Raw genomic sequence first — 57,671 nt, 5'->3', positions numbered from 1 at the left:
ACGACCAGCTGGTCCGACAGCTCCAGGACCGCGCGCAGGGTGTCGTGCGGCATGCCGGTCCCGGAGTCGGTGAGGACGATCGGGTACTGGCCGCTGAGGAGGTCGACGACCTGCCGGTAGTCCTGCTCGCCGAACGTTCGCGGGTGTGCCGGGTCCGGGTCGTGCGCCACGACCTCCAGGCCGCTGGGGGTCTGCGACGTGAACGCCCGGATGTCCATGTAGGTGCGCAGCCGGGGGAGCGCGGCCACCAGGTCGCGCACGGTGGCGCCGGACTGCCGCCGCACCCGGCGGCCCAGGGCGCCCGAGTCGGGGCTCGCGTCCACGGCGACGACCCGGTCGGCCCGTTCCCGCGCCAGTACCGAGCCGAGTGCCAGGGCGGTCGTCGTCTTCCCGGCCCCGCCGTTCAGCCCGATCACCGCGATGCGGTGGCTGCGCAGCAGCGGGGCCCGCAGGGCGTCGGGGGCACCGCCCGGCACTCCGCGCCGCCCGATCCGGAAGAGCGGACGAGAAGCACGCCGGGTCGGCCGCGCCTGCGCCACGGGCTCCGCCGGGCCGGCCGGTACCGGCGGCAGGGGGTCCGTGGTCTCCACCTCGACGTCGGCCTCGGCCTCCGCCTCGACATCGGTCTCTGCCTCGACGTCAGCCTCCGCCTCTGGCGGGTGCTTCCGAGTCGGCTCCGCGTCCGGCGCCGGTACGGGCTTCTCCGAGGCGGCACTCACGGGTGCGGGACCGGCGGACACGGGCTCCGCCGGGGCCGGGACGGCGGGCGGGAGCCCCGTCGGCGCGGGCTCCGTGGCTTCGGCTTCTCCGTCGGGCTCCGGGGGTGCCCCGACCGGTGTCTCCTCCGGTGCCTCCGGCGGGACGTCGCTCCGTCGCGTGCGCCAGTGCCCGGGGCTGTAATCGGGCGCGTCCGTCCAGTGCTCGGGCGCGTTCATGTCGTTCCTGGCCACGACGCTGACCACCTCGGCCCCCTCTCGTCGGTCGCCCGGAAGAACGGCCCGCAGGGCGCGGCTGGTTCAGAAGACACGGCCCCGGGCGGTCGCCCCGGGGCCGGGGGCCTGTCCGACGCGTTCCCGCCCGCCGAGCGGCGCCCGGCACGCGCACCCGCGAGGCGTCGCTCGGCCCGCCCTTCGGGCGGGCGGCGGGAAGGTGTCAGACGGGCCCCAGACCGTGCCGTTCCAGTACGGGACGCAGCGCCCGTACCGCGTAGAAGTTGCGGGACTTGACGGTGCCCGGCGGGATCCCGAGCACCGCGGCCGCGTCCCCGGTGGAGCGGTCGTTGAGGTGCAGCTCCACCAGCACCTGCCGGTGGTGTTCGGGCAGTTCGGCGAGCGCGTCGTCGACGACGTGCGCGGTGACGACCTCCTCGTAGGGGTCCTCCAGGGCCGCCCGGTCCTCCGGCGTCTCGTCGCCCAGCTCCTTCGCCCGGGCGGACTGCGCCCGGAAGTGGTCGATGGCGATCCGGCGGGCGACGGTGAAGAGCCAGGGGCGGCCGTGGGCCGGGCCCCGGGTCAGCGCCTGCGGGTGCTGCCAGGCGCGCAGGAACGTCTCCTGGAGCATGTCCTCCGCCTTGCCCCGGTCCCCGCTGGTCAGGCGGAGCAGGGCGCGCAACAGGGCGGAGGCGTGCAGCCGGTGCAGCTCCGCCAGGGTGTCGCGGTCCATGGTGGGGCGGGGCCGCGCCTCGGCGCGGACGCCCGTTCCCGTTCTGCCGCGGACCGTGCCGTCGGCTTCGTGTTCGTGCGTTTCCACCCCGGTTGTTCCTCCCCCGCCGCGCGTCGGCGACTCTGGGGCGGCGGACGGCGGCATCGATCGGCCGACGGCTCGGGGCACGTCGGACTGGTTGGGAACGACCTTGGCAACCTCGGCTCACGCTCAGTTATTGCTTGGCTAACGCCTCACTAACGCGCGAGTGCGACGGAACCGTCCGGGGTGCGTCCAGGGCCTCAGCCCGTGGCCGTGGCCTGTGGTTCCGTCGTTGTTCGGTGGCGGTCGCCCTCGTGTTCACCGGGCGGGAAGTGCCGCGTCTCACCGCGGAGTCGGCGGTGGATCAGTTGCTCGGACACCGCGTGTCACCGCGGGCCGTGCCGGGCCGGCGCGCGGCAGTTCGGCTCGGCGCCTGCGGAACGGGCCTCGACCACCGGGTCTCCGTCGGACGCCGACGTCACGGGGACTGCCTTCGGTCCGGATCCGGGCCGCTTCCCTCCGCTGCTTCCGGAGCGCGGTAGCCGGCCGGCCGCCACTGCCGTCGGCGGCCTCGCGGCATGACGGCGGAGGCCGCCGCCACCCCGGCCAGCATCGCCAGGGAACCGGCCGCCACCCACCAGGCCGCCCCGGCGGCGGACGGTCCCGGCGCGGACGGCATCGACACCCCGGGCGCCGCCGTCCGCCCGTCCGGGGCCGCCGCGTCGCGCCGCTCCTCGGGGAGCACGGCGGTGACGGCGGCGATCGGGTCGACGGGGCCGTACCCGCGCTCCCGGTCCGGTACCGGTTCGCCCGGTCCCGACGTCGTGGAGCGGAGCCGGTGGACCAGGGCCTGGGCGCTCAGCTCCGGCCGGCGGCCCAGAACGAGGGCCGCCGTCCCGGCCACCAGCGCGGTCGCGTAACTCGGCCCGGAGGCCGTGAAACTGCCCCGGCCGCGCGGGCCGGGGCCCGTCACCGCCTCTCCCGGTGCCGTCAGGTCCACCCGGCCCCCGGCGGCCTGCTCGGACGCCGTCCCGTCGGGGCCGGTCGCCGCCACCGACACCACCTGGGGCAGGGCCGCCGGGTATGCCACGTCCCTCGCCCCGTCCGGTGTGGCCGGGGCGATCACGACCGAGCCCTCGGCGACCGCGTACCGCACGGCGCTCCTGAGCGCCGGGCTGTCCGAGTCCGTCACCGCCACCACGGCGATCACCCGGGCGCCGCCGCCGACCGCCGTCCGGATGCCCTGGGCGAGGAGCCCGGGGGTGGTGTTCCCCCGGCGGTCGGTGACCGGGACGTCGAGGATCCGCGCGCGGGGCGCGATCCCCGCGAAGCCCGCTCCCGGGGTGCGGGCCGCCGCGATCAGACCGGCTGTGAAGGTGCCGTGACCGGCGCAGTCCGCGGCCGGGCCGGCGTCGAACCGGCGCGGTGTCCGCTTCAGCCGGTCGCCCAGCAGTCCGGCGGTGTCGTCGACCCCCGAACCCACCACGGCCACCGTCACCCCGGCTCCCTCGGACAGCGGCCAGACCGCGTCCGGGCGCAGCAGGGCCTGGGGCCAGGGGAGTCCGGTGACCTTGCGGTCCGACGCCTTGCGGCAGGTGTCGTCGGAGAGCCGTTGTGTGATGGCGGGCAGGGAGGCGGGATCCGTACCCGCCGCCCCGGCCTCGGTCCCGGTCCCGGCGGCGGGCGAACCGCTCCCGCCGCCCGGCCCGGGCACGGCCGCCGCGTTCCCGGGCAGCAGGGTCACGGTCCCGCACAGCAGGGCCGCCGCGAGGACCGCCGCCCCGCCCCGCGCACCCCGGCTCACGCGACACCGTCCGGCACCCGGTACCCGGGCACGTCCTTGGGCAGCAGCAGGCTCAGCTCGGCCACGTCGTCGACGTCGAGCCTGCTGAGCCGGCCCGCCTGCCGGGTGATCATCGTCTCCAGGACCTGGCGGGCGAAGCGGCCGTTGCCGAAGCTCCGGTCGCGCGGCGTCGCCGCGAACAGCCCGCCGAGCGCCGACAGGGTCTCGGGCGGGCACACGTAACCGGCCTTGTCGGACAAGGACGCGACGATCCGGACCAGTTCGTCGTCGGTGTAGTGCTCGAAGACGACGGAGCGTGAGAAGCGGGAGGCCAGGCCCGGGTTGGAGTCCAGGAAGCCCTGCATCTCGTCGGCGTACCCGGCGACGATGACGACGACCTCGTCGCGGTGATCCTCCATCAGCTTCATGAGGGTGTCCACCGCCTCCTGCCCGAAGTCGTTGCCCGTGCCGCCGCGCGGCGTCAGCGTGTACGCCTCGTCGATGAACAGCACGCCGCCGCGCGCCCGGTCGAAGGCGTCCTTCGTCAACTGCGCGGTGTGGCCGACGAACCGGCCCACCAGGTCGGCCCGCGCCGTCTCCACCAGCTGGCCGCCCGGCAGCACGCCGAGTTCGGCGAGCAGCTGCCCGTAGAGCCGGGCCACCGTCGTCTTGCCGGTGCCGGGCGGGCCGGAGAACACCACGTGGTGGCTGATCGTGGCCGTCGGGAGTCCGGCCTCCTTGCGCCGGTTGACCTGCTTGATCAGATTGACCAGGTCCTCGACCTGTTCCTTGGCCGCGGGCAGGCCGATCATCGCCCGCAACTCGTCGAGGAGTTCCGTCCTGCGCTCCGCCGGCTCGCCGGAGGCCGCCGCGGCCGCGGCGGCCGTCGCCCCCACGTCCTCCGGCTTCAGCAGCGCCAGATCGGTGTTGCCGATCTCGGGCAGCGCGGCCAGCCGGGACGCCTGTCGGTCCACCATCTCCTCGAACACCTTGCGCGCGGCCCGGCCGTTGCCGAAGTCGGCGCCCTTCGGCATGTTCTCGAAGTGCAGCGTGAGCGCCTCGCGGGTGCCGTCGGCGAGCTGGTAGCCGTGCGAGGCGGCGGACATCGTCACGATCGTGGTCAGCTCGTCCCCCGTGTAGTTCTCGAACTCCACCGTGCGGCTGAACCGGGACGCCAGACCCGGGTTGGAGTCGAGGAAGCCCCGCATCTCCTCGGAGTACCCGGCCACGATGACGACGACCTCGTCGCGGTGGTCCTCCATCAGCTTCACCAGCGTGTCGATGGCCTCCCGGCCGAAGTCCGGCCCGCTGCCGCCGGTTCCCTGCGACAGGGTGTACGCCTCGTCGATGAACAGCACGCCGCCCAGCGCCTGCTGGAACACCTCCGTCGTCTTGATCGCCGTCCCGCCGATGATCGACGCCACCAGGTCCGCCCGCGCCACCTCCACCAGGTGCCCCGACGGCAGCACGTCCAGCTCGGCGAGGATCGAGCCGTAGAGCCTGGCCACCGTGGTCTTGCCGGTGCCGGGGGGTCCCGCGAAGATCAGATGGCGGCTCATCGGGAGCGCGGGCATCCCGGCCAGCTCCCGGCGCCTGGCCAGCTTGTTGAGGTTGACCAGGGTGGCGACCTGCTCCTTCACCCCGTCGAGACCGACCAGCGCGTTCAGCGCCTCCAGCGGTCCGTCCCGCTTGCGCGACGCGGCGGGCGCCGCCGCCTGTGCGCCCCCGTCGGAGGACCCGCCCGGCTCACTCCTGCGGTGTTCCTCCCCGCGCGGTCCGTCCGCCGTCGTCCCCGGCCCACCGGACGCCGCGGTCGTCTCCCCGTACGAGTCCGGCAGGTCGTTCCTCTCGCTCGTCAGGTTCTCCACCGCGAGCCGGGCCGACGGCTTGAGCTGGCGCAGTCCGGAGCCCCCGTTCCCCGAGACCGCGCAGTCGTGCACCCGCACCGCCTCCGTGGAGTCGACGCGGATGCCGTCGCCGGTGTTGTCCACCGCCTCGCACCGGTTCAGCGTGGCCCGCCCGCCCTCCGCGACCCGGAAGCCGTACCGCCGGCACGACCGCGCCCGGGTGCGTGCCGCGGTCAGCTCACCGCCGTCCTCGACGAGCACGCCCTCCTGCGGAGAGTCGGCGATCTCGCAGTCCCGCAGCGTGGCCACCCCGCCCGCGCCGACCGACACACCGGCCACGCCGGTCTCCCGGACCGTGGTGGTGCCGACGTAGGTGTCTCCGCCGTCGGCGATCCGCACCCCGGCCTGCCCGGTGGCGGAGATCTCCGAGTTCTCCACCCGGCCCCGGCCGCCCCGGGTCACCTCCACCCCCGCCCCGGCCACCCCCGACACGTTCAGCCGCCGCAGCATCGGGTTCGCGCCCTCCAGCACGCGCACCCCCGCCGCCGCGCCGCCGCGCACCTCCAGCCGGTCGAAGTCCGGCGCGCTGTCCCCGGTCAGCTGGACCGCGGCCTCCCTCGCGTCGCGTACCGAGCACCGCTTGAACGAGGGACCCGAGGACTCCTCCACCCAGATGCCGGTGCCGGCGGCCGCGTGGACCTCGCACTCCTCGAAGGCGCCGCGTGAACGCCCCGTCACATGGATGCCGTTGCCCTCCGTCCGGGAGACCCGGCAGCGGCTCAGCACCGGGTCGGTGCCCTCGACGAGCGCGATGCCGTGCACCTTCGTGGCGGACACCGAGCACTCCTCGAGGACCACCCGCTCCTGGGAGCTGATGTACACGCCCAGCGGGCAGTCCCGCACCGAGGTCCGCACCACCCGGGTGGCGCTGTTCTGCTCCAGGGCGATGGCCGGCTTGTCGGTGGCCGAGATCTCGCAGTCCTCGATCAGCCCCCGGCCCTCGCCGTTGGCGCACACCCCGTTGCCCCGGGCGTCGCGCAGCACGCAGTTGCGGAACGTCGGGTTGGCCCGCTCGCCGATGACCACCGCCGAGGTGCCCAGGTGCTCCACGACACAGCCGTCGATCACGCTGGTGCCGGTGGACGTCTCCACGATCCCCGCGCCGCCGGGATTGGTCACCCGGCAGCCCCGCATCGCCAGCGAACCCTGCTGCCGGGTGAGCACGGCCGTCCAGGCGTTCCCCACCACCTCGCAGTCCTGCAACGCCGCCTGCCCGCGCGGCACGTCCACCGCGGGCAGCTCGTCGTCCTGCCCCTGGAGCACCAGCCCCGTCAGCTGTACCGCCTCGGCCACCACCTGCACCACCGTCCCCCGGGGCGGCACGATCCGCACGGTCCCGTGCGGGTCCTCGGCGGTGATCGTCACCATCTTGGTGATGACCAGGTTCTCCTCGTACCGGCCGGGCCGCACCGAGATCACCACCCCGCTGCGCGCGGCCTCCAGGGCCGCCCCGATCGTGCGGTAGGGGCCGCCGGCGGGGGGGTGGTCGCTCTGCGCCTCGGCGCTCACGGTCAGCACATGGCGCGACATGCGTGGTGGTTCCCTTCGTGGTGGGCCTTGCGGACGGGCATCAGGAGCGTGGGCCTCAGCAGCGGTCCGGCGGCCGGGGACGGCCGGGCCGCCTCAGTCGGCGGTGCACTCGACGCGGGCGGCGTCGCCCGCGTGGTGGGCGTAGGTCCGCTGCGAACCCGACCCGTCGACGCCCCGGTCGTGGAGCTTCACCGTCAGCACGCCGCCGGTGATGCGGACGCCGCCCGCGCTCACCCACCGGCCCCGCAGGGACGGCTGGTCGAGGGAGAACCTCCGCAGGATCGGGTCGTTGCCCGTGGTGCCCGCGTGCACCGTGTAGTACGACGGCTTGCCGCCGACGGCCTTGATGTCGGTGTGGTTGGGGATGTGCACCGAGACCTGGCAGGTGCCGCGGGTGACGGCGCCGGTGCGGAAGGTCCAGCGCAGCGCGCTCCCGTTGTCCGAGCCCGTCTTGCCGGACATCGGCAGCGAGAAGAAGTCGCCGTTGCAGCCGCTGCTCCCGTAGCCGCCGGTGCCGTACTTCTGCCAGCCCTCCTTGCCGTCCGTGAACCAGCCGCTGTACGTGAAACTCGCGCCCGCGCTCGCGCAGCTCGGGCCCGCCACCGCCGAGTACCGCGGCTTCGTCGGAGCGGCCGGAGCCTGGGTGGCCGGCTTCGTCGGGGCCGCGGTGGTCTCCCGCGGCCTGGCGGGGGCCGTGGTGGGCGCGGAGCCGCCGCGAGCGGCGCCCCGACCGGTGCTGGGCGCCCGGGAGGAGGTGGGCACCGGGCCGGCGGGGACGCCCATGCCCACCCCGGCGCCGATGCGGGCCAGGGGGGCCTTCCCGGCGGCCGGGGGCCGCTTCCTCGCACCCGCCGTGGCCCGGGGCTGCGAGGAACCCTCCTCCGGTGCGTCAGCCCTCGGCACGAAGCCGCCGGGACCGCCGTCGGCCTGGTTGTACCCGGCGGGGCGCGGCGGTACGGGACCCGGCCCGGACCCGCCGCCGAGCTGCGAGAGCACGAGCGGCACGCCCATCAGCACCACGCCCGAGGTGGCCGCCGCCGCGATCACGGGCTTCGAGAGCCGCCGGGCGGGCCGGGACTCGGCCCGGGCCGCCGGTGCGGGTGCCGCTGCCGCGGCGAGTCCGTCCGCGTCGGACGCCGCCTGCGTGCCCTGCCTGCCCTGCGTCCCGCTCCCGGGGGCGGCCTCCGGCGTCTCCTCGCCGTCGGGGCCGGCCCCGGCCCCCGTCTCTCCGCCCGCGGCGGGCACGGCCGGGGCGGCGCTGGACGGCACGGCCGAAGACGTGGCCGGGGGATCCGGTTCGGCGGTGGCCCGAGTGTCCGGCCCCGGCGCCGGGGCACCCTCGGCCGGCCGGCCCTCGGACTCCCCCCGGGACTTCGCCTCGGGACTGCCTTCAGGCTCCTCGCCCGCCTGCTGCCAGGCGACCGCCGGCAGGCTGATGGCCGCCGCGGCCTGCCCGGCCCGCACCTCGTTGTTCTCCACCGTCATTCCCCTCGGTCCTCTCGGTCGTCGCGAACCTCCGCGCACGTACGAACGGACCTGCGGAGCCCTGTGGTTCACTGCCCCGGCGTCAGCCGAGCGGTCGGATCTGCGTCCCCTCCGGAGGCGGGGTCAGGACGAAGGCGGCGGCCCGCTCGACGACGTCCTGCCCGAGGGGGCCCGGGGCGGTGTAGCCGGGGTCGCCGAGGTGCGCGAGCAGTTCGGGATCGGGGGCGAGGGCGTAGTGCTCCAGGTAGTACGTGACCGTGTCCGTCCACACCCATCGCCCGTCCGTACGGAAGGTCAGCGGGACCTCCGCGACCCGGGAGGGATCCAGCACGTCGTCCATCAGCACGGGCGTCGCGAGCACGGGCGTCCCGGCGGCCAGCCGTTTCAGCAGCAGGGCGTGCAGCTCCGGGTCCTCCACCACCGGGTGGTCCGCGGCGAAGCCCGGACCCGTCACCGGGTCCGCGTGGTCGAAGACGGAGGCGAGCCGGAACTCCGGCCGGGGCTCGGGGTCGGTCATGACGGGGTCCTGTCCTGGGGTTCGGGGCGGGCCGGGGCAGCCCGGCGTTCCGTACGCGCCCGGGGGAACGTACGGAACGCCGGTACCGGTTCACTCGTACAGGAACTGCTGCGACCAGTCCGAGGACACCAGCTTGGTGCCCTTGCCCTTGCCCTTGCCCTTGCCCTTGCCCTTGCCCTTGTCCCTGCTTCCCGTGCCGTCCTCGGCCTCCGCCCCATCCCGTGGCGACGGCTTCTCCCCGAACAGGCCCGGGTACTTCTTCGCCAGGTCCTCGGCCGTACCGTCGCCCAGCAGACCGATCAGACCGCCGTCCACCTCGATCTCGACGGTGGTGTTCCGGCTGCCGGTGAGGACCCAGGTGACGTCGGCCTTGTAGTAGTGCTGGAGCCCCTTCTTCTTGTCCCGCTCGTCGACCGTCTCGCTCCGGTTGGTGCTGAGGTTGTTCCCGGACTCCCCGCCGATGTTCAGGAGCTGGAGGTTCATGTTCACGGCGAGTTCGGAGGCGCCGGGGCCTTCCGGTTCCCCGAGGTTCATGGCGCGGAGGCGGGCTTCGGGGGCGGCCGAGGCGGACCAGGCGGTCGTGCCCTTCTCCTGCTCGCGTTCCGACTCCCGCTCCCGGGCGCCCGTCTCCACGTTCGTGTCGAGGGTCTCCGAGGCGATGTGCGTGGTGCCGCGGACGAGGAGCCGTACGGTGACCTTCTCGCCGCCCGTCACCGGGATCGCGTACCCCTCGCCGAGTAGCTGCCGGATGTTGGCGCGCAGGTTCCGCTCGGTGGTCAGCAGGTCGGTCCGCAGGCCCCCCAGGGTCGCAGGGGCGAGGTCCTTGCGGGTCAGCGCTTCGGTGTCCCCGGCCTCGACGCGGTGCGGCCGGGCGGCGGCGGTGGGCAGCCACTTCACGGCCGCGTCGAGCTTCGGCAGGGACAGGGCCTGGATCTCGGGAGCCAGGTCCGTGCCGAGCCGTTCGACGGCCGGCGGCACGGCCAAGGGGCCCTGCGGGCGGACCGTGGCCCTCGGCTCGGGCTCGGTCTGTGCGGAGGGCGTCGGGGCGGTCTCCCCGGTCAGGTGGTCGGGGACCAGCAGCTTGACAGTCTTGCCGGGGATCGTTTCCTTCTGCTGCGGCGTGTGGCCGGACGGGAAGAACTGCTCCCACTGCTCGGCGAACCAGCGTTCGGCCCGGCCGTCCGTGGCCCAGTCGACGAGCTTCGCGGGGGCCTTGAGCGCGGTTTCCGCCATCTGGGTCAGTTGGTGGGGTTCGGAGGCGTCGAAGATCTCCACCTGGTAGCTGACCGGGTGCGTGAACTGCCGGGCCGTACCGGTGAACTCCATGGTGTGCTGGTCGCGTTCCGAGGCGGTCTCGGTCCGGGTCGAGCCGGTGGTCCTCTCCAGGCCGCCGCCGGCCTTGCCTCCGCCGACCGGCTTGCCCGCCGCGTCGAGCCCCTTCACGGCGAGGGACCCCTGCAGGCTCACCTTGTTCGACGTCCCGGTGGCGTTCGCGTCCGACGCCGTGGCGGTGTCGCTGATGGCGAGCGTGGTGTTGTCGCGGGAGCCGCTGTAGGCCGGGGCGCCGAGGGTGGCCTTGACCCGGATGCCGATCAGCCGGGTGCCGCCGGTCCTCTGCCGCAGCTTGACCAGTTGGCGTACCGAGGTGGTGCTGAGCGCGGTGAAGTTGGCGCGCAGCGATTCCGCGGAGAAGACCGAACTCAGGCCCCGGGACAGGTCGGTGGGGATGCTGCCGTCGACGTCCGCCGGCATGTCCGGCAGGTCACCGAGCAGCCTCCTGACGGTGGGCAGGACGTCCTCCGCGTCGAGCTTCTCCACGTGCGCGACGGCCTTCGCCAGGTCGGCGTCGAGGTACACGCGGCTCCCCGTGGTGGTGCCGGGTTCGGTGCTGGACCCGGCGGCGGGGGAGCTCCCGGCGGGGACGTCGAGGCCCAGGGCGCGGGCCTCGGGTTCGGGCACGGCCAGTTCCAGGCCGCCGTTCACCTGAACGTACCGCGTCGTCGTGGTGTGGTTCGACGGGCCGGTCGTGAGGCGGTCCGCGGGCTTCCAGGTGTGGTGGGTGATCTCGTAGTGGGCGTCGGCGCGGTAGCGGTGGGTGGTGCCCTTGTGCGTCAGGGTCGAGGACAGAGTGTTCGCCGAGGCGTTCGTCCGTACCGTGGTGTTCGTGCGGGTGTAGTCCAGGGTCGCCGTTCCGGCGACCGAGACGCCCTTGTCGGGGAGGCCGGCGAAACCGCCGACGCCGACGCCGGCGCCGATGTTGTGCGAACGGGTCGTGGCCGTACTGGACTTGGTGCCGGTCTCCGCCACGTACCCCAGGTTGGTCCTGCCACCGGTCCCCTCGTGCCGGAGCGGGGTCGTACGCAGCCGGATCACGAGGGCCTGCGAGCGGCCGGACGGGGTCTGCGGCAGCGGGAACACCGCGCCGTCCTCCCCGATGAGCTGCTCGAACTGGGACTGGAGGAAGGTCGGGGTGAAGACCTTCTCGATCTCCTGGGTGAGACCCTGGCGCAGGGCGCCGACGGTGTCCTCGGAGTGCTGCGCGAACTCGTCGTCCAGGCCCTGGGGCGGGTTCCCGCCGCTGTCCCCGGCGACCATCCGGGCCGCGATGAGGGTGAGGCCGGAAGTGCCGAGGAATTCGGGGTGGACGGTTCCGGTGCCCTGACGGAGGTCGAGGAAGACCTGATGGTCGGTGCCGGTCTCCCATGCGATGCCGTCCTCGGCGAGGTCTTGCACGGTGCCGACGGTGGGGGAGAAGGACGCGTGGGGGGTGGCCAGGTGGTCGTCGCCGACACGGACCCTCGCGGACACGTCGGGGCCCTCGACGGTCAGGGCGGTGCCGGAGACCAGCTCGCCCCCGCTCTCGTGGACCGTGGCGGTCAGGTGGTGGACGATCTCGTAGGAGAAGACGGTGTGTCCGCCGCTGGTCTCCTGCTCGCGGGAGGTCTTGACGGTGGCGGCCACCGACTCCTTGGTGTTCGAGAACGTGACGCCGCCGCTGATCTTGACGGAGGGCATCTCGATCCGGTGGTTCTTCCGGGGCTCGAACCGCGGCGTGAAGCCGAGGGAGAGCGAGCCGCCGCTTTGGTCGCCGACGCCGACGGCCTGGTTGGTGTTGTGGGTCACCGCGCGGGTCGTCGACAGGTCGTCCTCGGTGGACTTGCCCCACAGGTCGAGGAGTTCGCTGCGCAGGTGCAGTCGGATCTCCCTGCCGCCGACGTGCAGGACGAGGGGGACGCCCGAGCCGAGGAGGTCGGCGAAGTGGGCCCGCATGGCGGGCGTGCCGAAGGACGCCTCCAGCTCCCGGTGGAACTGCGCGTACTGCTCCTCGTCCAGCCCGTTCTTCAGGCCGTTCTGCTCCAGGTGGCTGTCGAGCCAGTTCCGTGCGGCCTTCAACACCTTCTCGCTGCCGGGGAGTTCGGCGGCCACACCGGAGCCGAGGCCGGTGCGCGAGGCGAGGGCGGCCGGCTCCTGCGGGTCCTTGGCGAAGTCCCGTCGGCGGACGGGGCCGGTGACGGTGCCGTCCGCCGCCACCTCGACCACATAGCCGCTCGGCCGCCGGTCCTGGACGGTCCGGGGGTCTCCGCCGTCCTGGAGGACGGTCAGCCCACGGTTGTCCGGGTGGCCGTCGGCGAGGGCGCTGGTGAGGTCGGCGGAGTGTCTGTACCCCGGCTGGATCCGTACAGCGACCGGCTGGTCGAGGGAGCGGAGACCGCGCAGGTCGGTGACGACCGTCTGGACGCTCCGGGGGTTCTGCACCGTCGGCGCCGCCGGCGCCGGCGGCGGCGCCGTGCGGTCGGGGCCGGGGGCGTGCTCGATGGGGTGGTGCACGGTGCCGAGCACGCTCAGCGTCCCGTCCGGGCGGGATCGGACGTGCAGCCGCGGGATGTCGGCGGGGCCGGGCGGGATGAGGACCGACGGGCCGTCCGGGGCGGACTGCACGTCGAAGGCGAGCTGAGGGTGGTCGGCGTGGAGCTGGGCGAGCCGGGTCGCGTGGTTTTCCGTCTCCAGGGTGCCGAACGCCTCGGCGAAGGTGGAGGGGCGCAGCCGCTGCACGCCGGTGATCCGCCCGAGGGCGTCCACCTGGTAGCGGAAGGCCGGGCCGGAGGCGCCCGGAGGGGCCAGCGTGTAGAGCTGGTCGTGGGCGACCGGTCTCACCCGCGGGTTGCCGCCCAGACCCGCCCACGCGGCGCCGGCCGGGAGCAGGCCACCGGGGGCCGCGATCTCGATCGGGTGCCGCTGGGACGCCTTCAGCAGCCCCGCCGGGCCGGTCACCGGCTTCTTGGGGAACGTCGGCGCCGTGGTGTGGTCGAGGAGGGAGGACGGCTCCTTGCGGGCCAGCCGCAGCGCGGCGAGCACGGCTGTCCCCGCGGCCTGGAAACGCGAGGGGTACCGGGTCACCTCGGAGGTGTCCCGGGCCGGCTGCTCCCTCGCCCGGGTCCGCTCCGCGTCCGGGCCGAGCAACAGGTTCTCGAAGTCGGCGGACCGGGAGGCGGGCACGCCCACGGCCAGTTCCACCGTCGAGGTGAACGTCAGCGGCGGGCGCTTGGACGTCGAGAGGAACTCCACGTGGAACCGCGCCGTGGCGTGGTACTCGGCCTGGATCTCCTCCTTGTGCTTGATCCTCACTTTGCCCTTGTCGGAGCCGCCGACGTCGAAGTTGTGCGAGCGGGACGCGCTGAAGCCCAGCTCCCCGCTCGGGGCGAAGGAGAACTTCGGGGTGCTCATCGGCACGGTCGCGCCGAACGAGATGCCCGTCTTGTCGGCGTGCTTGCCGCTCGACTTCACGCCGAACGTGCCGGAGAAGTCCTCCCGCACCTGCAGCGCGCTCCCGGTGGTGCCCTTGGGCCGCAGGCCGGTCAGCGTGGCGCCGACGACGAAGTGGCCGCCGAGCGACTTCAGCGGCCCCCCGCCGCTGAACGCCCGTGAGGCCAGGCTCCCGGTGCTCCACCACTGGTTGCCGTCCTTGAGTGACTTCTCGTTGAAGAAGCCGTCGGTGACGTCGGCGACGAACCGGGAGACGGAGTCCGGGGCGAACCCCGCCTTCCGCAGCGTCGCGGCGAGGTCGACCAGGAGTGGCCCCGGCGCGACCGCGTTGACCGTGCAAAGCACCGTCTTGAGCGCCTCGGGCCGGACGACGTGCCAGTCGTCCTGCGGCGTGTCGGAGGTGACGTCCGCCGGGAAGGCGAACCGCAGCTTTACGGGGAGGGATGCCTCCACCGTGCGGGCATCGCCGTTCTTCTCGATGACGTGCACCTGGAGGGCCACGCCACCGGTGAACTCGTTCATCTCCTTGAGCACGGTCCGTCCGGCGGCCTGGGTCTCCGCCGTGGCGGTGCGGGTCGAGCCGTACGTGCCGCCGGCCTGGACCTTGACGGTCGGGGCCACTCCGGTCGGGGCCCCCAGGCCCGCCAGCTTCGTCACGACGTCCAGGCCGCCGGAGAGCCCGAGGTTGCCGCCGGAGGACTGGACGTGGCCGACGACGGGCTGGTTGCGCGAGGCGTACGGGGGCAGCTGCTCCTTGGGCTGGACCGCGGAGTGGGTGAGGCCGTTCGGCCCGGCGGTCACGACCACGGTCTTGTCACCGACGGGGAAGGCCGTGCCCTTGCGCAGGAACCCGTCCCAGTCGGCGGGCGTGTTCCCGCCGAGAAGCGGGGTCAGCTTCCGCGCGATCCGGTCGACCGTTTCCCTTCCGCCCAGCCTCTCCGTCTCGGGTGCCAGGACGTTCTCCAGGTCCTTCCGCTGCAGGGCCGCCCCGGTCACGGTCATGATCCGCCCGTCGCCGAGCGCCTGCCGGGCGGTGTACCAGGGGGCCTTCGTGGATGAGGAGTTCTCCGAGGAGGTGGTGGCAGTGTTTTCGGGAGTGCGGCGGGAGGTGCCGTCGGTGCGGGAGCCGTCGGGGGCAGGGCGCGGGGTGGCGAGGAGTTCGCGGACGACGCGTTCGGCGATGGCGCGGCGCCGGGCTTCGTCGCGGCGTTCGGGGTCGGCGAGGCGTTGGGCGAGGCGTTGGGCGCGGCGTTCGGCACGGCGTTGGGCCCGGCGTTGGACTTCGGCGTCGGCGCGGCGTTGGGCCGCGGCGCTGCTCTCCGGCTGGCCGCCGTCGGCGTTCGTGGCCTGGCCGAACGGCACGGCGCGGGAGGAGTCCCCGTCCCCGGTGCCGTCGTCGACGAGGTAGCCCTCCGGCGCAGGAGTCGTCACCGGCACGTTGTCGGGGGAGAGCGCGTCGTCGGGCAGGACGCCGTCCGGCGGCATGTGGGCGTTGAGGAGGGTGGCCCCGACTGTGCCGTCCCCGTCCGCCGGCAGGGACAGCTTGACCCAGTGGTCGGGGACCAGCCGGGGCTTGCCGTCGGCACCCCAGGCGACCTTCTGGGCCACGACCGTGTGCCCGGTGCCCGAGGAGTCCGTACCGGTCACCGAGGGGACGAACCACAGCGTGGACCGGGGGGCGTACGCGGTGAGCGGCAGGTCGGGCCGCAGCTTCCGCAGCTCCCGCAGCGTGTCGGCGGCGTACGAGCGCTCCACGTCCCCGCCCAGCCCGCAGGCGGCGAACCGCAGCGGCTTCGCGGTGTCCCACACCCCGTCGGCCAGCCGGGACAGCGCGCCGGCCAGCTCGCCGGGCGTGACCCGCTGCCCGCGCCAGACGGGCGCCCCGTCGTTCCCCGCGATGTGACTGGCAAGCGTGAAGAACCGGTCGTCCCGGGGGAAGCGTCCGACGACACCGCGGATCCGGTCCGCCTCGGCGTCGCCGGCGTCGGGGCTCACGAGGTGGTGGGTGCCGTTGTCCTGGTGGGAGAGGGCGAGGGAGTCGGCGAGTTCGGTGATCCGCTGCTCGGAGGGAGTCCCGGGGCCGGTGGTGAGGGTGGTCCCGTCCCCGCCGCCCAGGAAGAAGAAGGCTCCGAGGTCCTCGACCTCGGCGTCGTCGCTGTTGTTCCCGGTCTTCCGCGACTGGTTCGCGGCGGACAGGCCCACCAGCGCGTTTTCCTCGTCGCCGAGGAACCGGGCGTCGGAGCGGAGCCGCTCCCCGCCGACGCGGTCGTAGGCGGCCAGGACGCTGTCGTGGTCCTGGAAGAGGGCGGCGAGGGCTTCGTACTTCTCCGAGTAGTTCCGTTTTTCGGTGAAGACGAACCGCAGGGAGTCCCTGCCGTCCACCGAGGGCGCCACGGTCGTCCGGGGCCCGGTCCCGTAGGGGTTGGCCGGGGCTGGGGTTCCCCCCTCGACGGGCTCGAAGTGGTCCGTGGCGTGCTGCTCTTTGCCCTTCGTGTGCACGGGCGGCAGGCCGGACAGGGCACCGTTCGGGCCCCGCTTGCCGGGGTCGAGGTAGGAGCTGTAGAGCGTGTAGGAGGAGAAGTCCGCCTGGTAGTACTGGTGGAACTCGTGGAACAGCCGCCGGATGCCGTCGGTGTCGTTCCGGTCCAGCGCGGTCAGACCGCGGGTTCCTCCGTCGGCCGTCACCATGCTCCGGCCCTGGAGGTCCAGGTACATCTCGACGACCCACCGGAACGTCGCGTCGCGGTTCTTGTCCGGATTGCCGGAGTGCTTGTCCCGGTAGTAGAAACCGAAGGGGTCGGAGTCGACCATCTTCACGGCCGCCCGGTACGCGCGGGCCTGCCGCTCGTCCCCCTCCACGTCGCCCCACAGGTTCCGGTACCGGCTCATGACCTGGACGGCCCCCATGTGCTCGGGCTCGTAGTCGTGGGACGGCGCCTTCTTCTGCTGCCGCTTCGCTTCCTGCTCCTGCTCGTCCTCCTCGTCTTCGTCCGACTTCTTCCTGTCGCCGTACATGTCCTCCGAGTTCGCCTTCTCGATGTCGTGGAAGAGGATCGCCTTGACGATCGCGTCCACGGGCACCACACGATTCGGGTCGTCCCGGTCGGGATAGGCGAGCTTGAGGTACTGGCCCAGGACCATCTGCGCGTGCTGGAAGAAGGTGTACTGCTCCGTCGGGGCGCAGATCTCCTCGTACATCTTCGACAGTTCGGGATAGTCCCGGAACAGCCGGTTCAGCAGCTCGTACGGCGACTTGCCCTCCTGCCACGCCCGGGTGAGGTCATTGCCCACCTGGATCTGGAGGTGGACGTCCTCCTTCCGCCGCAGCCGCATCTCGTGGAAGTCGTGTGGCACCGGCGCGTCGCTGAGGTTCCGGTCGGACTTCACCTCTTGGTGCTGACGGGAGAGGAGATAACCGATCTCGGCGTGGTTGGCCCAGTTCAGGACGGTCTTCTGCATGAACTCCTCAAGGTCGTCCTTGGCTTGCCGCTCGGCGGGGGACATGTCGTCGGAGTCGATGGTGTCGGTGAAGTTCCCCTCGCCGTCGAAGAGCGGTCCGGTCGTTTCGGGCAGCTCGTCCCTGTTCTCCTTGAGGAACTTCTTCAGGCTCTGGAGGCGGGTGGGGTACGGGATCAGGTTCGTGTCGTGGTCGAGGAGGAGGCTCTGCGTGCGTGCGGCCGGCCGCTGCCGGGAATGCAGCCACGTCGTGTAGTGCTGCCGCAGTTTGGTGGAGATCGACCGGAGCTTCGCGGCGTCGTTGACGTGCTTCTTGTTCTGGATCCAGGGGTTGTACTCGGACGTCAGCTGGGGCTCGCCGATACCGGGAACGCCGACCCGCTTGCGCAGTTCGTCGACGTGGACCGCCCTGCCGTTCTTCCGGTACCGCCGCTGCCCCTCGTCCCCGGAATGCGGGGGCTCCGGAGTGAGGTCGGACTCGTCCTGGTAGTACGTGATCAGGGAGTCGGGCACGATGCTCGCGCGCAGCAGTTCGAGGTGCTTGCCCCGGATGCCGAACTGGTTGCGTTCACCGGGCTGGTCGGTGTTGATCGTCCGGTTCGCCAGGGGCCTGTGCGGGAGGTCCTTGTTCGCGGCGGGCGTGTTCTGGGAACTCGACGACGCGGAACTCCCCTCCACGGCGGGCGTGTTCTGGGAATTCGCCGGAGCGGAGGTCTGTTCCGAGGCGGATTCCTCCAGGGGGATCGGCAGAGTGCGGGTCTTCTGCTTCCAGGCATCCCACCTCTTCTCGTAGATCTCCTCCGCCTCCGCCACCCGGGCGTTCTTCGCGAACTCTTCCGGGTCGAGCGACTTCCAGACGATGGAATGGGGGTGGAAGGGGGCGCGTATCTTCCGGAGGTCGAGCGATTCGCTGCCCCGGTAGGGGTCGCCGAGGAAGTTGGCGTCGCCCTCCGGAACCGAGGTCGACGTGATCTCCCGGTAGACGCTCAGAGGAACCAGGTAGGAGCGGATCAGCGGCTTGAACGGAGCATCCGCCACCTTGTACTTCATGGCCCAGGCAATGGCGCGCATGGGCGTGCCGATGCCCGTCCACATGGTGCCGTCCATGGATTCGCCGCCGGAAGCCAGAAGGACCTTCCCGGTGACCGGGTCCTGCTGGACGTCCTTGTGCCTGACCGTTGTGACCTTCTGGGTGACGGGGTCGTACGTCACATCGGTCTGGCTGACGACCGCCGTGTAGAAGCGGACGTGCGGACCCTCCTTGGTCATCTCCACCTCCACCTCTCCCCGGTGGATGTAGAGCGCCTTCCGGGGCTGGTAATGGCCCGGCTTAGGATCCTTGTCCCTCTTTTCTTCCGTTTCCTGCTTCCCGGCCCCGTTGCTTCCCTCTGCCTCGGTCTCGTCCGCGGCGACCTTCTTGCTCTTGCTCCGGTCCTTGGCGACCGCCTTGCCCTTTTCCTTGGCGGTGGAGGTCTTCTCCTGCTCAGCGCGGTGCCGGAGCGCCGAGTCGAAGGGACGGTTCGGGCCCAGGTAGCTGACGCCGGGGATGCCGACGACCGGCTCGTGCGGTGTCGTCGTCTCGGGCTGCGGCGCGTCGTACGGGCTCACCTCGCGCAAGGTCACCAGGAAGCGGCCGGAGTCCATCCGGTCGAAGGAGACCACGCGGACCTGTGTGCCAGCGGGGAAGACCACCAGGTCGTCGCCGGCCGTCTGCGCGCTGCTCGTGTCCTCCTCCAGGAGTTCCACGCGGAAGACCAGGTTGTGGTCCGCCGGGAAGTCCGGGGTGGTCTTCCAGTAGATCCGCGAACCGGTCAGGTCGTGCAGGGACAACGGCGTGTGGTCGGTGTTCAGCGGGTCCGCCAGGCTGCGGAACAGGTCCACCACGGTGGTGTGCGCCCGTAGCGACCGTACGGGCCGCAGGTGGGACGTGCTCGCCTCCTGGACCAGCGAGGAGATCGTGGCCCGCCGCCGCAGCTCCGGCGCGGGCGTGTCGTGCGTTGTGTCCAGCCCCGAGACGTCACGGCCGCGAGACCCGGGGGCGAACACGGCCATGGCGTTCGCCTCCGGTATCTCCAGGCCGAAGGCCAGCTTCCGGATCTCGGTCGCCAGCGCGCTCGACACGGCCAGGGCACGCTCCTGCCCGACCGCCTTCGCGGCCCCGGGCAGCCGGTTGTTGCCACCTGCCGTGACGTCGATCCGCAGGGGGCCCAGCGAGGGGTCCTCGGCGCGGCGGACCAGTTCGGGGAAGAGCTCCATCGCGAGGTCCTGGAGCATCGTCCGGCTCTCCTCGGGGAGGGTCTTCTTCCCCTTGCCGAATTCGATGGTCCGCTCGATGCGCAGGGGTGTTCCGTCGATCGTCATGCTGATCGAGGCGGTGTCCCCGTCGTCGCCGAACCGCACCGCGTCCTCGTGCGCCGGGCCGGTCTCGTCGCCGTCCGTGAGGCGCACCGCGTCGGCGGGGGCCCCGTCGTCGCCGACGGGGGTGGTCTCGGGGGTGTGGTCGGGGGCGCCGGTGTCGGTGTAGCGGTGCCAGTCGGCGCCGCCGAGGACGGTCATCCGGCCGTCGGCGGTCACGCCCACGTGGCGGGCGGTGAACACCCCGTCGCCGCCGGGCACGTACCAGACCGGGGCGTCGGCGGCGAGCGCGGTGAGCGGGCCGTTCTCGCCGTTCTCGGCGCGGTGCTTCCACAGGCCGCTCATGACCGTCCTCACGGTGGACCCGTGGACGGGGGAGGCAAGGTCGCAGCCGGTGAACCGGATCTCGGTGACTCCGTCGAGCCGGCCCTCGTCGTGGGCGTCGGCGAGGGCTTTGAGGACGGCAGCCGGGTCGTGCTGGGTGTTCGGGTCGGTGTGCATGCCGACGACGAAGACGCCGGGGCTCGGCGGCAGGGAGCCGAGCACCCTGGACTGGGCGGCGTTCATGGGGCCCACGGCGATGCCGGCGGGGATCCGCCGCACGGTCTGCTGGTGGATGAACGCGCCGATGGCCGTCTCCAGCTTCAGCACCAGCGAGGGAGCGTCGTCCGGCCAGAACTCCGGGCCGGCGATGTTCTCGTCCCACAGGGCGGGCGGATAGCCCTGGTCCACCAGCAGGCGCTGGGTCACGATCCCGAGGGCGGTGGAGACATCGGCGTCCGGCGGTAGAAGGCTCTCGGTCTTCCGGAGCTTGAGGAGGAGCTCGGCCAGCGCGGTCAGGCGGGTTCCGTTGCTCGGGTCACCGGCCAGGGTGGCGTAGTAGTCGTCGAAGGCGGAGTCGAGACTCTGCTCCAGAGGGTCGGGCTGCGGGCTGTCAGGGGTGGACGGGGCGGTCTCGGGGGTGTCCGGAGCGGACGCTGCCGTCTCGGGGGTGTCCGGGTCGGTCGGGTCGGGTCGACGGGCGGCCGGGGGAAGTGGGAACAAGCGATTCATGGCCGTCTCGAATTCGTCCCACACACCGGTCTGCGGTCCCTGGACGGCGTCGTCCGGCTGGGTGACGCGCCTGCTCAGGTCCAGGAAGGAGCCGGCGTTCAGCCGACGCCAGTCGCGACTGATGTTCCCGCCGTCGCCGAGCGCCTCCCGCAGGAGCACGACCGCACGGTCGGTCAGACCGGGCGTCCTCTCGATCAGGGTGTCCAGCTCGCTCACGGAAAGCGCGCGGCGCGTACGGGCGGCATGCGGCTCGGAAGGCAGGGGGGGCAGCACGTCCGGCGTGCGCTCATGGGCTTCGAGGCCCAGGGCGACCTCCTCGGGGAACCTCCCGCCGGGCATGGCTTCCCGCAGCATGTTCTCGGTGAGCGGCGCGAGCGAGCGGAACCTGCCCCAGTCGTCGCGGTAGGACAGGACAGGGGTGTACGCGGCGCCCGCCTGCTGCTGCGTAACCAGCACGTCCTGCTCGAACGCCTCCGACGCTGTCATGATCTCGTGGAAGGTGTGGTGGCCGATCGGGAGCATGTCCGCCATCAGGGCGAGACGCACCAGCTGGAAGTCGACGGGGACTTGCCACCTCTCGGACATCGCGTGAACGACCATCAGCGTGAAGTACGTCGTGTTCGACGTGCCCGCGCTCATCAGGCCACCGGTCCCCTCGGCCGTCACCTGGCTCACGGTCCCGAGGGCGATCTGCCGGTGCCGCTCGCCCGGTTCCCACGTCAGCCGGTCGTTGTCCAGCGCGTGCCTGCGCTCGCGCTCGCTGAGAGGCGGAACGACCTCGTCGGGCCGCAACTCGGTGCGCCTGCGGTGGTCCTGGGCGTCGAGCAGTGCCTGCAGTTCGGGGCTGCCCGCCTTCTCCTTCTCCAGCCGCTCCTTTTCCCGCTTGATGTTCTGGACGACGTCGCCGTCCTGTTGTTTCCGCGGCTGTAGCGGCTTGGCCGGGTCGTCCCACTCGCGGTCGAGGATGAGCGGTTTGGACTTTTTGATCCTCAACTGGTCCAGCAGGACGGTGTGGGCCCCGGTGACGAGCATGTGCATCTGCTCGCGGATGTTGCCGTTCTCGACGACCTCCTGCAGTGTCCCCAGATCCTTGCCGACGGACCCGCTGCCGGTTTTCCCCTCGGTGCCGAGCTTGGTCCGTTTGTCTTCCGGCAGGTTGTCCCAGGCCGCCCGCACCAGCCTCCGCACCTGCTGCTGAACGTCCTCCCGCCCGGTGAGGTACTCGCCGAGAGCGCGCTCGGCGTCGCGCGATGCCTCGGCGTAGGCCATACGGACCGCCGTCCAGACGGTGGTGTGGTGCTCGTCGTGGTCCGGGTTGACGTACAGAGCCTGTCCGACACGGCTCAGCACGGAGAGCGGGACGGGCTTTTCCGGGACGGACTGTTCGGAGGTTGACTGTTCGGGGACGGGCTGTCCGGAGGTTGGCTGTTCCGAGGTCGGTTGTTGAGGGGTCGGTTGTTGAGGGGTCGCTTGTTCCGAGGCCGGCTGTTCCGAGGTGGCCTGTGGCGGGGTGGGCTTCGTCGGCATGTGCCGCAGCCGGGATTCGAATCCCTCGATGGCGGTCAGCGTGTCGTCCGGGCCGGTGAGCGTCACCGACGCCAGCCGGTCCTTGCCGACGAGGAGCCGTCCGTCCCCCGTGTCGACGGCCCCCCGGGCGGGGACCCGTACCTCCAGCCAGTGCTGCGCATCGGCCGGGAGATCCTTGACAAGGGTGGTGTACGGCCGGTGGTTGGTGCGCAGGAGCTGGTCCGCCCGGCCCAGCAGCCCGAGTGGGGGCTCGGGGAGCACCAGATAGGCGGTGGCCTCCTCCTTCGTGAGGGGGCCGAGGTCGTTCAGCTCCTTCCGCCAGTCGCTCGGTTCAGGCGCCTCGTCTCCGTCCCCGTCGCGTACAGGGCTGTCATGCGGCGCCTGGACTTCTGGAGCGACGGGTGCGTCGGAGGTCGCGGGGATGCCGGTGTCGGTCGCCTGCTCGTCCGGCGGTGCGACGGCGGGTGTGTCGCCGTCCTCGGGAACGGAGGCGGGCGGGGGGGACCAGGAGAGGGAGCGAGCGTCCATGACGGCCGAGGCGACTTGGCTCGCGAAGGTCGAAAAGCGCGTTTTCTTCATTTGGGGCATCCGGGTCGCCGGGCCACTGAACGCCTTCCAGGCCGGCTCGGCGTGGAGCTTGGGCGGCAGGGGTACCGGTGTGATGCCGAGGTCGAGGAGCATGCGCGGGACCAGGAACCGGGAGTGGACGGTCAGCGCCTGCCCCCCGGTGAGGCCGGCGGTCGTGTGCAGCTGCTGGACTGTTTTGGCGACGGCCTTCAGCTGGTCCATGCGAGTTTCGGCGTTCGCCAGGTCCGTCGTGTACGACGTGAAGATGTCGTCCACCTCCCCGGCGGGGACGCCGAGTGGTTCGCCCTCGATCCGGGAGCGCAGTTCGAGGTACGCCGTGCCGTTCAGGGTGTGCCAGGGACTGTCCTGGTCGTGCGCGCCCTCCAGCAGTTCGCGGAGCAGGATCTTGTGGTTCTCGTCCGAGCCCTCCGGGAGCAGTTTCGACAGCACCTCGTCGGACGGAGTCGCCGCAGGTCCGGTCGTGAGCGTGCCGAGGGGGGGAGCGGCCCCGGCGTCCGTGGCGTCGGCCATGCCGAGGATCAACTCGCCCCTCAGGAGCATCGCGTTGTCGTCCGTCCAGAACTCCGCGGTGCGCGCCCCGTCGTGCAGCCGTGCCGGGGGGAAGCCCTGGTCCAGGAGCAGGCGTTGCAGCAGGATCTGGACGTCAGCCGTCAGCGACTCGCTCTCCGTGTTCGCCTGGAGGTCCTTGACCAGGTTCACGACAGCTTCCAGGCGGCTGTCGGCGTCGGCGGAGCGGTCGAGCGTGTAGTTGGAGAAGGCCGTCTCGACGTCTTCTGGCCTCATCGGATCGTCCGCCTCTGGGACCACCTGGTTCCGCAGCCGCAGGTACGTTGCCGCGTCCATCGTGTGCCAGGCGTCGTCCGGGGCAGGATCGGTGTCCGTCACCTCGGCGAGAAGGTCCACCCACGCGGGATCGGACACCAGCGCACTCCACTGCTCCCGGGGCAGGTGGTGGGAGAGAAGGCCGAACATCACGGCGCCGGGGTGCTGGGTGGCGTCGTGGGGTGAGGTGGACAGGAAGCGGGCGGCGTCGGCGGGGAGGGTGTCGGGGCCGGAGGTGGTGTGGACGGGCGTGTGGTGGGGATCGCCGCTGTCGCCGTACACGTGCCAGGCGCCTTCGTCGACGACGGCGATCTTCCCGTCGGGGGTGAGCCCGATGTGCTGGGCGGTGACGAGGTGGCCGCCCCCTGTGTCACCGTCCGTCGTGTCGCCGGTGGTTGTGGGGATGTACCAGACCGGGGCGTCTGCGGCGCGGGCGGTGAGGGGGTCGGGGGTGGTGGTGCCCGTTGCGGCGCGGTGTTTCCACAGGCCGCTCATGACGGTTTGGACGATGTTCTCGTGGACGGGGCTGGCGAGGTTGCAGGCGGTGAACTGGACTTCGGTGATGTCGTCGAGCCGGCCCTGGTCGTGGGCGTCGGCGAGGGCTTTGAGGACGGCAGCCGGGTCGTGCGGGGCGTTCGGGTCGGTGTGCATGCCGACGACGAAGACGCCGGGGCGTTGGGGGATGGACCGCAGGGCGGTGGTCTGGGCGGGGGAGAGGACACCGACGGCGATGCCGGAGGGGATGTCCCGGACCGGTGCCTCCGGCAGCGGGGTGGTCCATGTGCCGGGGCCGTCGTTGTCGTGGAGGACGGAACCGGACTCCGTGACGTCCTCGACGGCGTCCAGGTAGCGGTGGGGCAGGGTGCCGTCGGGCAGGGCGGCCGTCGCCATGACCCCGGACGCGTCGGCCCGGTCGGGCGTGTGCCGGAACAGCGTCTCGGCGTCGTGGTAACGGTCGGGCAGCCCTGTGTAGTGCAGGAGTTCGTGCAGCAGCATGGCGTTGTCGCGGCTGCGTACGTCCGGGTCCGTGTCGTCGGCGTGCAGCCGGAAGTGCAGCTGGTCGGATCTGTTCCCGGGCCCGGCGTCCCGGCTCACCGTGACCCAGTCCTCACCCCTGTCCCCGTCCCGGGACGCGGACACGGGTTCGAGCCGCACCTCCATGTGGAGCTGGTCCCGGCTGCGGGGCAGCCGGAAGCCCAGGTTCACATGGGTGTCCAGCAGGTCCTGGAGCCGGTCCCGCAGCGCGGCGACGTCGGCGGCCGAGTAGGAGTCGTCGACGATCACCGGAAGGGTGACCTGCACAAGACGTACGGCCCCGCCCGGCGCGCCGTCCCCGTCCGGGGGCACGGTGAAGCGCTGGACGTCGGCGCTGATGAGCGTGCGGTAACCCGCGAGTGTCCCGTCGTCGTTGCGCCGGTCCGCCGTGCCCGGGAACGGACCGGTGGTGTCCGGGTCCGCCGAGGGGTCGAAGCGCTCGGTGCGGACCCGGGCGGGCGGTGGCACGTCCTGGCGGCCCGGAGCCCACTTCCACGCCGACCACCGGTCCGCCGTGATCGGCCGCTCCGCCGGGGAGACCTCCTCGGGCAGCTGTTGCCCCGGCAGGGTGTAGGGGGAGTTCTCGGGGACGCCAGGGCTGACGTTGGGGCTGTTGCCCTGACGCCAGCGCTTGGGGTCCAGCTCCATCTCGACGTCGTTGTCGTCCTCCTCACCGTCCCCGTCGAAGGGGAAGGGACGCTTGGGCCGGTCGATTTCCATGGCGTCGGGGTCGTTCGAGCCCTCTTCCGTCCCGCGTCGCGCGCTCCGCTTCTCCTCCAGCTCGCGCCGGAAGTCCTCGGCGATCTCGTCAGGGAACCTGCCGTCGACGGCGACGTGCCGACGCAGGTCGTCCTCGGTCAGCGGGGGGAGGGCGCGGTAGTGGGCCCAGTCGGAGGCGTCGGAGGAGCTCGGGTAGGGCGTACGCAGCTCGGGCATGCCGGCCTCGTCAGCGAATACCGAGGTGCCGCGGAGCACCTCGGGGAGCGTGTGGTGTCCCTGTCCGACGAAGGTGGAGATGATCGCGAGCCGCAGTGCCTGATGGTCGACAGGGACGTTCCACTGCCGGGCCATCAGCTGGGCGTACTTGTGGAAGTAGTAGCCCGAGCCGGACGTACCGGTCTTGACCAGGAGCCCGTGCTGCTCACTGCTGGTCTGGAGAGAGGACTTCATGGCGAGGTGGGACCTCTGCGCACCGGATATCCACACCAGCTGCCCGGCCTTGTTCTTCGCCTTGTCCTTCTCCCTGTCGCTCAGCGGCGGCTTGACCGTGTCCGGATCGGTCTTGTAGAGGCGTGACGCGAGCTCCTTCCACCGGTGGTGCTTCTCCGAGTACTTCGGCGTACCTCTCTCCCCGGCCTTGTCCATCTTCGCGAGGAGGCCGTAGAGCTCGTCGTACTCCCTGGGTTCGGGGTGGAAGAGCCGGTCCGTGCGCTCCTTCTTGATGACGTCCGGGTATCCGGCGGGCTGGCCGAGTGCCTTGGGCAGCACCTGGGTCGATATGGAGTTGAAGATCATGGCCATGCGTTCACGCACGTTGCCGTGGTGGACGACGTCGCGCAGACGTGCCTCCGTGTTCCCCACGGCACCGGGCAGTGTGTAGTTGGTGGTCCCCAGCAAACTGCGCTTCTCGCCCCTGATGCGACGCCAGATCTCCTGGGTCAGCCTCTGTGCGACCTCTTGGACGTCCTCCCGCGTGGCCAGGTAGTCCGCGAGCCTCTTCTCGTACTCCTCAGACGCCTGCATGTAGCGGATCCGGACCAGATCCGAGACCGAGGCTTCGTCGTCCTCGGTGAACGGGCGGGAGTGGGAACTCGACCCCGACCCTGAACTGGAGCTGGAACCTTCGCCGTTGTCGAGCGGCATCTGGCCGTCCTGGCCGAACTTGACGGCGTCGGGGTGTTCCGTGTCGATGGCGGGTGTGCGGAAGAGGAAGCGGACGGCGTCGTCGGGGAGGGTGTCGGTGTCGGGGGTGGTGCGGTCGGGCGTGTGGTGGGAGTCGCCGCTGTCGCGGTAGAGGTGCCAGGTGCCCTGGTCGACGACGGCGATCTTCCCGTCGGGGGTGAGTCCGATGTGCTGGGCGGTCAGGAGGTGGCCGCCTTCCGTGTCGCTGTCCGTCGTGCCGCCGCCTGCTGTGGGGACGTACCAGACGGGTGCGTCGGCGGCGCGGGCCGTGAGGGGGTCGGGGGCTGTGGTGCCCGCTGCGGCGCGGTGTTGCCACAGGCCGCTCATGACGGTCCGGACGATGCTCTCGTGGACGGGGGTGGCGAGGTTGCAGGCGGTGAACTGGATCTCGGTGATGTCGTCGAGCCGGCCTTGGTCGTGGGCGTCGGTGAGGGCCTTGAGGACGGCGTCCGGGTCGTGGGGGGTGCGGGGGTCGGTGTGCATGCCGACGACGAAGACCCCGGGGCGCCGGGGGACGGCCTGGAGCGCCGTGCTCTGGGCGGGCGTGAGGACGCCGACGGCGATGCCGGAGGGGATGTCCCGGACCGGGGCGTCGTCCGGCGGGGTGGTGCCGTCGTCCCCGTCACCGCCCTCGTCCCCGGCCGGGTTCAGGGTGCTGTCGGGGGTCGTGGTGTCGTCGCCGTCGGCGGGGAAGAGGTAGCCGAGTCCCTGGGCGGCGGCCTTGTCCGCCTCGTCCTGGAGCGGGTGGCGCCGGGGGTCCGACGTGGGCTCGGCCTGTGCCGGCACCCCCGTATGCGCCGGGGAAGGGTTCTCCGGCTGTTCGGATGTGCTGAACGGGTCGCCGCCGCTCTGCGTCACGGGGCGGGCCGTGGCCTGGTTCTGGTCCGTCAGGTTCGGAGCCGGGGTCGCCGTGTCGCCGCCCAGCAGGGCGGAGAAGTCCGACGAGACGGTGGCCCGGGGCGGCCCGGCGGCCGGGTCCGAGTCCTCCTCACCCCCCTGGAACAGCGGATCCCGGGCGAACTCGTCGCCGAACGACGGGCCCAGGTCGAGGTCGAGCGGCGTGAAGGCGCCGTCACCGTCGCTCTCGACCGTGACGTCCGGCCGCTGGGGCAGGTCGGCGAAGAACGGGGTGCCGGTGATGGGGTTGGAGAAGACCCACTTCACCATGTCCTTCATGTCACGGGTGAAGCTCTGGTCCTGCACCTCGGACGTGGGGCGGGGGACCGGCCACGGTGCCGGGTTGCCCGTCATGTTCGACACGAACGAGGCGATGTTGATGGGATGGAGCAGCCCGAAGTACTTGCTGTCGTGCGGGTTGTCGGCGTGCTGGTGGCTGAGGACCCAGTCCTGGTACCTCACCATGATCGGTTCGAACGCCCGGTGCAGGCCGTGGCTCAGCGCGCCCATGGCCACGCCGGAGGCGAACGGGCCGCCGCTGACCTTGAACGTTCCGTCCCCGAAGATCAGGTTGTAGAAGCCCTCGCTCAGCATTTCGTTCGTGCCCTCGTTGAGGAGGGACGAGATGGCTCCGCCGAGCTGGTACATCGGGCTGCCCTGGAGCGGGTTCTCCTGCTTGAAGATGCGGGCCAGGGCGTTGCTGTGCTCGGAGCGGGCGAACAGGTTCGGCACCGAGTCGGCGAGGTTCTTCAGCGGTGCCAACTGGCCGAAGTCCCCCATCGCCTTGGTGAGGAGCTCGGGCAGCTCGGTGTGGTCCGCGCCGAGCCGGACCCACTTGCGGGTCAGCATCTCGCCGAACTCCTGGCCCGCCTCCCTGGCACCGGCCCGCCCGAGGTGCTGGGAGAAGACGTCGCCCATCTTCTTGGCGAACGAGTCCGCGATGGTGCCCTCGCCGAACCGCAGGAACCCGGTCTCCAGATTGCGGCTGACGCCGCCGAGCAGGTCACCGATGTCCTTGGCGAAGGCCGACCGCGCCTCCTTGGTGACGAGGAGGTCGTCCAGCGGGGTGCCTGCGTCGCCCGCGGCCCGGCCGGCGGCCGACGTGTCGGGGGCCTTGACGTGTGTCCCCGCCGTCGACGTGTCGTCAGCGGCCTTGCCCGCGCCGGGGGCCTGGTTGCCGCCGACGGTCTCCGTCTTGTTGGGGTGCGGGACGTCGGGCTTGTCCGTGGGGGGCGCGTCGGCCGTCCTGCCCGCGGTTGAGGGTGCGGGGGTCTTGCCCGTGGGGGACACGCCGCCGTTGACCTTGCCGGGGGCGGGAGCCCCCGACGTCGGCGCGTCCGGCTTGCCCTTGGGCGTGGCGCTGCCCGGCGTCTGCGTCGTCGTCCCGCCGCCTGCCGGCGTGGGTACGGTGTCGTCGCCGACGGTCTTCGGCGGTACCCGGGGAGGCGTCGCGGCGTCCGGCCTCGTGTTGGGCGGGATCGGCGGCAGGTCCTTGTCCGTCTTGGACGCGACGTCGTCCAGCTTCGACCCCGCGCCGCCCGCCCCGCCCGGCGTGATGTCGGGCCTCGGGTTGGGCGTGACGTCGTCCAGCTTGTCGTCGACCTTGTTCAGCACGTCGTCGACCCGCTTGCTGAGGATCGATTCGGGGGTCTTGCCGAGGACCCTGCCGAGCAGCTTGCCGCCGTAGTGGAAGAAGATCTCCAGCGGACCGGCGACCACGCCGGTCAGCGCGCCCTGCTTGATGGAGTCGATCAGCGACTCCGTGTTCCAGCTCGTGGTGTGACCCGCGCCGAGCTGGTAGAGCTGGATCACCGTGTCCTGGAAGATGCCGCCGACGATGCCGATGAAGGTCTGGCTGATGATCGTCTGGAGCAGCCACCGGAAGAGCTGGTGCAGGCCCTCGCGCGTCGCGGCGAACAGCGCCGACACCGGGCCCCACACCGAGCCGAAGGTGAAGGCGGAGAAGAGCGTGGCGAAAAGGATCTCGGCGAGCAGCTGCACGAGCTGGAGGATCGCCATGATCTTCGTGTACTCGACCTGGTTGGCGACCTTCAGCGCCACTTCGGACAGCTGACGGGACAGCTCCGCCGTCTGCTCCAGCTGGTTCGCGCCCGCCGTCTGGCCCGTCAGGTCGTTCATGGCGAGCAGGAACGAATCGGCTGCCTCGCCGTCGAAGTCGTTCTTGACGATCGGGATGAGTTCGATGACGTACCCGGACAGTTTCTCCAGGTCACGCGCGATGGAGGCGTAGTGCTCCGATACCCGCCGCATGAGGTCCTCGTCGGCCTCGGGCCATCCCATGCCCGACACGAAGCCGAGGAAGTCGGCGATCCCTTCCGGCGGGTTGATGGCCATGGTGTGAGGTCCTCTGATCGGGCGACGGCTGTGCCCGGAGGAACGGGGAGGACGGTCCGCGCGGTTCAGCGGGGTGCGACCGCGCGGACGGGGGCCGGACGGCCGCCCGGACACGGGCCGGGCGGCGGGGGCGACGGCGATCTGGATCCAGGTGCGGTCGGCCCCGCCGGGGCCGGTGCCGGTGCCCTGGACGGGCTCAGAAGCCGTTCGACCGGTTCCCGGCCTCCTCGTCCGCGTTGGTCATGGTGTCGGCCGTCTGGTTCCCGGCGTCGACGATCGTGCCCAGCCGCTTGTTGACGTACTCCAGGGTCTCGGTCAGGCTCACGGTGGGCCGGTCGACCTGCTGGTGGTACGCCTTGCCGATCTCGTCCTGCCCCGCGGACTCCTTGTTGATCTTGTTGATCTGGACGATGGCCCGGCTGAGGTCGGTGAGGCAGCGCTGGTAGTCGTCGTAGTGGGCGAACTTGTTCTTGAGGTCGCCCAGGACCTTCAGGTCGTCAGCCACTGAACTGCTCCTGCTTTCCGGTGGGGATGCGGCTCTCGGCCTCGGCCGCGAACTCCTCCTGCTTCGCCTTCTGTTCGCCGGCGCGGCCGACCGCCGCGTCGTCCTCGGCGGCGAACTCCTCCTGCTTGGCCGCCTTCAGCTCGCCCAAGGTCTCCTCCAGTCCGAAGGACGGGGCCATCGACCGCAGCGGCTTGAGGAGTTCGTCCATCTCGACGGGGGTGCCGGCGAGCCCGGTCACGCTGCGCAGGTGTCCGCCGAAGTCCTGGAACCCCTTGATGTGTTCGATGACCTGGCTGCCCATCGCGGCCCGCGCCTCGTTGAGGACGGTGACGAGGGCGGCGGCCAGTTCGGCCGGCGCCATCGACTGGTACGCCTTGGTGTGGAAGGTCATCGAGACCACCTGGCCCTGGGGGCCGACCGTCACCGACACCATGTGGTCCTTGGAGGTGGCGGTCGCGGTCGCCGCGTCCAGTTCGCGTTTGGCCGCGAGCATCTTGTCCCGGTGGTCGTGCAGGGCCGACATCGCGTCCTTGAGGATGCCGTCGAAGTCGATGGGCATGGGCCGCCTTTCGTGCGGGAGTGGGGAGGTGTGGCGTGGGCGGGTGGGTGTCAGCGGCCGATGACCCCGCTGACGGAGCCGGTGTCGGTGCCCCAGGTTTCCTCGTCCTCGGTGAGCCAGGTGGTGCGCTGCCGGTCCTTGTCCTGGTTGGGCTGGCCGGCGCCGGCCGCGCCGGGGTTCATCGGCGGCATCATCGGGGGGTGTGTGGTACGCGTGCCGCCCTCCGCGCCGCCGGACGGGTGCGGGCCGCCGGTGCCTGCGCCGGCCGTGGCGGCGGCGCCGCTCTCCGGCGCGGGAAGCCCGACGGAGCGTGCCGCCCGGTCGCCGAGGAGGGTGGTCCCGCCGCCGGTCGCCGTACCCGTGAAACTCTTCGAGCCGCTCCCCGCGCCGCCACCGCTGCCGCTGCCGAGGCGCTCGGGCAGCCTGCCGTCGCCGCCGCCCGGACCTCCGCCGGTCGTGGGGTGCGGTGCGGGGCGGGAGTTGAGGGCGTGCTCGGCGTTCGTCAGGAGCTGGTAGGCGCGGCTGAGGGGCTTGCCGTTCGCGTCGACGACGACGCCGTCCTTGATCGTGGCCCCCTCGGGCAGCGCGTACGGGTTGCCGTTGGAGTCGAGCAGCGGCTTGCCCTTGGCGTCGACCACGGTGCCGTCCGGGAGGATCTTCGCGCCCTCGGGGAGCAGGATCTGGTCGTAGTTGGACCCCGGTATCCCCTTGCCCGGCTGTTCCTCGGGGTTGGGCTGCTGCTGTCCCACCTTGGCGCCGGGCGGGGCGATGATCTGCTTGCCGTTCGGGCCCAGGACCGGCTTGCCGTTCGCGTCGTAGACCTTGCCGTCCTTGCCGATGCGTGAGCCCGGCGGCAGCATGACGGGCTTGCCGTCCGCGCCCAGGACGGGCTTGCCGTTCTTGTCCAGCAGCGGGGCGCCGCCGCCCGACGAACCGGACCCGGGCAGGCCGATCGGCGGAGGGGAACCCGTCCCGCCGCCCTTCCCGCTGCCGGGGAGGGTGTCGGGGAGCCCGGTCTTCGGACCGCCCTTGCCGCCGCCGGTCCCTCCTCCGATGCCGCCGCCGGGCCCGCCCTTGCCGATGCCGCCCCCGGTGCCGCCGCCGGGCCCGCCCTTGCCGATGCCGTCGATACCGCCTCCGGTGCCGCCGCCCGCACCGCCGCCGCCCCCCTTGGGGGGAGCCTCGGGGTTCGGACCCGCACCGCCGCCGGTGGGCATCTGGAAACGGGGCTGGTAGATGCCCTCGCGCAGCGACCCGCCGAGCGCGAGGTACGCCGTGTCCACCGCGCTCATGTATTTCTGCGCCGCGTCGTCGAGCGGCTGCAGATTCTCCAGCCACGTCTTCTTGGCGGCGAGCTCGACGCCGTCGAGCCAGAACTTCTGGCTGACGTCGGACCCGCTGTTGTCGAGGACCTTCGGGTTCTTGGGGTAGTAGATGGGCGCGGAGTACGTGCCGCCGCTGCTCTGCGGCTGCCACGTGAAGGTGCACGTGGCGTTCGACATGACCGCCTGGAACGCGTCACGCATGCGTCCCACCGGGCTGGCCTTGGGGTTCATCTCCGCCGAGCTCGGCGGCCACCACCACTGCTCAAGCGCCTGGTACATCCAGTAGAGGGAGTCGTTGAGCTGCTGCTTGGCGTCGGCGATGAGCTTCTCGTAGCCGCTCTGTCCGGAGAAGTCGAAGGTGTCCGGATAGCCGGTGAAGCCCCCTGTGGCCATGGGCTGGGCGAGGTCGACCTGGACCTTGCTGATCTCCGTGTGGATGATGTCGAGGAACTTCCTGAAGGCTCCGGCCGCGCTGCCTTTCCACTCGCTCTCGTCGGCGTCGACGTTCTCCTCCCAGCGCTTGATGATCGGGACCCACTTCGCCAGCCAGGCGTGGGCACCGTGGATCACCTCCGCCGCGGCGTCGAAGGAGGCGAAACTGACGGCTCCCGAACTGCGCGTCTTCGAGAACAGCAGCTCCGTCAGGGCCTTTGCGGCGTCGCTGTGGAACATGTTGAACTTGGACTGGGTGTTGTCCAGGACGTTCTTCCAGTCCATGTTGAACCCGACCACGCACGAATACTGCAGGTTGTTGTTCGTGTACTCGTTCTGTGCGAGGGGGACGATGTGGGAGACGTCGAACCTCTTGGCGAAGGCGGTGCCGTCGCCGCTCACGATCTCGATGTGGACGTTGTCCTGCGCCCGCCACTTCTCGGCCGTCACCGCCTCGCGGTTCGTCAGCGAGTTGGTGTCGGGCAGGAGGATCTTGATGGCCTGTTCCCAGGTGAAGGTTGCCATGGGGTGCTCGGGAATCCCTTCCGGAGGCGTCGGCGCCTGTGCTACTTGCCGGTCGGGCCGGTGCCGGTGCCCGAGCCCGCGTTGCGCTGGATGTCGTTGAGGATCTCCCACATCTCGGTGACGTCGACGGAGTCGTCGTCGGAGTTCTCGAAGGTCTGCTTGACGAACATCAGGTCGAGGTTGGTCGACTTGGCGATCCTTCGGAACGCCTCCAGAGCGCTGTTCAGCTCCTTGCACAGCGACGCGAACCCCTCCTGCACGGACAGGGCGCTCGGCAGCTCCTTGACGTTCCCGGGCAGGAGCTTGCTGTTGCCGACGCCCTTCTCCCAGGAGAGCAGCGCCATCACGGACGGGTCCTGGAAGTCCTTGAGCAGCGTGTCGAACTTCCACGCGTAGTCGCGCAGCACGTCGTCCGTGATCGACGTGACCTTGTCGTCGTTCGGGGTTCCCATCAGTGCTCTCCTGCCGAAGTCTCGGTCGTACGTCGTACGTCGTGCGGGCCGTCCGGCACGGAGAACGCGGGCCCCGTGCCCCGGGGTTCAGAGCGGCCCGGGAACAACGGAACCCGGCGCGCCGGGAGGGCGGCGGGCCGGGTTCCGGGTCCGGGGTCAGCGCTGGAAGTGGTACGCGCTTCGGCGGTCGCCGTTCTGGATGATGTGGTGCGCGTCCGCCAGCAGGTCCGCGCCCTTGTCGAACTGCTGCGACAGGTTGGCGTCCAGGTTGTTCACGACTTGCTGGAACTCCGTGAACTCCTTGGCCGCCTCACCGGTGAACCCGGACTTGACGGCCAGGAGGCGGTGCATGATGGCGTCCAGGGCCGTGTCCATCTTGCCGGCGATCTGCTTCATGTGGGCATTGGCGTCCTTGAGCGCGCCATGCTGGATTTCCATGTCCATTTCACTCATGCGGACTCCTTAGGGAGGGAGAAGAAGGGTGGGGAAGGGGGGCGGGCGTGACGCCGCCCGGGCGTCACTTGCTGAGGACGTCGTAGACGTCGCCGCTCCACAGGTCCATGTTGGCGTCCGCCTCACCGGCGGTGTCCGCCATGACCCGGCTGGTGATGCCGACGGCGTCCAGGAGGTCCTTGTACTCGGCCATCACCGTCCGGTAGCCGCGCTGCCAGTTCTCGATCTTCGCGACGAACTTGGTGCCGGCGGTGGACCGCATGCTCTGCGAGACCTGCCGCGCGACGTCCTCGGACTCGGTGTAGGCCTGCTCCATCGCGGCGAGGTGCCCCTCCAGTTCGGCCATCGCCGAGTTGAGTACTTCGCGTGAAACCTTGAGCATGTCGGTGGGGGTCTCGGACACCTGATCTCCTCGGGTCGTACGGTCGGTTGGTTCCCGGCAGGGGGAACGGGCCGTTCACGGCGGGGGGTTCACCGCCACCCGGCACCGCAGCCGCGCCTTTCGTGTCCTACGGCTCAGCCGGGGGGCAGACCGGAGCCGGCACGCCCGCGGTCGCGTCGACCACTCCCGCCGCCGCCAGCGCCGCCGGGTCCAGGGCCGGTCCCGAGGGCAGCATGGTCAGCAGCGTCGCGGGCAGGCCCACCGCTGTCGCGCCCGCGTAGCCGAGGGCTTTCACGGACTCCTGCGTCGGCAGCGGGTATTTCACGCCGTTGTCCGCGACCAGGTACGTCGTTCCTGCCGCGCCCGACCCGGACAGCGCCCGCACCAGCGCGCCGCCCCCGGGCCGCACGGAGACCAGGTCCGCCACGCCGCACGCGGCCGTCACGCCGGGCTGCGGCGTCACCGGCCGGCCGGCGACCGCGGCCGCGTCCGCCACGGTCACCAGGGTGCCGGGGCCGCCGTCCGCCGCGGGCCGCACGGCGGTGCACACGCCGTGCCCGGCATCCGGTTCCACCAGCTCCGGCGGGGTCGCCGGAAGGCCCTTGTCCTCCGGCAGGGTCCCGGCCGGTGCCGGGTGGGCGGCCAGATCGGCGGCGCCCACCGGCACGGCGACCGCCGGCGCCCCCGCGTACGCCTTCCGCTGGGTGCGCGGGTCGCCGCGCAGCAGCGCGAAACGGGTGCGGTCGACCGGCGCCAGGCCCTTCTGGGTCAGGACGTACGGTTCGCCGCCCGGACCCGTGAAGAGCTGCCCGATCCGGGTCTGCCGCCCGGCCAGCGCGGGACCGGCCGCGCCCCGCCCGGCGATCTCCGGCAGCGCCAGATCGGGGCCCGCGGGCAGGGAGTTGAGGTAGGACGACGCCACCGGGAACGGGGTGGCCGTGCCATAGCCGAGCGCCTGCCCCGCGCCTGCGTCCAGCCGGAACCGCCTCCCCTGCCACAGCACGTGGTCGGTGCCGTCCGAGGCGGTCACCAGGACCCCCTGCCCCGGACCCAGCGCCCGGCCCGCGGCCGCCGCGCCGACGGCCACCGAGACCAGCGGCCGCGCCCGCCCCGACGCCGTGGCCTGCGCCAGACCGCACGCCAGCCAGTCGTCCCGGTCCAGCGCGGACGCGGGCGGGAGCCCGTCCGGCGCGCCCACGATCCCCACCGGCCCGCCGCGTGGCACCGCCCCGAGCGACTTCAGGCCGACCTGGGTGACGGTCATCTTCTCCCCGGCCACCAGGCGGGCACTGGCCTGGTTGAGCACCGGCCGCAGCTCCCCGCCGACGAACAGGTAGCGGGCGCCGGTCTCCTTGACCACCACCAGGGTTCCCGGCTTGGCCCAGCCCTTCGCGCCGCCCGGCTTGATCGCCCCGTACAGGCCCATGACCAGCGCGATGATCACGGCGATGAACAGCCCGGTGCGCACCCCCCGGGTGGTCCGCCGCGTCGCGAGGTCCAGCGCGTCGGGCTCGCCCCGCAGCATCCCGGCCCCGAGCCTGCTCATCACGAACAGGTGGGCCTGCACCTGGTCGCGTCTGGACTGCATGTGAACTCCTGAGGGGGAAAGGGACGTCGGGGACGGGGGATGTCTGTCGGTGTGCCGCTCAGCCGGTGAGCCCGCGCACCCACGCGAACACCCCGGCCTCGGTCAGCGCCAGCGGGATCAGGCTGAGCGCCAGCGCACTGTGCAGCAGGTCGGCGGCCCGCCCCCAGTACGGCAGCAGCCGCCGGCCCGGCACGGTCCACGAGAAGACCGCGAGCGCCGCGGCGGCCGCCACCAGGCCCGTCAGCAGACCCAGCCGGCCCGTCGGGGTGAGAGAGAGCGCCCAGCCGGTCGCGAGCAGGACGAGCCCGTACACGCCCGGCAGGATCAGGGCGAGGCGCTGCCACCGGGAGCCGACCTCCCGGACGTGCAGGACCAGCAGCAGCGACAGCACGGCCGTCAGCGTCGGCGAGGCCCAGCCGGGCGCGGGCGCCATCAGTGTGAGGCCGGCGGCGCACAGGGCGCCGGTGACCACGTGGAAGGCGGTCAGGTAGCCGTCGGCCACGGCGCTGCGGTCCACGACGTCCTGCGCCGGGTACGGCTCGATGTCCTCCTGCAGTTCCTCGGCCCGGCGCGGCAGCGCGGGGAGCCTCAGCCCCGAGAGCCGGAAGGCGAAGCCGGGAAGGAACGCCCCGAACGCCACCACGAGCACGGCCAGCGCCCCCGCCGTCTGGGAGGCCGAGAGCCCCGCGAGGACGAGCGACCCCGCCGCCGACGCGGTGACCGAGGCGACGAGCAGTCCGAGGAACAGGGGCGCCGAACATGCCACGGACGCCAGCGCCAGGACCGACGCGCCCGCCGCCGCCGAACCGCCCGCGAGCATCCGGGCGGCCGTCAGATCGCTCCCCCCGGCCGGCAGCAGTGCCCCGGCCAGCGCCAGATAGGGCACCGCCGCGGCGCCGAGCGCCGTACCGGCCCCCGCGTCGCCCACCGCCCGCGCCGCGCTGCCCGCGCCGAGGAGCAGCAGGACCCCGATGGCGGACGCCGCGACCACCCTCAGTGAGCCGAGTCCGCCGGAGAGGGCCAGGAGGGCGAAACCGCCCGCCAGTGCGAGCAGTGCGACGCCGAGCGCCACGTGGTGGGTGAGAGCGGGGTGCCAGCCGTCACCTCGCCGCTCCAGCCCGGACGCGACGCCGTCGACGATGTCGTCGAAGTGCACCTCCGGCAGCGCCTCGCGACGCAACCGCAGGTAGAGGCTCTCGCCGTCGCGCAGCCCCAGCGCCTCCACGGCCCGCTCCTCGTCCAGCGGCTCCTCGCCGAGCCGCTGGAGCACCCATCCGCCCGCCTCCACGGCCTTCTCGTCCAGGTCGTCCCCGGAGTAGCCGACGATGGTCGGCAACAGGTCCGCCAGGGGGACGTCGGCCGGTACGGAGAGCTCGACCACCTTGTGCGGCCCGTGGAACCTCAACCGGCACAGCCCCGCCGCCGCGCTACCGCTCACTGTCCGCGTGTCCTTCCCTCTGTCCGCCGAGGCCGAAGCGTCCTCGGCGGACAGAGGAACGCAAGCGCCCCGGCCGCGGGTTCAGCGGCGGGGGCGCGGCTCGCCCCGCAGCTCCCGCACGAGCGCCGTGACGCCCTCGTCGCCGTACCACGCGACGAGCACGGCGGCCAGCCAGGCCACCGACCGCCGCTCGCCCTCGCTCCAGCCGGCCGCCGACGGATGCTCGTCGACCACGAACACACGCGCAATCAGCCGCGCCCTGGGGTTCGGCGCGCCGGCCGGGTGAGCCGACCCCAGCAGCCGGAGGATCGCCCCCGTCACCTCGTACGCGGTGGCCTGCGGCACGTCCAGCCCGCTCACGGCACCGCCGAGCGGATCGACGTCCTGCGGGCCGACGCCCGGCAGCCACCCACGGAGCAGTGCCCGCACCTCGTACGCCTCTTCGTCCTCGCCCTCGTACACCGCTCTCCCCCCGAAACCGCCCCCGGCGGGCGTGGGCGCACCGATGCGCGCACCTCCTCCGCTTCTTCCCTGCCGCAGTGGTCAACGCGTCCGCCCGCCGCCGGGGTTCACCCGACGGCGCCGTACGGACGGGTTGAACCGTCCGGCACCTCCCGTCCGTTCCCGACTGACGAGGAAACCGCACAAAGTCGACCGCCAGGCGTGAGCCGGGTGTGAGGAGCGTTGTTCGTTGACCGTGGTGCAAGTCAACCGCCCGCCGCGGCGGCCGGGTCCCGAGATGCCGGACGGCGAGATCCAGCTCCAGGAACCCCCCGGCCTGCCCGAGAAGCAGAGTGGCCTGGGCAGCATCATCACGATGGTGCCGATGGCGCTGTCCTCGCTCTCCATGGTCTTCATCTTCCTGCGCCCCAACGGCGGCCTGATGACGTACATCGCCATGGGCACCATGGCCGTGTCCGCGATCGGCATGGTCGTCACCCAGATCATGCGCGGCAACGCCGACCGCAAGCAGGAACTGACCGGCGAGCGCCGCGACTACCTGCGCTACCTGGCACAGATGCGCAAGCAGGTGCGCAAGGAGATCCACCGTCAGCAGGAGGCCCTGGCCTGGCGCCATCCCGACCCGGCCGAACTGCCGTTCCTGGTGCGGACCTCGCGCCTGTGGGAACGGCGCTCCTCCCACCCCGACTTCAGCGACGTACGGATCGCGCTGGGCGCCCAGCGGCTCGCCGTGCGCCTCGCCCCGCTCGCCACCAAACCCGTCGACGACCTCGAACCGCTCAGCGCCCATGCGCTGCGCCGCTTCATCCACGCGTACGGCTCCGTCGCCGACCAGCCCGTCGCCATCCATCTGCGCGGCTTCGCCCACGTCCTGATCCGCACCGACGCCCACCCGGACGCCGACCCCCGCTCCTCCTCCTCCTCTTCCTCCACCGACGGCAGCCTGCCCGCGGGCGAGAACGGGACCGACACCGGGGACGACCGCTCCCGCGCCCTGGTCCGCTCGATCCTCGCCCAGCTGGCCACCTTCCACGCCCCCGACGAACTGCGCGTCGCGGTCGTCGCAGCGCCCGACCGGCGCGCCCACTGGGAGTGGACCAAGTGGCTCCCGCACGCCCTGCACCCCCAGGAGACCGACGGCGCCGGGCCGCTGCGGCTCGTCGCCGGAACCATCGGCGAACTGGAGCAACTGCTCGGCGAGGAGTTCGCCGCCCGGCCGTCCTACGAGCCCGACGCCACCCCGAGCCGTGACGAGCCGTACACCGTCGTCATACTCGACGGGGCCGTCTTCACCGCCCCCCACCGCGCCGCGCTCGGCGGCTACCGCAACGCCACCGTCGTCGACGTCGGCTCCACCCTGGAGTGGAAGCACAGCCGGCTCACCCTCCGGCTGCGGATCACCGGCACCCCCGACGGCCCCGGCGCTCTGGAGATGGTCGGCGCCGACCGCAACCGCAAGGACGAGATCACCGCGCTCGGCGTCCCCGACGGCCTGACCGCCGTCGCCGCCACCCGGCTGGCCGCCGCCATGGCCCCGTACCGGCTCGGGGACAGCTTCGACGCGGGTGAACCCCTGGAGACCGACTTCGATCTGGCGGGCCTGCTCGGCATTCCCGACCTGCACCGCTTCGACGCCAAGGAGCAGTGGGCACGGCGCAACCAGTCCAACAAGCTCCGGGTCCCCCTCGGCCTCGGCCCCGACGGCACCCCCATCGACCTCGACATCAAGGAATCCGCCCAGGGCGGCATGGGCCCGCACGGCATGCTGATCGGCGCCACCGGCTCCGGCAAGTCCGAACTGCTGCGCACCCTCGTCCTCGCCCTGGCCCTGACCCACTCCTCGGAGATCCTCAACTTCGTCCTCGTCGACTTCAAGGGCGGCGCCACCTTCCTCGGCCTGGACGGCCTGCCCCACACCTCCGCCGTCATCACCAACCTCGCCGACGAGGCCGACCTGGTGGACCGTATGCGCGACGCCCTGCACGGCGAGATGATCCGCCGCCAGGAACTGCTCCGCGCCGCCGGGAACTACGCCTCCCTCCTGGAGTACGAGACCGCCCGAGCCGCCGGCACTCCGCTGGACCCGCTGCCCAGCCTCTTCGTCGTCGTCGACGAGTTCTCCGAACTGCTCTCGGCCCACCGCGACTTCATGGACCTCTTCGTCATGATCGGCCGACTCGGCCGCTCCCTCGGCGTCCACCTGCTGCTCGCCTCCCAGCGCCTCGACGAAGGACGCGTGCACCAGCTGGAGTCCCACCTGTCGTACCGGATCGGCCTGCGCACCTTCTCCGCCATGGAGTCACGGGGCGTGCTGGGCGTCCCCGACGCCTACCAGCTCCCCTCCCAGCCCGGCAACGGCTACCTGCGCAGCGACATCTCCACCCTCACCCGCTTCAAGGCCGCCTACGTCTCCGGCACCTACCGGCCGAGGCGCCGCCCGGCCGCCCGCCGTTCGGTCATCGAGGGCCAGGTCGTCGCTCTCGGCACCGAGTACGTGGCCCCGCACGTGCTGCCCGCAACCCCCGAGCCGGAGGAGGAGACGGCGGCCGAGGAGACCGGGACGCTCCTCGCCGTCGCCGCCGCACGCCTGGCCGACGCCGGTCCCCCCGCGTACCAGGTGTGGCTGCCGCCCCTCGACGTGCCGCCGACCCTGGACGAACTGCTGCCCCCGATCGGACCCGACCCCGAGCACGGCTTCACCGCCGGGGGCGAGGCACGCGGCACGCTCAAGGTCCCCGTCGGCGTCGTCGACAGGCCCTTCCAGCAGCTCCGCGACCTGCTGGTGGCCGACCTGGGGGGCGCCGACGGCCACATCGGCATCGCCGGGGCCCCGCAGTCCGGCAAGTCCACCCTCATCCGCACCCTGATGACGGCGCTCTCCCTCACCCACACCCCGGCCGAAGTGCAGTTCTACTGCCTGGACTTCGGCGGCGGCGCACTGTCGAGCCTGCGCGGCCTGCCGCACGTCGGCGGGGTCACCGGCCGGCACGACCCCGACCGGGTCGTCCGGACCGTCGCCGAGGTCAACGCGGTCATCACCCGCCGCGAGAAGTACTTCGCCGAACTCGGCGTCGACTCCGTCGCCGCCTTCCGCCGCAGGAAGGCGGCCGGCGAACTCCCCGACGACCCGCACGGAGACGTGTTCCTCGTCATCGACGGCTGGAACACCCTGCGCCAGGAGTTCATGGACCTGGTCCAGCCCCTCACCCTCATCTCCCAGCGCGGTCTCAACTACGGCGTCCACCTGCTCGTCGGCACCACCCGCTGGGGTGAGATCACCGGCGCCCTGCGCGACCAGCTCCAGACCCGCTTCGAACTGCGCCTGGGCGACGCCGTGGACTCGGTCGTCAACATGCGGGCGGCGGCCAAGGTCCCCAAGATCCCCGGCCGCGGACTGACCGCCGACCAGATGCACTTCCTGTGCGCACTGCCCCGCATGGACGGCGTCGGCTCCGTCCACGACCTCGGCGAGGGCGTCGCCGACCTGGTCGACGTCGTCGCCGACCACTGGAGCGGCCCGCGCGCCCCCGAGGTCCGGATGCTTCCGCTCCTCCTCGACGCCGCCGATCTCCCCGAGCCCCACGGCTCCCTGCGGATCCCGCTCGGTCTCGAGGAGAACGACGTCCAGCCGCTGTGGCACGACTTCTCCCAGGATCCGCACCTGATCGTCGTCGGTGACAGCGAGACCGGCAAGACCAACCTGCTCAAGCACATCGCCACCCAGATCATGCGCGCCTACACCCCCGACCAGGGCCGCCTGATGCTCGTCGACTTCCGCCGCGAGATGTACGAGACCGTGCCCGAGGAGTACCGCCTCGGCTACGCGGTCTCCGCGGACCCGCTCCGCCAGATGATCACCGGCGCGGGCAAGGCGATCGCCAACCGCGTCCCGGCCGCCGACATCACCCCGGACCGGCTGCGGCTGCGCGACTGGTGGAGCGGCCCGGAACTCTTCGTGCTCGTCGACGACTACGATCTGGTGGGCGGTTCGATGTCGGCCCACCCCTTCGCGGCCGTCCTGGACAACCTCGCCCAGGGCGCGGAGATCGGCCTCCACATCATCGTCGCCCGGTCCGCCAACGGCGCCGGCCGCGGCCTGTCCGACCCGCTCCTGCGCAAGCTCCAGGACGTCAACACTCCTGCCGTCCTGCTGTCCTGCCCGCCCACCGAGGGCTACCTCTTCGGCGCGACGAAGCCGAAGGTGCTGCCCACCGGACGCGCGCTGCACATCACGCGCCGCCGCACGGTGCAGCTCCAGACCCCGCTGCTCGGCCCCGACGGCCGGACCCCGCAGAACGGACACCCCGGATGACCGCCGCCGCCCCCGGATCGGGCATGCACCCCGTCGGCCCGCACCTGGCGATCGCCTCCGAGGAGACGGCCGCCGCCCTGACGCCCGTCCTGAGCGCGCTGCCCCCGTTGCCCGGCGCGCTCCTGGTACTGGCCGCGGCGCCGGACGCCGCACCGGTCCTGCGTCGCGCCCTGCCCGACCTGGTGGCCCTCGCCGGAGAGCGCGGCGCGACCCGTCTGGTTCTCGCCGCCTCGGGCCTCGCCGCGCGGGGACCCGGCGGCAGCCGCCCGGTGCAGGCGGTCGCCGCGGTGGCGGACTTCACGGTGGTCGCCCCGGACGACGTGGTCAGCGTCGAACCGGACGGCACGCTACGACTCGCACAACCGGGCACATGGTGGCGGGCGGAACCGGGGGCGGAGCCGTACGAACTGGGCCCGGACTGGCCCCCGGAGGAACCACGGCCGCAGAGGGAACCGCAGGCGCGGGAGGAACCTCAGCAGCGGGAGGAGCCTGAGCTGCGGGAGGAGTCTGAGCAGCGAGAAGAAGAGGAGCAGCGAGAGGAGGAGCGGGAGACACAGGCGCCGCTCCCGCCGCCGGCGCCGCCCGTCCCCGTCGTTGCGGAGTCGCGGGACGGCGCGCACGGAATCGGAGCGACGCCGACAGGGGAGCTCGGAGAGGAACCGGGGAAGGCGCCGTTGGAGGAGCCCGCCCAGGAGCCGCGGGAGGAGCCGACCCAGTCGCCCCGGGAGGAACCCTGGGAGGAGCCGGCACAGGCCCGCCGCACCGTCCCGGGCGGAGTCTGGCTGGGAGGACCGCCCGAGGCGGTCGAAGCACTGATCGGCGTCCGCCCGGACACCTTCCTCCTCGGCGTCGGATCACCGGCCCGCCCCGCGCCACCCGCCGCCGAACTCCTCGAACGGGTACCGGCGGACGCGGCCGACGCGCGACACCTCGTGCTCGCTGCGCCATGGGCCGACCCGTCCGACCTCGTCGCCATGGCGGTGGCGCTCGCCGACCACCTCGACCGTACGGTGCGGGCCGCGATCGGCCTCCCCGTACGGACGGCCGACGACCACGCCACCACCTTCCTCGACGAACGGGGCGCGCCCACCTGGCAGCCCCTCCTGCTGGAGCTCGCCGCCTCGCCCGCACACCACCGCGTCGTGCCGTGCGCGTGGCTGCGGCCGACCGGCGCGGCGGCCACGGCCCCGGCACTGTACGAGTGCCCGGGCCTGGAAGGCTGGGTCCTCGAACCCGTCGCGGCCGGACTCTGGCTGCGCCCGGCGGACCGGGCGACGGACGCCCGCCCCCGTACGGTGCGCCCCGACCGGGCCGGCCCGGTCCTGATCGTGGGCGACGGGGAACGATCCCTCGGCCCCGAGGTCCGGCCCGCACTGACCGGCGTAATCGCCGCACTGCCCGACCCGGGCACGACGGAGCCGTACGGACTGCTGTTCCACGGCCACGCGTCCGACGGGGACCAGCCGCGTTCCTGGGCGCGGGAACTCGACCTGCGCTGGCTGGGCTGCACGAAACCCCGCCCGGCGCCGACACCCGAGCCCGCCGCCGAACCCCGTACCGGACCGGTTCCGCCCCCCGCCGCGAGCGAAGCGACCCACGCGGCCCCGGCCCCGGCTCCTGCTCCGGCGTCGGCCCAGGTGTCGGAGGAGCCGGAGCCCCCGCCGGGAGAGGCTCCCGTCACCCCACCCGCACCGGACGGCCGCAGCGGCCCGGACGACCGGGCGGCTCTCCGGGAACTGCTGGGCGAGAAGTACCACATCCTGGCCAGCAAGGCCGAGTTGCTGGCCTCACGGCTGCCGTCGCTGCGCTCCGTCGGGCAGGACGGCCTGAAGCCGGACATGGTCGCCATCGCGCTGTACCAGGCCGACGCCCCCGACCTGGGGTCCCGTGCGGGGCTGGCCGAGGCCGCGCGGTCCGCCGCGCCGGGCCCCTTCACCCCGCTGCTGCGCTGCCTGGAATCAGGTCTGCGCCGCCTGCCGGGGCACTACGGGGCGGTCATGCTCGCGGCTCCGGCGGAGCGGGTGCCGCTGGACCGGTACGTGCCCGGAACGGTCCTCGTCGAGCCCGCGGCGGTGGCGGCCGTCCCTGCCTGCGACGCGGAGCTGGAGGGCGCGGTCGAGTTCGGGATCTGGTCCACCACAGGCCGCCGCACCTCCGTCTTCCTCGGGGCGGACGACGAACCGGAAGTGGTGTTCCCCCCGGGCACGGCCTTCTCCGTCCTGGCCCTGCGTCTGTCGGAGGAGGACACGGCGCCGATCCGCGTCCTGCTCCGCGAGATCGCCCCCGCGGAGACGGACCGTGCGGACGACCGCTTCCGGAAACGCGACGAGCAGGCCCGTACCCGGCTGACCGAATGGTTCGAGCGCAGGGACATGCTGAATTCCCACGACCGCCGCCCCCTCCCGGACGCTTCCCGCTTCCACGTGGCCCCCGGAGCGCTCCTGGACTGAAATCCCGTGCCGCTGCGGGTCGACTCGGCCCTCCCGGTGCGCCGGTGGCGCAGCGGGCGGTGCCAGCCCTGACCGGATGCCTGGTGGTGCTCGACGCCCTGCACGGCGAGCAGCAGCGGCCGGGCGAGAGATCCCCGGGATGGCGGAGCAGGCCCGCTCCGCGGCCACCTGATGTCGCGAAGCCTCAAGGGTCCTGTGGCTGTACGGGCTGATCACCGAGCGAGTCCGTGCGGCGTACGATGCAGCTGGTCGACCGGGCGGGATCATCGGCTGAAACTCCACCCTCGACCAGGCTCCGACCGCCTGACACCGCGTATCCGCCGGGCCCAAGTCGCATTGAACGTTCCGCTCACGCGATGCCGCAGGGCTGGCAGTGCTCCACAGAGGGTAGAGATCGCTCCAGGTCAGGTACTGCGGCGAGGCTTCCGCCGTCAGGTGGTCAGCAGGCGGTTGAAGAACGACCGGTAGTGGCGCAGCGCTTGGCGCAGGTCCTCGGTGTTCGCTTGTTCGCCGCGGTTCCACTGGCCTTCCAGTGCCTGTTTGTGATCGGCGAACGTGGCCGCAAGCGTTTGCATCACGTCGGCGACGAGAGCGTCGGCGGCTTGCACGGCGTCGCGGGGGTCATCGATGAATTTGTTCTGTGCCTGGGTCCAGCGTGTGCGGAAGCTTTCTGCGTCTTCCGAGGTGAGTAGTTGCGGTGCCTGGTCCTCGGCCTCTTGGTCTCGGTCCGGGTCTTGTGATGGCGGGTCGTGCTCCGCCTTCACCATCTCGTCGCCTGCACCTGGGTCTGCCGCGGTGTCGTCGCCGGCGTTCTGGCCCGGGGTGGGCGTGCTCTCGCCGGGGTACATGGGAACGCCTTCGGGCGGCGTGTTCGAGGGACCGTCCGGTGTGCCCGTGTCGCGAGGCCGGGCGAGGTCCGCGGTGGACAGGCCGCTCGGAGCGGCGGTCTCGCGTTCGTGGTCGCTGTGCATTGTTCCTCCGCTTCCGGGACTTCTGAGATGCCTCACGGCGACGGTGCCGTCCGAGGATCAGGCCGGGGTGGTGCGGCGGGGTCCGCCGCCGTCGGCGAGCAGTTCGTCGAAGAGTGCCCGGTAGTGCACCATGGCGCCCCGCAACTGTTCGGTGGTTGCCTGGTGCCGGGTGCTGAGCACGTCGACATCGTGGGCGGCCCGGTAGTGCTCGAGCGTACGGCTGTGCTGGACCGAGAGATCTTTGAGCCGCTGCTCGAAATCCTGGGTCGGGTAGCCGCGGTCGTGCATCAAGGAGGTCACCAGCTGGTCGGCGTGGTGCACGGCCTCCTCGGGCCGGTCCAGGAATTCTTCCTGCACACCGGTCCAGTCCCTGGTGTACCGATCCTTGGCTGAGCCATCCAGCGGCCTGATGTCGAGCGAATCATGCCGCTTCTCGCGAGCCCGCAGCTCACGCTCTCCGGCCTGACGGCTGTCGGCGTTCTGGATCGTGCGTTCATACTCCGGGCCGAAGCGCTTGCGCAGCCTCCGGCGACGCATGATCAGCGAGCCCACTACGGCTGCCGCGACAACCACCACCGCAATGGGAATGATGATCGCCAGCAGTGTCCCTGTTGACATTACAGACCTCTATCTGTTCTTTCGGGTCTTTATGTGCCGAATTGCCGCCTTATGCCCTTCGAAACGATCGGCTTCATGACCACCACGGCGTCGGTGTCAGTCGGCTCTCGCGATCCTTCAGCTCATGCGGCACAGGGTGCGGGCCCGGCCGGTGCGGCGGGCGCATCAGGCAGAGGTCAGCGTCGGTTTCGAGGGTCGGGGCCGACAGTGCCCGCGAGAGTCTGGGACATGCCCGGCGTGCTCCAAGGGCTCATACCGGCGACACTGGTGAATGCCTGCACGACAGGGCTCCGGTCTGCTGCATCGGGGGCGTCTGCACTGATCCGCTGCCCGCGCCACCGACAAGGCCCCCTGTCGATCCCATGAAGGGAAGATCCAAGATGTGCCGCTGGATCGCCTACTCGGGTACCCCTGTCCTTTTGAGCCGGGTCCTGTTCGAGCCGGCGCACTCTTTGATCGACCAGAGCCTGCACTCCCGCCTGGGGGTGGAGACGACCAACGGTGACGGCTTCGGTATCGGCTGGTACGCCCACGAGGCGGCCAGTAGTCCGGCTGTCGTGCGGGATGTGGGACCGGCGTGGAACAACCGCAATCTGCGGGAGGTCGCCCATCACGTCCGCTCAGGCCTGTTCTTCGCACACATCAGGGCGGCGACCGGGACAGCCGTTCAACAGTCGAACTGCCACCCTTTCCGCAGCGGCCGCTGGATGTGGATGCACAACGGGATGATCAACGGCTTCCGCCTCCTGCGACGTGACCTCGCCCTGGCCGTCGATCCGGTGCTTTACCCCGACATCGAGGGTTCCACTGACTCCGAGCTCATGTTCTTCCTCGCTCTCACCTTCGGCCTCACGGAGGATCCGCCCGGTGCCGTGGCGCGCATGGCAGGCCTGATCGAGACGACGGGGCAAGCGCACGACGTCCAGCACCCGCTCCAGATGACCGTCGCGGTCGTCGACGGCGAGCGCGTATGGGCCTTCCGCTACTCAAGCGAAGGCCGGTCGCGGTCGTTGTACTTCAGCACCGATGTGGAGACCCTACGCGCACTCCACCCGGACGCCGCGTACCTGCGGGACATCTCCGACGGGACACGCCTCGTCGTGTCCGAACCGCTGGGCGACCTCCCCGGCGCCTGGAACGAAGTACCGGAGAACAGTTACGGCGTCATCCAGCCGGGCCATGACGTACTCCACGCCTTCCGGCCCGTCCTCTGAACTTGATCTTTTATCCGTGCGGCGGGGCCGTGGGATCGTTGACCTCATCGCTCGTCGTTGCGGCGGCTGGGCTTTGCGTGGTGTGTGCACGCCCTAGCGGGGTCTCGGCCTGGCGTTCTCTCGGCCCCGGCGGTCGTCCGAGACCAGGTTGGGAGACTTTCGGTGCTTGGGCTGGGCAGGCGGCGGGCATCGTGGCGCGCCCGCCCGCTGATCGCCGAGGAGTACCACACCCAGCCCGGTGGGTGCGCGACGCTGGTCAATCTGAACGCCGACAAGGGCGGGGAGCTGTTCTGGCAGATCGCCGCCTGGAGCCCGCAGTGGCGGTTCCGGGGGGTGCGCGGGGCCTACGGGAAGCAGGTGATGCCGCCACCCAGGCTGCCGAACTGCGAGGTGGTCGATTCGGTCCCCGGCCACCTCGTGCGTGAGCACGTCTACAGCCGCGCGCGGGAGGTCCTCATGCCGAGCCTGTACGAATCGCGGGGCCGGGTGGCGGTGGAGGCGTTCGCCTCCGGGATCCCGGTGATCGCCCCACCCCCGGCCTCGTCGAAGCCCTGGGCCAGGCAGGCATCTTCGCCTACCGCGACGATCCCACCGTGTGGATCGACGCCCTGAACTCCTTACGCGACTCCGAGGTCTGGGCCCGCGCCTCCCGCCGGGCACGCGCCCGCTCCGACGAGCTCAGCGCTGCGTCCGACCTGGATCTGTGGTGTGAGGCCGTCGAGGCCCTGCCGACGCCGCGCTTGCGCGGTGCAGGCCCTGCCATCGGCCCGTCGGTTTCTGCCGGTGAGCACAGCGGCGGCCCTGTAGACATGCTGCGCGCCGGTCCGGCGACCTGGTCCGCCGGGGCGGAGGCAAGCCCTGTGGGTGCGGGGCGGTTCGGCGGCGGGACGGGGGCCGGTTCGGGGAGCAAGGTATTCACCCCAGCCGATGGGCGTGGCCTGCTTGACCCGCCCGGCCGCCACCTGCACAGTCGGGATGCGGCACCGCGGCAGCGCTGCCTCCCTCTGCCGGCCGGTCCCTGATTCACGAGTGCGGACGGCTCTGACACCCAGGAGTGCCTGGTCCGATGGTCCTCGACCTGGTGGTGATCGGTACGGCCATCACTCTTGGGCCCTTGCACAACAGCGCGTTCATCCTGCTGCTCTCCTCGCGGCGCGGCGTCCGTCAGGGTCTGGCGTTCCTGTTGTCGTGGTTGGCCAACCTGATCGCCGTGATTGCCGTCGTGGTGCTGCTGACCGGCGGTCAGCCCCCGGCCCGCCAGAGCGCGCCCTCGACCGCCGCGATCGCCGCAAAACTCGTCATCGGTCTGGCGCTGATGCTGTACGGTGCGCACCGGCGGCACCGGCCGCCCCGCCCGCACGGCCCACCGCGCTGGGCCGCCCTGATCGACAACGCCTCTCCGGGCGCGGCCGCCGGTCTGGCCTGGCTACTGCAGCCCTGGGGGCTGGTCGGCGCCGGTGCTGCGACCGTCCTTGAGGCGAATCTCTCCACCGCCGGCGACTGGCTCGCGCTGACCGGCTACTGTCTGCTGGCCACGCTCAGTCTCATCATCATGGAGCTGTACGCGGTCTGGGCACCGGTGGCCGCGGGAGCCCGGCTGAACGCCCTGCGGAACTGGCTGGGCGAGCACCAGGAGCAGCTGATTGTCACGCTTTCCCTCCTCGCCGGCCTGTGGCTGACGGCCGTGAGCATCTATGAGCTGGTCGCCTGAGGCAGGAGGCCTTTGCTGCGTTCCCCAGCCCTGTCGGCGGATTCGATAGTGATCGACAAGGAGCCCTGCGGGGAGATACCGGAGGTCTGCAGGATTCGGCTGGTGCTTTGCAGCGTCGGCTGGGTCCGGTCGCCGGTGAGGGCGGGCTGCTGGGGCTAGTGCTTGATTCGGCTGATCTGTGCAAGAACGTCCTGGAGATGGCGGACGGCATCCTCCGCCTCCGTGTACTCCTCAGGACTCGGGAGAACAGTGCCGAAGGTGCCGCCACGAGTAGCAGGCAGGGCACGCCAGCGCAGGACCGGTTCGAGCGCGTTGATAGCACCGGAGAGGAACCAGGCCAAGTGGCCGTGAGTGCGAGCGAGGGAGATGGCCAGGACGGCGAGCGTTTCCCGCAGGTGTTCGAGCCGGGTGATCTCCGGCAATGCATCCTGGACGTCTGCCGGCCCGACAGCGTCGCGCAGGCTGGCCTCGGTCTCAAGAGCAAGAGCGCGGTCACTTGGAGCCAGTTCCCACACCTGGTATTGGATCTGCTGCTCGGCTTCCTCGGCCAGCACCGCGACGATTCTCCGCATGTCCATGCAGAGCACTCTAGATGAACGGCTCTTGCCGCCTGACGCCGCTTCGTCCGATCCCTGACCTGGCCTAACGATGCGCCCAGGGTCCGGTACGAAATAGCCACCGCTCGCCCGTCAGGTCGAGTGCCGTACCAAGATATCCAGGGTGTCTACGTGGCGTCAGGCGGGGTGTCGGGGGTGAAGCGGTAGCCGATGCCGGGTTCGGTGATGAGGTAGCGGGGCTGGGAGGGTTCGGGTTCGAGTTTGCGGCGGAGGTTGGCGAGGTGCACGCGCAGGTAGTTCGTCTCGTTCTCGTACCGCGGTCCCCAGACCTCGTGGAGGAGTTGGCGTTGGGTGACCAGGCGTCCGGGGTTACGGACGAGAATTTCCAGCAGGTGCCATTCGGTGGGGGTGAGCCGGGTTTCGCCGGCTGCGGTGGTGACGCGCTTGGCGGCCAGGTCGATGGTGAAGGCGACTGTGGTGATCACGGGCTGTTCGTCGGCGGGGGTGGCGCGGCGTAGGGCGGCGCGGATGCGGGCGAGGAGTTCGCCCATGCCGAAGGGCTTGGTGACGTAGTCGTCGGCGCCGGCGTCCAGCGCGTTGATCTTGGCGGTCTCGTCGTGACGGGCGGACAGGACGATGATCGGGGCGGTGGACCAGCCGCGGAGGCTTTCCACGATGTTGATGCCGTCGAGGTCGGGCAGACCGAGGTCGATGACGGCGAGGTCGGGAGCGGCGGTGGCTGCGGCCTGCAACGCGGTGGTGGCGTCGGGAGCGGCGTTGGTCTGGTAACCGCGGGCGGTCAGGGCGATGGTCAGGGCGCGCAGCAGGTGGGGGTCGTCGTCGACGATGAGGATGCGGGTCATGGTGCTGTGGGGAGGGTGAGGGTCATGGTCAGGCCGCCGCCGGGGGTGTCGGTGGGGGTGAGGGTGCCGTGCATGGCTTCGGTGAAGCCGCGGGCGATGGCCAGGCCCAGGCCGAGTCCGTGATGGGTGGTGTGGTCGTCCAGGCGCTGGAAAGGGGCGAAGACGCGTTCCCGCTCCTCTGCGGGGATTCCCGGTCCATGGTCGATGACCTGCAGGCGGATCATGTTTCCTTCGTGGCGGGCGTGGACGTTGACGGGCTGGTCGGGTGGTCCGGCGTCGAGCGCGTTGGCGACCAGGTTGGCGATGACGCGTTCGAGCAGGCCGGGGTCGGCCCAGGCGGGCGGCAGGTCGTCGGGAACGTCGACGCCGACGGCGCGTCCCGGGGGGAACGGGGTGTGCAGGAGGGCGGCGGCCGTGATCTCGTCCAGCGCGGTCGCGCGGGGGTGGACGCTCAGGGCGTCGGCTTGCAGGCGGCTGAGCGCGAGGAGGTTCTCCACCAGGTCGTTCATCTTGTCGGCGGAGGCGTCCACGGTCGCCAGGAGTTCGGCTTGCTGGGCGTCGGTGAGTTCCAGGTCGGGTTCGCGCAGACTGGACACGCACGCTTTGATGCCGGCGAGCGGGGTGCGCAGGTCGTGGCCGACGGCTGCCAGCAGCGCGGCGCGCAGTTTGTCGATCTCGGTCAGCTCTCGTGCGCGGGCGGCCTGGGCGGCCAGGCGCTCGGCCTGCAGCGCGCGGGCGGCGGCGGTGGCCAGCAGGGTGAGGAAGCGCTGGTCGGCGGCGAAGACGGCCGGGCCGTCGGCCACCAGCCGCAGGTGCTCCCCGGCCGGCGCGGACAGCGCCGGATCAGCTGAGGGTGGCTCGCCGACGACGGCGACCGGGCGTTCGCCGTCGGCGTCGCGTTCCAGCAGCGCGGCGCCGGCCATGCCGAAGGTGTCCCGGACGTGCTCCAGTACCGCGCTCAGCGGCCGCTCCTCCAGCGGCGCTTCGGTGATGCGGGCCAGGAGGGCGGCCTCGATGCCGCTGCGGGCGGCGGCGGCGCGCTGACGGGCGGCCAGGTCGACCGCGACGCTGACGGTGGTGGCGACCACCACGTAGACGGCCAGGGTGATGACCAGATCCCGGTTTTGCACGCCCAGGGTGTGGAAGGGCGGGACGAAGAAGAAGTTGACCAGCACATCGGAGGCCACCGCGGCGGCCAGCGCCAGGCGCAAGCCGCCGGTGGCGGCCACGATGACCACCGCCGTGAGGTAGATGAGCACGATGCTCGCCAGCGACAGCGAATCCCTCACGGGCACCAGGGCCACGGTCAGGACTGCCAGGCCCGCCGTAGCGGCGCCGACGGCGGCCAGCCGACGGCCCGTGCTCCCGCGCTGTCCACGGCGGTGCGCCAGGTCCAAACCCTTCATGATCAAAACGCTATCCGACCCTCGCCCCGGCGCCACCTGATGTGGAGTACGGCTCCTGCGCGGCCACACGGTCGCTGGAGTCCAGCTGCCACGGCACGCTGGTGACCATCACCCCGCGCTGGAACAACAGCCGGGCCTTGAGCCGCAGCGCCGACTGGTTGTGCAGCAGATGCTCCCACCAGTGGCCGACCACGTACTCGGGAATGTAGACGGCGATCAGGTCCTCGGGGTGTTCGCGGTGCAGGCGGGCGATGTATTCCAGCACCGAGCCGGTGATGTCGCGGTACGGCGAGGCCATCACCGTCAGCGGCACCGAGATCTCCCGCTCCGCCCACTCGGCGCGTAGCGCGCCCACCTCCTCGTCGCTGATCTTGACGGTCAGTGCGGTGAGGGAGTCCGGACGGGTGGCCTTGGCGTAGCCCAGCGCGCGCAGGGTGGGCTGGTGCAGCTGGGAGACCAGCACCACCGCGTGGGTGCGGCTGGGCAGCACGATGCCGCCCGGCCGCGGGCGCAGTTCCTTTGCGACCCGGTCGTAGTGGCGGCGGATGCCGCGCATCATCGCGAAGAGCACCGGCATGGCGATCACCACCAGGTAGGCGCCATGGCTGAACTTGGTGACCAGGACCACGACCAGCACGAGCGCGGTCAGGCAGGCGCCCACCGCGTTGATCGTCCTCGAGCGGTGGATCCGCCGACGCTGTGCAGGGTCGGGCCGGTCGGCCAGTTCACGGTTCCAGTGCCGGACCATGCCGGCCTGGGAGAGGGTGAAGGAGGTGAACACGCCCAGGATGTAGAGCTGGATCAGACGGGTCACCGACCCCTCGAAGGCGTAGATCAGGGTTGCGGCGACCACCGCCAGGATGACGATGCCGTTGGAGAACGCCAGCCGGTCCCCGCGGGTGTGCAGCTGCCGCGGCAGGTAGCGGTGCTCGGCCAGGATCGCTGCCAGCAGCGGGAAGCCGTTGAAGGCGGTGTTGGCCGCCAGGATCAGGATCAAGGCGGTCGCGGCCTGGATGTAGAAGAACATCACCGTGTCCGTGCCGCCGAACACCGCCGCCGCGATCTGCGCGATCACCGTGCGCTGGCTTCCGGTCGCACAGTCGCCGGGGAAGCCGACCAGCTGGCAGGCGTCCTCCACGTACCGCACGTCCGCGATCAGGGCCAGCGCCGTGATCCCGGCGAACATGGTGATCGACAGCCCGCCCATCACCGCCATCGTGGTGGCCGCGTTCCGTGCCTTGGGCGGCCTAAACGCCGGAACCCCGTTGGAGATCGCCTCCGCGCCGGTCAGCGCGGTGCAGCCGGAGGAGAACGCCCGCAGCGCCAGCAGCACCAACGCCATCCCGGTCAGCCCCGCGCTCCCAGGCTCGGCGTGGACCTGCCATCCTGCGCTCTCGGCCACCGGCGCATGGCCGAAGGCCGCCTGCAACAGCCCGATGACCACCATCGCCAGCACGCCGGCAATGAACAGATAGGTCGGCACCGCGAACAGCCGCCCCGACTCGCGGACCCCTCGCAGATTCATCGCGGTCAGCAGCGCCACGAACCCGAGGTTCACCACCACCCGGTACGGGCCCAGAGCCGGCACCGCGGAAATGATGTTGTCCACGCCCGCCGCCACCGACACGGCCACCGTCATCACGTAGTCCACCATCAGCGCCGACGCCACCACCAGCCCCGCGGAGGGGCCCAGGTTGCGGGAGGCCACCTCGTACGAGCCGCCGCCGGAGGGGTAGGCCTGCACCACCTGCCGGTACGACAGCACCACCACTGCCAGCAGCACCACCACACCCGCCGCCACCCACGGCGCCAGGTGCAGATAGGCCAGCCCGCCCAGCGTCAGCACCAGCAGGATCTCCTGCGTCGCGTACGCCACCGACGACAACGGGTCACTGGCAAAGACCGGCAGGGCGACCCGCTTCGGCAGCATCTGCTCGCCCAGACGGTCACTACTCAAGGGGCGGCCCACGATCAGCCGCTTGAACGATATCGACACAACCGGCAGCCAACGCGCCCATCGAAGCGGCGCCAGAATCTTGGCGCCGTCTTAACGCCGCCATCGGCGATCTTCACGCCGTCTTGGCATGGCCCTCCAGCGACAGCACGGCCGTCCGCCTCGCCCCCACCCGACAACACTCGCCTGTTCCTTCGCCGTCCTCGTCGTCCCGGGCCTCCGGGTCACGCAACGGCCGCAGTCCGCCGCCGGACCCACTGGCGATGATGTTGAACTGGTAGTGGCCCAGGAAGTTGATGTGCCGGTCCTTGAGCGGCGAGAGCCGGGAGACGTCCTCGTCCGTGATCTCGTGGCCCTCGGCGCGGAGCTGGGCGACGGCGGCGTCCAATGGTGCGCCGGTAGGTGAGCGCCGGGGTGAAGGGAAGAGCCCAGGCGGCGCCCCAGTCGAACCACGTCACCTGCGGCGCGGAGGCCCGGCTGGTCTCGCCGAGGAAACGGGCCGTCGGCGGCTCGTAGTTGTTCCACAGGAAGTTGATCGCGGTCGGCGCGAGCAGCTCCAGCCGCCCACCCGTGGCGATCTCCACCAGCCGTGCGTGACCGTCCTGGACGCTGACGGCGAGGTCGCGGGGGAAGAGGACGTGCCTGTCGGGATGGCGGAACTCCCGGCGCCGACGATCCGGGGCAGCGCTTGCGGTGCGCGGGTGAGCAGGTCGGCCGGCACGCGTCCCGCGTGAAAGGACAACTGCGCCGGCTCCGCTTCCGCATCGACGGTGGGCAGCTGCGCGTAGGTCGACTCCATGCCGGGGAAGAGATGCCAGAACCGTCCGGTCATCGAGCCCGCCGAACGGGACAACGTGAGCACCCGCTGCCGGAAGTCACCGCGATGCAGAGCCTGGACGGACGTTGCGCGGATCCGGACGGCCAGTTCGAGGTGCGGGGCGTGCCGACGGGGCGCCTCCCCACCGCGGCTTGCAGTTCCTCGATCACCGCGCCAGTCAGAGCCACCGTGAACCTGCCTTCGGTGGCGGCGCTACCGGCCGGCTCCAGCAACAGGCGGTCGCGACGGGACATCGGGCGGGGCGGTTCACTCGCCGTGTCGAAGCCGTCGGGGAAGCCCACGCCCGCATCCGGGGCCGTGGCCTTCTCCACCGGCACGGCCTTCCACTTGATGAACCGACATCTGTGGCAGGTGTACCAACTCGCACGGGCCAAGCGTTCCGTGACCGCAGTCGTGCAGGACCAGCTCACCGCGCTGAACGACAGCCTCCGATCAAGTCCCGTACGGCACACGGACGGCCTGTGCAAAGCGGCCGGCGACTTGTTCCAGCTTGCCGGGGAGCTGGCGTTCGACGAGAACCGGTACCTCGACGCCGCGGCGGCGTACACGCTGGCAGCATCCGCGAGCACACAGGCGCACGACTTGGACCTGTGGGCCTGCGCACTGGTTCGGCACGCTATGTCGACATGTACACGCGCCGCTACCAGGAAGCAGCGGAGACCCTGGACGTCGCCCGGCGTGTGGCCGCACGCGGGGAGGCGGACTGTCGACCCGGTACTGGGTGGCTTCCGTGCAAGGCGAGGCGTACGCCGACCTCGGGAACCTGGACGCCTGCGAGCGCGCCATGGACGAGGCGCAGAAGGTGACGCACCTGCCGGGACCTGTGCACAACGCCGGCTGGTTGCGGTTGGACGGTTAGTGGCTGGCCGAGGAGCGCGGGGCGCGCTACGTCCAGCTCGGTCGGCTCGACCTGGCCGAGGCCGCGCTGAAGAGCGCACTCGACTCGACCGCTCTGCGACGAGGTGTGCCGTCCCGTCGCCGGGGTGTCGTGCTGGCCGATCTTGCGATGGTCGGTGCCAAGCGGGGCATGCCGAACAGGTCGTGCACTACGGCAGGGAGGCGCTGCGGGTGGCGCGGACGTCCGGTTCGGGGTACGTCGCCCGTAGACTCCAGACGCTGCGCGCGGATCTTGCCGGGATGGGCCGGGACCGGCACGTGGCGGAGTCGACCGCCGAGATCGCTGTTGTGTGCGCGACCTGACGGAAGGATTGGCAGGCCGCCGATGGTGCTCGACTGTTCCGTGAAGCGTGGGTCTCCGGGGTGACGAAGCACTTCCCCGGTGAGCCCAAGCCGGGCTACGTCACCCCTTGGGAAGAGACGCCGGATTGGGAGCGGGAAGCGGCCGGCGCCGTGTACAGGCAGGTCCGGCAGTTCATCGAGGAGAGCGCCGGCAATGCCTACCGGCTCACACGCGAGCAGCGTGGGCGCTTCGTCGCGACGTGCTGGATCGGGCAGATGTACAAGCACTTCGGTGACCCCAAGCCTGGGTACGTCGCCGACTGGCCGGAGCTGCCCGAGTGGCATCGGGAGACGGACGCCGACATCTTCGAGGCGATTGCCGACTCCCTGGCCTGACCGCGACGCACACGGTCCCGCCGCCGTGCACGGCCGCGGGACCGTGATGTGTCAGAAGCCGCCGAGACAATGGCTGACCGCGTAGATGCGGGGCAGTTGAACTTCTTGGTCGTGGACTCGCGTCCAGCGTCCGCCACGTCCGAAGGTAGGTATCGACGCTGGCCCGGTCGTCGATCCAGAGCTCGGCGTGCCGGTTCTCGACGATCACCTGCTCGACCGTGTCCAGGCCGACGGTCCCGCTCAGCACTTCGGTCACCTCCACGAGCCAGACGAGCGGACGAGCCACGCCCATCTCTCCCGCCACGAACGGGAGCTCATGCCCACCCACCCGAACTAAACGATCACGTTCGGAAGCGGATGGCGTCTCAGGGCCGCTATGAAATCCAGTGCAGCTCAGCGTGCTTCTTGATCCGGAACACAGGATCAGGCGAAGGCCGCTCTGACATGCGGCGATTAACCGGCCGAGTGAACGCGTGCGAACCCCGTTCGACAGCTGCTGGTTAAAGATCAAGCTGAGACGCGGGTTGTTCGTTGTGGGCGAGGGTGAGCAGGCAGGCACGGTCTTCCGTCGTGCCGATCAGGGACCCGACATCCCGTGATCGGCGGAGGCCGTGCCTGCCTCCACATGCCACCGTCAGGGCGACTCTTACCAACCCCGCAAGCGCCCGACCCTTCATCAACCCGCACGCGACCGCGAGGACGACGTGCGCCTGGTTGCCGGCCGCCCCTGGTGGATCAGTGCTGCCGGGTAGGGAGGCGCAGGGTGGCTGCGGTGTTCGCGGTGCCGTCAGCCGATGTTGAGCCAGGCTCGGGTGGCGCCGTTCTGGGGGTCGACATCGAGGTAGTCGGCCCGGCCGTCGTCGTTGAGGTCGGCGAACTGGATACGCCTTGCGTCGACGCCGACGCCGCTGGCGACGTATCCGCCCGGGTACCAGTACCAGTCACTGCCGATGGGCTCATTGGGCTTGGGGCCACGGTTCTCCCAGACCTGCACGGCGCTGCCGTCGTCCATGCTGCCCATGAGGACGTAGTCGGCGGATGCTCTCCCGTAGAGCGGGGCGAAGCGGACTTGAGCCCCTGTTGCGCCGACGCCGCTGGCGATGGTTCCCTGCGGCCACCACAGCCATCCGCTGCTGGCTCCGGCCGGGTCCTTGGGGTTGGGGCCGCCGTTGATCCAGGCCTTGACCGAGCTGTTGTCGTTGACCTGCAGGTAGTCGGCCCTGCCGTCGCCGTTGATGTCGGCGAAGCGGACTTGAGCCCCTGTTGCGCCGACGCCGCTGGCGATGGTTCCCTGCGGCCACCACAGCCACTCGCTGCGGGCATCGGCCGGGTCCTTGGGGTTGGGGCCGCCGTTGATCCAGGCCTTGACCGAGCTGTTGTCGTTGACCTGCAGGTAGTCGGCCCTGCCGTCGCCGTTGATGT

The 57,671-nt window shown here is 71.5% G+C and carries 32 protein-coding genes and 3 pseudogenes (1 of these 35 only partly in view); 8 read left to right on the top strand and 27 right to left on the bottom strand.

The features are described 5' to 3' along the window. The 16 genes from ACFYR0_RS31585 to ACFYR0_RS31510 all read right to left on the bottom strand — a co-directional run. On the bottom strand, positions 1 to 950 hold the 5' portion of the coding sequence (locus ACFYR0_RS31585; RefSeq protein WP_389335699.1) for a MinD/ParA family protein. The gene continues 316 nt to the left of window position 1, outside the view; 950 of the gene's 1,266 nt are visible here — the first part of the coding sequence; it begins with the start codon at positions 948 to 950; its stop codon lies off the left edge, out of view. A 202-nt stretch (positions 951 to 1,152) separates the two neighbouring features. Next, positions 1,153 to 1,749, bottom strand: coding sequence for a sigma-70 family RNA polymerase sigma factor (locus tag ACFYR0_RS31580; protein ID WP_389335696.1), 597 nt, complete (start codon positions 1,747 to 1,749; stop codon positions 1,153 to 1,155). A gap of 412 nt (positions 1,750 to 2,161) precedes the next feature. Further along, positions 2,162 to 3,487 carry a S8 family serine peptidase gene (locus ACFYR0_RS31575; protein WP_389335693.1) on the bottom strand — a complete coding sequence of 442 codons (1,326 nt, stop codon included), beginning with the start codon at positions 3,485 to 3,487 and terminating at the stop codon, positions 2,162 to 2,164. Then, positions 3,484 to 6,903, bottom strand: coding sequence for a right-handed parallel beta-helix repeat-containing protein (locus ACFYR0_RS31570; RefSeq protein WP_389335690.1), 3,420 nt, complete (start codon positions 6,901 to 6,903; stop codon positions 3,484 to 3,486). The genes ACFYR0_RS31575 and ACFYR0_RS31570 overlap by 4 nt, the downstream gene beginning before the upstream one ends. Before the next feature lie 93 nt (positions 6,904 to 6,996). Beyond that, entirely contained in the window at positions 6,997 to 8,388 is a 1,392-nt protein-coding gene (locus tag ACFYR0_RS31565) for a hypothetical protein (RefSeq protein WP_389335687.1), read from the bottom strand. Positions 8,389 to 8,470: 82 nt separating this feature from the next. Further along, positions 8,471 to 8,905: a hypothetical protein gene (locus ACFYR0_RS31560; RefSeq protein WP_389335684.1), complete on the bottom strand. Its 435-nt coding sequence runs from the start codon at positions 8,903 to 8,905 to the stop codon at positions 8,471 to 8,473. A 90-nt stretch (positions 8,906 to 8,995) separates the two neighbouring features. Beyond that, positions 8,996 to 29,659, bottom strand: a complete 20,664-nt coding sequence (locus ACFYR0_RS31555; protein ID WP_389335681.1) for a hypothetical protein — start codon at positions 29,657 to 29,659, stop codon at positions 8,996 to 8,998. A 196-nt stretch (positions 29,660 to 29,855) separates the two neighbouring features. After that, positions 29,856 to 30,164 carry a hypothetical protein gene (locus tag ACFYR0_RS31550; RefSeq protein ID WP_389335678.1) on the bottom strand — a complete coding sequence of 103 codons (309 nt, stop codon included), beginning with the start codon at positions 30,162 to 30,164 and terminating at the stop codon, positions 29,856 to 29,858. Continuing rightward, positions 30,157 to 30,723: a YbaB/EbfC family nucleoid-associated protein gene (locus ACFYR0_RS31545; RefSeq protein ID WP_389335675.1), complete on the bottom strand. Its 567-nt coding sequence runs from the start codon at positions 30,721 to 30,723 to the stop codon at positions 30,157 to 30,159. Before ACFYR0_RS31545 ends, ACFYR0_RS31550 begins: the two co-directional genes overlap by 8 nt. Positions 30,724 to 30,773: 50 nt before the next feature. Next, positions 30,774 to 33,005: a hypothetical protein gene (locus ACFYR0_RS31540; protein WP_389335672.1), complete on the bottom strand. Its 2,232-nt coding sequence runs from the start codon at positions 33,003 to 33,005 to the stop codon at positions 30,774 to 30,776. Between the two features lie 41 nt (positions 33,006 to 33,046). After that, complete coding sequence (locus ACFYR0_RS31535) at positions 33,047 to 33,457, bottom strand: hypothetical protein (protein WP_389335669.1); 411 nt, start codon at positions 33,455 to 33,457, stop codon at positions 33,047 to 33,049. 156 nt (positions 33,458 to 33,613) lie between these two features. After that, positions 33,614 to 33,910 carry a WXG100 family type VII secretion target gene (locus ACFYR0_RS31530; protein ID WP_389335666.1) on the bottom strand — a complete coding sequence of 99 codons (297 nt, stop codon included), beginning with the start codon at positions 33,908 to 33,910 and terminating at the stop codon, positions 33,614 to 33,616. Positions 33,911 to 33,974: 64 nt separating this feature from the next. Continuing rightward, positions 33,975 to 34,313, bottom strand: coding sequence for a hypothetical protein (locus ACFYR0_RS31525; protein WP_389335663.1), 339 nt, complete (start codon positions 34,311 to 34,313; stop codon positions 33,975 to 33,977). A 106-nt stretch (positions 34,314 to 34,419) separates the two neighbouring features. After that, positions 34,420 to 35,880 carry a type VII secretion protein EccB gene (eccB, locus tag ACFYR0_RS31520; protein WP_389335660.1) on the bottom strand — a complete coding sequence of 487 codons (1,461 nt, stop codon included), beginning with the start codon at positions 35,878 to 35,880 and terminating at the stop codon, positions 34,420 to 34,422. Between the two features lie 58 nt (positions 35,881 to 35,938). Further along, on the bottom strand, positions 35,939 to 37,318 hold the full coding sequence (gene eccD, locus ACFYR0_RS31515; protein ID WP_389335657.1) for a type VII secretion integral membrane protein EccD: 1,380 nt from the start codon (positions 37,316 to 37,318) through the stop codon (positions 35,939 to 35,941). An 81-nt stretch (positions 37,319 to 37,399) separates the two neighbouring features. Then, positions 37,400 to 37,780 carry a hypothetical protein gene (locus ACFYR0_RS31510; RefSeq protein ID WP_389335654.1) on the bottom strand — a complete coding sequence of 127 codons (381 nt, stop codon included), beginning with the start codon at positions 37,778 to 37,780 and terminating at the stop codon, positions 37,400 to 37,402. A gap of 277 nt (positions 37,781 to 38,057) precedes the next feature. Between ACFYR0_RS31510 and eccCa the strand changes: the two genes are divergently transcribed. Continuing rightward, positions 38,058 to 42,092: a type VII secretion protein EccCa gene (eccCa, locus tag ACFYR0_RS31505; RefSeq protein ID WP_389335842.1), complete on the top strand. Its 4,035-nt coding sequence runs from the start codon at positions 38,058 to 38,060 to the stop codon at positions 42,090 to 42,092. After that, entirely contained in the window at positions 42,089 to 44,542 is a 2,454-nt protein-coding gene (locus ACFYR0_RS31500; RefSeq protein ID WP_389335651.1) for a hypothetical protein, read from the top strand. Before eccCa ends, ACFYR0_RS31500 begins: the two co-directional genes overlap by 4 nt. Positions 44,543 to 44,973: 431 nt before the next feature. On the opposite strand, the gene ACFYR0_RS31495 is transcribed toward ACFYR0_RS31500, so the two are convergent. Together ACFYR0_RS31495 and ACFYR0_RS31490 are read right to left on the bottom strand one after the other, a co-directional pair. Further along, the gene (locus ACFYR0_RS31495; RefSeq protein WP_389335648.1) at positions 44,974 to 45,513 is read right to left on the bottom strand and encodes a hypothetical protein; all 540 of its coding nucleotides are present in this window, start codon (positions 45,511 to 45,513) and stop codon (positions 44,974 to 44,976) included. A 57-nt stretch (positions 45,514 to 45,570) separates the two neighbouring features. Beyond that, complete coding sequence (locus tag ACFYR0_RS31490; protein ID WP_389335645.1) at positions 45,571 to 46,131, bottom strand: hypothetical protein; 561 nt, start codon at positions 46,129 to 46,131, stop codon at positions 45,571 to 45,573. A gap of 380 nt (positions 46,132 to 46,511) precedes the next feature. Here ACFYR0_RS31490 and ACFYR0_RS31485 point away from each other — a divergent pair, with 380 nt between their 5' ends. From ACFYR0_RS31485 to ACFYR0_RS31475, 3 genes are all read left to right on the top strand, one after another. Further along, positions 46,512 to 47,345 carry a class II glutamine amidotransferase gene (locus tag ACFYR0_RS31485; protein ID WP_389335839.1) on the top strand — a complete coding sequence of 278 codons (834 nt, stop codon included), beginning with the start codon at positions 46,512 to 46,514 and terminating at the stop codon, positions 47,343 to 47,345. Positions 47,346 to 47,507: 162 nt separating this feature from the next. Further along, the gene (locus ACFYR0_RS31480) at positions 47,508 to 47,957 is read left to right on the top strand and encodes a hypothetical protein (protein WP_389335642.1); all 450 of its coding nucleotides are present in this window, start codon (positions 47,508 to 47,510) and stop codon (positions 47,955 to 47,957) included. 454 nt (positions 47,958 to 48,411) lie between these two features. Then, positions 48,412 to 49,056, top strand: a complete 645-nt coding sequence (locus tag ACFYR0_RS31475) for a GAP family protein (RefSeq protein WP_389335639.1) — start codon at positions 48,412 to 48,414, stop codon at positions 49,054 to 49,056. Positions 49,057 to 49,211: 155 nt separating this feature from the next. Here ACFYR0_RS31475 and ACFYR0_RS31470 read toward each other — a convergent pair whose 3' ends face one another. The 7 genes and pseudogenes from ACFYR0_RS31470 to ACFYR0_RS31440 all read right to left on the bottom strand — a co-directional run bounded on the left by ACFYR0_RS31470 (position 49,212) and on the right by ACFYR0_RS31440 (position 55,084). Further along, positions 49,212 to 49,634, bottom strand: a complete 423-nt coding sequence (locus tag ACFYR0_RS31470; RefSeq protein WP_389335636.1) for a hypothetical protein — start codon at positions 49,632 to 49,634, stop codon at positions 49,212 to 49,214. A 146-nt stretch (positions 49,635 to 49,780) separates the two neighbouring features. Next, positions 49,781 to 50,476, bottom strand: coding sequence for a response regulator (locus tag ACFYR0_RS31465; protein ID WP_389335633.1), 696 nt, complete (start codon positions 50,474 to 50,476; stop codon positions 49,781 to 49,783). Then, a complete protein-coding gene (locus ACFYR0_RS31460) occupies positions 50,473 to 51,882 on the bottom strand; it encodes an ATP-binding protein (RefSeq protein WP_389335630.1) in 1,410 nt (469 codons plus the stop codon). The genes ACFYR0_RS31465 and ACFYR0_RS31460 overlap by 4 nt, the downstream gene beginning before the upstream one ends. Positions 51,883 to 51,892: 10 nt before the next feature. Next, complete coding sequence (locus ACFYR0_RS31455; RefSeq protein ID WP_389335627.1) at positions 51,893 to 53,878, bottom strand: APC family permease; 1,986 nt, start codon at positions 53,876 to 53,878, stop codon at positions 51,893 to 51,895. Positions 53,879 to 54,020: 142 nt separating this feature from the next. After that, positions 54,021 to 54,224, bottom strand: a pseudogene (locus tag ACFYR0_RS31450) (Tn3 family transposase); the annotation flags it as partial. A 58-nt stretch (positions 54,225 to 54,282) separates the two neighbouring features. Continuing rightward, positions 54,283 to 54,749 (bottom strand): annotated as a pseudogene (locus ACFYR0_RS31445) (lantibiotic dehydratase); the annotation flags it as partial. Further along, positions 54,665 to 55,084, bottom strand: a complete 420-nt coding sequence (locus ACFYR0_RS31440; protein WP_389335836.1) for a lantibiotic dehydratase — start codon at positions 55,082 to 55,084, stop codon at positions 54,665 to 54,667. The gene ACFYR0_RS31440 and the pseudogene ACFYR0_RS31445, both read right to left, overlap by 85 nt. Before the next feature lie 311 nt (positions 55,085 to 55,395). Here ACFYR0_RS31440 and ACFYR0_RS31435 point away from each other — a divergent pair, with 311 nt between their 5' ends. The 3 genes from ACFYR0_RS31435 (at position 55,396) to ACFYR0_RS31425 (ending at position 56,249) form a co-directional block, all read left to right on the top strand. Further along, entirely contained in the window at positions 55,396 to 55,533 is a 138-nt protein-coding gene (locus tag ACFYR0_RS31435) for a hypothetical protein (RefSeq protein WP_389335624.1), read from the top strand. 182 nt (positions 55,534 to 55,715) lie between these two features. Continuing rightward, positions 55,716 to 55,874: a hypothetical protein gene (locus tag ACFYR0_RS31430; RefSeq protein ID WP_389335622.1), complete on the top strand. Its 159-nt coding sequence runs from the start codon at positions 55,716 to 55,718 to the stop codon at positions 55,872 to 55,874. A gap of 60 nt (positions 55,875 to 55,934) precedes the next feature. After that, the gene (locus ACFYR0_RS31425) at positions 55,935 to 56,249 is read left to right on the top strand and encodes a hypothetical protein (RefSeq protein ID WP_389335619.1); all 315 of its coding nucleotides are present in this window, start codon (positions 55,935 to 55,937) and stop codon (positions 56,247 to 56,249) included. A 115-nt stretch (positions 56,250 to 56,364) separates the two neighbouring features. Here ACFYR0_RS31425 and ACFYR0_RS31420 read toward each other — a convergent pair. Then, positions 56,365 to 56,493 (bottom strand): annotated as a pseudogene (locus ACFYR0_RS31420) (transcriptional regulator); the annotation flags it as partial. A gap of 543 nt (positions 56,494 to 57,036) precedes the next feature. Then, positions 57,037 to 57,671, bottom strand: a 635-nt coding sequence (locus ACFYR0_RS31415; protein WP_389335616.1) for an FG-GAP repeat domain-containing protein, incomplete at its 5' end; no start/stop codon positions are given.

Origin of the sequence: Streptomyces sp. NPDC005017 (genome assembly GCF_042873115.1) — a bacterium.
Classification (GTDB): domain Bacteria; phylum Actinomycetota; class Actinomycetes; order Streptomycetales; family Streptomycetaceae; genus Streptomyces.
Note: the sequence above shows the minus strand (reverse complement) of the source record. Positions and strands in the feature narration are given on the sequence as shown.

Bases quoted from the DNA above. Each gene is read 5' to 3' on its own strand.
- ACFYR0_RS31570 (WP_389335690.1), bottom strand. From the start codon at position 6,903: ATGTCGCGCCATGTGCTGACCGTGAGCGCCGAGGCGCAGAGCGACCAC.
- ACFYR0_RS31565 (WP_389335687.1), bottom strand. From the start codon at position 8,388: ATGACGGTGGAGAACAACGAGGTGCGGGCCGGGCAGGCCGCGGCGGCC.
- ACFYR0_RS31560 (WP_389335684.1), bottom strand. From the start codon at position 8,905: ATGACCGACCCCGAGCCCCGGCCGGAGTTCCGGCTCGCCTCCGTCTTC.
- ACFYR0_RS31555 (WP_389335681.1), bottom strand. From the start codon at position 29,659: ATGGCCATCAACCCGCCGGAAGGGATCGCCGACTTCCTCGGCTTCGTG.
- ACFYR0_RS31545 (WP_389335675.1), bottom strand. From the start codon at position 30,723: ATGCCCATCGACTTCGACGGCATCCTCAAGGACGCGATGTCGGCCCTG.
- ACFYR0_RS31540 (WP_389335672.1), bottom strand. From the start codon at position 33,005: ATGGCAACCTTCACCTGGGAACAGGCCATCAAGATCCTCCTGCCCGAC.
- ACFYR0_RS31535 (WP_389335669.1), bottom strand. From the start codon at position 33,457: ATGGGAACCCCGAACGACGACAAGGTCACGTCGATCACGGACGACGTG.
- ACFYR0_RS31530 (WP_389335666.1), bottom strand. From the start codon at position 33,910: ATGAGTGAAATGGACATGGAAATCCAGCATGGCGCGCTCAAGGACGCC.
- eccB (WP_389335660.1), bottom strand. From the start codon at position 35,880: ATGCAGTCCAGACGCGACCAGGTGCAGGCCCACCTGTTCGTGATGAGC.
- eccCa (WP_389335842.1), top strand. From the start codon at position 38,058: ATGCCGGACGGCGAGATCCAGCTCCAGGAACCCCCCGGCCTGCCCGAG.
- ACFYR0_RS31500 (WP_389335651.1), top strand. From the start codon at position 42,089: ATGACCGCCGCCGCCCCCGGATCGGGCATGCACCCCGTCGGCCCGCAC.
- ACFYR0_RS31495 (WP_389335648.1), bottom strand. From the start codon at position 45,513: ATGCACAGCGACCACGAACGCGAGACCGCCGCTCCGAGCGGCCTGTCC.
- ACFYR0_RS31490 (WP_389335645.1), bottom strand. From the start codon at position 46,131: ATGTCAACAGGGACACTGCTGGCGATCATCATTCCCATTGCGGTGGTG.
- ACFYR0_RS31485 (WP_389335839.1), top strand. From the start codon at position 46,512: ATGTGCCGCTGGATCGCCTACTCGGGTACCCCTGTCCTTTTGAGCCGG.
- ACFYR0_RS31475 (WP_389335639.1), top strand. From the start codon at position 48,412: ATGGTCCTCGACCTGGTGGTGATCGGTACGGCCATCACTCTTGGGCCC.
- ACFYR0_RS31470 (WP_389335636.1), bottom strand. From the start codon at position 49,634: ATGGACATGCGGAGAATCGTCGCGGTGCTGGCCGAGGAAGCCGAGCAG.
- ACFYR0_RS31465 (WP_389335633.1), bottom strand. From the start codon at position 50,476: ATGACCCGCATCCTCATCGTCGACGACGACCCCCACCTGCTGCGCGCC.
- ACFYR0_RS31460 (WP_389335630.1), bottom strand. From the start codon at position 51,882: ATGAAGGGTTTGGACCTGGCGCACCGCCGTGGACAGCGCGGGAGCACG.